Below are 55,069 nucleotides of genomic sequence, written 5' to 3' on the forward strand. Positions count from 1 at the left end.
GTGCCACGGACCAAGGACTTCGGCAACGGAATGACGATCGCGCGCCGCATCGCGGCCGGTCGCCACACGATGCCGACGGCGATGAGCAAGATCGCCGATGTCGTCACCGTGCATCCCGCCGCCCCTGTGGAGTTGACCATCACCGAGCTCGCCGATCGGGCGGGCACCTCTCCCGCCACCGTCACGCGCTTCTGCCGTGCGATCGGCTTCGACGGGTACACGCAGTTCCGCGTCGGCGTGGCCAGCGAGATCGGCCGCGGAGATGCCAACGAGAGCTGGCACGCCGACATCGGCGAGGAGTTCGGCTCCACGGATGGCCCCGGCAAGGTGCTGCAGACGCTCGTCGCGCTGCATGTGGACAGCCTGGAGAGCACAGCGGCCCGCCTCGACATGGACGGCGTCATGCAGGTCGCCAATGCCGTGGCCGCATCCCGTCACGTCGACATCTACGGCGTGGGCGGAAGCGGCATCATCGCCCGCGAGTTCCAGGGACGGCTCTACCGCATCGGCGTGAACGCCCACGCCTGGTCCGACGTGCATGAGGGCCTCACCAGTGCCGTGATGCAGGATGCCCGCTCCGTCGCCGTCGGGATCTCGAGCACGGGACGCACGGACGAGACGGTGCAGATGCTCTCCCAGGCCGGTGCGGCCGGTGCCTTCACCGTCGCCATCACTCACGACGCGGACTCCTGGCTCGCCGGCATCGCCGACGTCTCACTGGCCACGGCCGAGCCGTCACGGTATCTGCGCCCCGACGACCTGTCGGTCAAGCACTCGCAGCTGCTGGTGCTCGACCTGCTGTACCTGCTGGTCGCACAGCAGATGTTCGCCGACGCATCCACCCACCTCGCGGCGAGCGCGATGGCCGTCTCGGCCCATCGCCGACCGCCGCGCCCCGCCAAGACCGCTCTCGTCCCTGAGGAGTCCCGATGACCGCAACCGCAACCGACCTGCTGCGAGAGGCGACCGTCCGACTCGAGCGGCTCGCCGCCGACGCCGAAGCGGGCGCCCTCGACACGGCCATCGCGCTGATGGTCGAGGCACTGGACGGCGGCGGCGTGATCCAGGCCTTCGGCACAGGACACTCCGAGGCCTTCGCGATGGAGATCGCCGGGCGTGCCGGTGGGCTGATCCCGACCAACCGCTTCGCGCTGCGCGACATCGTCATGCACGGCGACCGCGGCGTCGACGTTCTGACCGGGTCACTGGAGCGCGAGCCGTGGGTCGTCGACGAGCTGATGGCGACCGTGCCGGTGAACGATGCGGATGTGTTCCTGATCGCCTCGAACTCCGGAGTCAACGGCTCCATCGTCGGCACGGCGCTGTGGGCGCAGGAGCGCGGCCACAAGGTGATCGCCGTCACCAGCCTGGAGCACACCTCCCGCGTCGAGCCGAAGCACCCGAGCGGCAAGCGTCTCAGCGAGATCGCGGATGTCGTCATCGACAACCTCGCCCCGTACGGCGACGCCACTCTCGAACTCGGCGGCGGCATCGGCGCCGGCGCGATCTCATCGATCACCGCCGCCTTCATCGCGCAGCTGCTCACTCTCGGCGCCGCGCGCACCATCGCCGAGCGCGGCGACACTCCCCCGATGTACATCTCCGCCAACATCCCCGGCGGCGATGACCACAACTCCGTCCTTGAGGACCGTTATGCGGGCCGCATCCGACGGGGAGCTTGATCCTTCGAGCTCATCCTGGGTCCCTGAGCTCGTCGAAGGACCCGACACCCACACACCGAACAGATCACTACGGAAGGTATGAAGATGGAACTCAAAGACGCATCCATCAGCCGGCGCAACCTGCTGCGCGGCGCGGCCACGGCTGCGCTGCTGCTGCCGTTCGGCGCCACACTCGCCTCGTGCGCCGCGCCGTCTGGCGGCGGAGGCGGCGGCGGGGGCACCGACGCGGGCAAGGTCTCCGCTGACAACCCCTTCGGCGTCGCAGCGAACTCGAAGGTCGACGCGGTCATCTTCGACGGCGGCTACGGCATCGACTACGTCGAGACGTCGGCGAAGATCATGCAGGACAACAAGAAGCTCGGCGGCGTGTCCGTCAAGGTCGCGTCGTCCACCAAGATCGCCCAGGAGCTGCAGCCCCGCTTCGTCGGCGGCAACCCGCCGGACCTCATCGACAACTCGGGTGCCAACTCGATCGGCTGGAACACGATCCTGGACCAGCTCGAGACGCTCGACGACGTCCTGGACTCGAACAACCTGGAAGGCACCAAGATCAGCGACACGCTGTTCGGCGGCGTCAAGGCCCCGGGTACCTTCGACGGCAAGTTCGTGGCGCTGAACTACGTCATGACCGTCTACGGCATCTGGTACTCCTCCAGCCTGTTCGAGGAGAACGGCTGGGACGTGCCGAAGTCGTGGCAGGATCTCAAGGCGCTCGGCGAGAAGGCGAAGGCCAAGGGCAAGTACCTCTTCCTGTGGGGCAAGGAGGCGGCGACCTACTACCAGACCATGGTCGTGGACTCCGCTGTCATCCAGGCCGGCGACGACGTGCGCCTCCCGCTGGAGAACCTCGATGCGAAGGCCTGGTCGCACCCCGCGATCCAGGGCATCCTCGAGATCCTCCACGACCTGATCGCCTCGGGCTACGTCAAGCCCGGCGGCGGCGGCACGCAGTTCACCCAGGCGCAGGCTCAGTGGAGCCTGGACCAGGAGGCGCTGCTGTACCCCTCGGGTTCGTGGATCGAGAACGAGATGAAGAAGACAACCGCGGACGACTTCAAGATGAAGGGCTTCCCGGAGCTTCCTCTCGACACCAGCCAGACCACCCCGGCGGGCACCATGCGCGCCGAGGCCGGCGAACCGTTCATCGTTCCGAAGAAGGCGAAGAACGTCGCCGGTGGCAAGGAGCTGCTGCGCACCATGCTGTCGAAGGAGTCGGCCACCGCGTTCGCCAAGAACAAGCTGGCTCCGACGATCGTCAAGGACACGGTCCCTGCCGACGGCTTCGGCTCGACGGCGCTCGTCTCGCAGTCCGAGATGCTCGCCTCGGCCGGCGAGAACGTCTTCACCATCAAGTCGTTCAACCTGTACGGCATGAACTCCGACCAGCTGCCCATCTGGAACTCGTTCCTGGACGGCAAGATGACGGTCGCCGAGATCACCAAGCAGCTGCAGGGCCTGACGGACAAGGTGCGTGAGGACAGCTCGGTCACCAAGATCGAGATCAAGTGAGCTATTCCACCGTCAGCGGTGGACCGGGGCTTGAGACGGCCGCGGTCACCGCAGTCCGGGCGGGGCGGCGCAAGCCGCCCCGCCTCGGGCGGCACCGCAAGCTGACCTTCGACTACGTCTCGTTCATCGCCGTCTTCCTGCTGCTGCCGCTGGCGATCTTCCTGATCTTCGTGATCTCGCCGTTCGTGCAGGCCCTGTACTACTCGATGACGAACTGGACCGGCTTCTCCGATGTCATGGGGTTCGTCGGCGTCGACAACTTCGTCAAGCTCTTCAACGACCCGATCTTCATGCGGGCGATGCTCAACAACATCATCCTGGCGATCATCGTGCCTCTGATCACGATCGTGATCGCTCTGGTCTTCGCCAGCATGATCACCGTGGGAGGCCCCAGCAGCGGACAGGTGCGCGGGCTGCAGGCATCCAGCTTCTACCGGGTCATCTCCTTCTTCCCGTACGTCATCCCCGCGATCGTCATCGCGATCCTGTGGAACATGATCTACACCCCCAGCGGTGGCCTGCTCAACGGCATCCTGGGCATCTTCGGCGTGCAGGACCAGCCCTCATGGCTCGGCGATGAGCGCACCGCCATGGGCGCCACGATCTTCGTGATCGTCTGGAGCATGGTCGGCTTCTACATGATCCTGTTCATCGCGGCGATCAAGGGCATCCCCTCCGAGACGCTCGAGGCCGCGCGCATCGATGGAGCCGGCCGGTTCCGCACCGTGACCTCGATCCTGCTGCCGCAGATGCGCGACAACGTCCAGACGGCCTACATCTACCTGGGCATCATGGCCCTGGATGCCTTCGTCTACATGGTCGGTCTGAACTCGACGGGCGGACCGGGAAACAGCACCCTGGTGATGAGCCAGTACCTGTTCCGCACCGCCTTCGAGAAGGGCCAGTTCGGCCTCGCCACCGCGATGGGCGTGGTCCTCGCCGTGATCACCCTGCTGTTCGCCGCGCTCGTCATCGGTGTGTTCCGCCTGATCGGCGGCAAAGACGAAGGAGGTCGAGCATGAGTACCGAGACGCGCGTCGCGGTCACCGTCGAACGCGGACGGAAATCTGCTCCCCTGCCCCGCAGGACCAAGTCGACGAGCAGCGACAAGGCGGTCGCCGGCGTCTCGCACGTGGTGATGGGCATCTGGGCCCTCGTCGTCATCCTGCCGATGCTGTGGACCTTGATCGGCTCGTTCAAGACCACCAAGGAGATCTTCGCGTCGCCGTTCGGACTGCCCGCGAACTGGAACTTCGAGAACTACGTCAGCGCGTGGGTCGACAACGCCTTCGGGCAGATGTTCCTGAACACCGTCATCGTCGTGGGCGTCTCGCTGGTCGCGGTCATGGTGCTGGGCGCCATGTGCGCGTACGTGCTGGCGCGCTTCTCGCTGCCGGGCAGCCGGATCATCTACTACCTGATGCTCGCGGGCCTGACGTTCCCGGTGTTCCTCGCCATCGTGCCGCTGTTCTTCATCCTGCAGGGCATGGGACTGCTGAACACGCTGCCGGGTCTGATCCTCACCTATGTGGCATTCGCGCTGCCGTTCACGGTGTTCTTCCTGTTCTCGTTCTTCAAGTCGCTGTCCTACGAGATCCAGGAAGCGGCGTATGTGGACGGCGCCGGCGAGTGGCGCACGTTCTTCCAGGTGATGCTCCCGATGGCCAGGCCCGGCATGGCCGCAGTGGCGATCATGAACTTCCTGGGCCTGTGGAACCAGTTCCTGCTGCCGATCTCGTTGAACACGAACAAGGAGAACTGGGTTCTCTCGCAGGGCATGGCGTCCTACGCCTCCTCCGCTGGCTACGCTCTCGATTTCGGCCAGATGTTCGCTGCGGTGATGATCACGATCATCCCGGTGCTGATCGTGTACGTCCTGTTCCAGCGTCAGCTGCAGGGCTCCGTCTCCCAGGGCACCTCGAAGTAGCATCCGATGCCCGTCAGAACTCCCCTTCAGCCCCGCACTGGAGGGGAGTTCTGCATGCCGATCGCGGCGGAATTCGCATCCGTCCCGCGATGACCTACTCTCGTCCCATGACCCTGCACCGGCCGACCCGACGGCGCCGCACGGCCCTCGCGGTCGTGAGTGCGCTGGCGGTCGCGCTCACCGTGTTCCTGGGTATCGCGCGCCCCTGGATGCCGCCGGCGGAGACGGCCCCGGTCGCGGCCGCGCAGGACGGCATCTCCCCCGCCGCGCTGGCACTGCCCGAGCACCCGAAGGTGCTCGTGTTCGGCGACTCGTGGACCTACGGCTCGGCGGCGAATCCTCCCACGAGCGGATACGCCTACCTGCTCGCGGATCTGATCGACGGCACCACCGTCGTGGACGGTGTCCGCGGCAGCGGGTATCAGAAGCCCGGCCTCGACGGCCCCGATTACCTGACGCGGATCAGGGCACTGGATGCCACGATCGCGCCGGACCTGATCCTCATCGAGGGGTCCATCAACGACCGGCGTGAGAATGCCGCGGCGTTCCCCGGAGCGGTCAACGCCGCCTGGAACGCGCTGACGGCGAAGTTCCCCGACGTGCCGATCGTGGTGCTGGGCCCCGCCCCGCACGAGCTGCCCGTCGGGGCGTCGACGGCGCGCATCGACCATGACCTCTCGGTTCTTGCCGCCGAGCGCGCCTGGTGGTACATCTCCCCCGTCCAGGAGAAATGGATCACACCGGAGAACTATCTGCGGTTGATCGACGTCGGCGCGGGCCGCAAGCATCCCACCGACGCCGGACACGAGTTCCTCGCGAGCAAGGTGTTCGAGGCTCTCGAGCGCTTCAGCACGGCACCGGTCACGGCTGCCGATGGGAGCCGGCCGAAGCCGGTGAAGTAGCCGCGGGGTACTCCACTGCACCGTCGCGGATGACCGCTCCCCGGCGTGAGCTCGGCCTCGGCGATCCGCCCGTCGGGCATGAGATGGCCGACGGGGATGCCGCGGGCCAGCAGGTGATCGGCGATGAGGCGTCGGTGGCAGCGCCACCAGACCGCCTCGGAGCACATCACGGCGGGCGGATGCTGCGCATTCGCCCGCTCGATGAGATCGTCGAGACCGCGGGCGAAGTCCGAACCCATCGCGTAGTCGGCGTAGTTGTGGAAGCTGCGGTTGCGCCAGAGTGCGTTCACCTCATCAGGCACGTCGTGCTGGATCGGCCGGCGGCCGGCGAGCTCGGCGACGTGGGAATAGCGGATGCCGGCCTCGCCCAGGCTTGTGCTCAGGACGTCCTGGTTGAACCAGGGGTACCTGTCGGAGCCGGGCAGACGTCGCACATCGACGATCGCGCCCACCTCGGCCTCTTTCAGCAGGGCGAGGAACTCGTCCAGCGGATGCGTGGAGTGGCCGACAGTGAGGATCTCAGTCATCGATGAGCGTCAGCGCACTGCCCTTGTGCGCGGCGACGTGGTCGGTCCTGTCGCTTTTGATCTCGTACTGCGGGTCGTCGTCACTCGCCCGGTGCGTGTGACCCTTGTAGTCGAAGTCGGCGGTGTGCACCTTCGAGATGCGGCCGCTCACGTGGCCCGCCTCGGAGTTCCACGTGACGTGATCCCCGACCCTGAAGTGCTTGCGCATGGTGTGCTCCTCTCACCGTCCCTGAGCGCATTCTCACGCCGAGCGCGGCAGGAGACCAGCGGGTTGACAGACGCGCCGCTGCGGGGCGTCGGAGCACTCATACGAAGAGGGGCCGCCCTCCGGGCAGCCCCTCTTGCGTTCGTGCCCCCGACAGGAGTCGAACCTGCGACCTACGGTACCGGAAACCGGCGCTCTATCCACTGAGCTACGGAGGCGAACCCATCGAGCCTATCAGCTTCGGATCCCGATCCCGCGCACCGCGAAGCCCTCTGCAGCCGCAGGTTTCAGGCGATTCCGATGCTCACGGCGATGACGGCCAGCAGCGGCAGAACGCCCTGGACGGCGGCCGCGCGCAGCTTGGTGCCGTCGGACAGCACGAGCACGAGGGACGCGGCCAGCATCATGCCCGTCGCGGCGAGCACGAGGGTCGCGCCGACCGTCGTGGATCCGGCGATCACGAGCACCACGCCGAGGAGACCGGCGATCGCGAGGAACAGGTTGTAGAAGCCCTGGTTGAACGCGAGCGCGCGCGTCGTCTCGGCCTCCTCGGCGCTGCCCACGCCGAAGACGCGACGGGTGGCGGGATGCGTCCAGCGCACCGACTCCAGCACGAAGATGTAGACGTGGATCGCGGCGGCGAGGGCGGCGAAGACGAGGCCAGTGATCAGCATGTGCCGATTCTCCTCCGTCAGACGAGGAACACCGGGAGCAACCCGGGGTTGTGCGCATGCACGAGCACGGCGAAAACGACCGCGTCGAAGAGCAGATGCACCGTGACGACGTAGGCCAGCGAGTGGGTGCGCAGGAAGATCCAGCCCTGCAGCAGCGCGAACGGGATGGTGAGCGCCGGGCCCCATTCCCGGTAGCCGAGCTCCCACAGGAACGACACGAACACGATCATCTGCAGCATGTTCGCGAGCGCGTCCGGGAAGTGCCGGCGCAGCAGCGCGAACACCGTGCAGATGAAGAACAGCTCGTCCCAGATGCCGACAGCGCCGACCCCGACGAAGAGCCGCGCGATCAGTTCGGGCGTGTCCACGACCGGCCAGTTCTCATAGACGCCGCTGGTGATGAAGTAGAACGGCAGGATCAGCCAGCCCAGCACCAGCACGGCGAGCAGCCAGCCCCACTGCCAGCGGTTCCAGCGCCGATGCGCCCGCCACGGGAACGAGATGGCTCGATCGCGGAATGCGAACCGCGACAGGAGGTAGGGAACGAGCACCGCTCCCCCGAGCGCGAGCGTGAAGCGCAGCATCGCGAGGTTGTCGAGCTGCGCCTCGAGCGAGATGGCGTGCACGATCAGCATGCCGAGCGCGATCAGTGCGAGATCCCGGGTGAGCGACGGCATCCGCTTCTGCCCGATCTCCCACGTCGGCCGGCTTCCGACCGAGACGGTGACGGTCCGCGGCGCGCCCCGATCCACCAGCGCGGCCGATCCGACACCGACGGCGATCAGCGCCCAGCCGACCCAGGTCCAGCCGAGCACGAAGAACGCGGGCGCCGCCAGGCACACGAGCACGGCGGGGCCGAGCCGGCGCCAGGCTGCGGAGGTCACCCCCGCGGAACCCTGCGGTAGGCGAGGTCTCGGATGTCGCGACCCTTGGTGATGCCCTTGCGTTCGAACGCGGTCATCACGCGCCCGTCGAAGCGCTCGGCCCACTCGCCGTCGAAGGCGCGCTCGAACTCCGGCGCGTCATCGAGCACCTCGCGCATCTGCAGCGCGTAGTCCTCCCAGTCGGTGGCGAGGCGAAGCACCCCGCCATCGGCCAGTGCGCGCGCAGCCGTCTCGGGGAAGCCCGGACGAACCAGCCGTCGCTTGGTGTGGCGCTTCTTGTGCCACGGGTCGGGGAAGAAGATCCAGACCTCGGATGCCGCAGCCTCCGGCAGCAGCGTGGAGAGCACCTCGGGCGCGTTGGCCTCCACGAGGCGCAGGTTGCGCGCATCGGCCTTGTCTGCATCCAACATGGTGCGCGCGAGACCGGCTCGGAAGACCTCGACGGCCAGGAAGTCGGTGTCAGGATTCGCTGTGGCCGCGGCGATGATCGCGTGTCCCTGCCCGGAACCGATCTCCACGGTCAGCGGCGCGGTGCGTCCGTAGACGGATGCCGGCTCCAGCCGGGCTTCCGGGTGCACCGAGGTGAAGGCGACGTCGCGGGCGACGTCGAACAGGTAGAAGGGTGCGAGTTCTTCGAAGGCCCGCTCCTGAGCCTCGGACATGCGGCCGCTGCGGCGCACGAAGGAGACCGGTTCTTCACGGAAGGTGCGGGGTTCTGACATCCCTCCAGGGTATCCGCGGGATCTGCCGCTCATGAGACGGGATCCGTGACGAAGTCGATGAGCTCTTCGACCCGGCCGAGCAGCGACGGCTCCAGGTCGCGGAAGGTCGTCACGCGGGAGAGGATGCGCTGCCAGGCGCGGGCGATGTCGGCCTGTTCCTCGGCGGGCCAGCCGAACGCCCGGCAGATGCCCGTCTTCCAATCCGTGCCGCGCGGGATCTGCGGCCAGGCACGAATGCCCATCGCCGACGGCGTCACGCACTGCCAGACATCGATGAAGGGGTGGCCCACGATCTTCAGGTGCGCCCCGTGCGGGCCGCGCAGGATCTGCTCGACCATCCGGGTCTCCTTGGAGCCGGGCACGAGGTGATCGACCAGCACGCCGTAGCGGCGCTCGGCGCTCGGCGGCGCCTCCGTGAGCAGATCCTCCAGCAGGTCGATGCCCTGCAGGTACTCCACCACGACGCCCTCGACCCGCAGGTCGGCGCCCCACACCTTCTCGACGAGCTCGGCGTCGTGCCGACCCTCGACGAGGATGCGACTGGGCAACGCGACCTTCGCGCGGTCGTCGGCGACGGTGAAGGAACCGGATGCGGTGCGCCGCGTGCCCTGTGGCTTCGCTGCGGGCACGACCAGACGGACAGGCTTGCCCTCGACGAGGAAACCGCCGCCGAGCGGGAAGCTGCGCCGGCGCCCCTTCCAGTCCTCCAGCTCGACCAGTCCGGACTCCACGCGGGTGATCGCGCCGCAGTAGCCGTCTTCGGCGACCTCGACGACGAGATCCATCTCGGCGGGCACGTCGCTCGCCTTCACGGTTCCGCGATCCCGCCATCCTGCCGCGAGCACATCGCCGCCGTACCTGTCGTCCATGCCCTCCAGCGTATGTGCCTCCGCTACGGGCGAACGGTGAAGGCCGTTCGGATGCTGTCGCGTGTCGGCCTCAATGCATAGACTCGTGCCATGGGGAGCGGCTGCCGGTCGGAGGGATCACTATGAGGAATCGGTGGCTGGCCATGGCCGCGATCGTGCTGGGCACGATCCTGGGCGGGCTCTCTCTGAGCGCGGCGTCCGCGACGGCTCCCGGGCCGCTCGACGGACCCATCACCGACCACAGCGATGTCGTCTCCGCCGCGGACCGCGAGCAGGCCGAGAGCACGCTCGCGAAGCTGCGCTCCGAGGCCGGCATCGACCTCTTCTTCGTGATGATCCCCCAGTACACCGACCCTTCGGTGATGGAGGACTGGACCACGGCGACCGCCCAGGGCAATGGCTTCCGCGCTGATCAGTATCTGATCTCGGTCGCCACCGAGGGTCGCACGTACACGATGTACCGTCCCGATGACGGTCGCATGAGCACCTCCGAGCGCGACGACATCCTGTCCGCGATGCGCCCCGACCTCTCGGACAGCGACTTCAGCCATGCCGTCGTCGCCGGCGCCGACGAGGCGTACGACATCTACGTGCTGGCACCCCAGCGCGCCGCACAGGGATGGATGGTGTTCGGCATCATCGTCGTGATCGCGGTCATCGTGATCGTGTCCGTACTGCTGGTGCGCCGAGCACGCAAGCGCGCCGCGGAGAACGCGAAGCGCCAGGCGGCCCTCGCCCAGACCTCGCAGCAGGCCAGCATCGCGCTCGTGCGCACCGACGACCTCGTCCGCACCAGCGAGCAGGAGATGGAGTACGCCCGCGCGCAGTTCGGCGACGACGTGATCGGCGAGTTCGTCACCGCTCTCGAGACGTCGCGCAAGAACCTCGACGAGGCGTTCTCCCTGCAGCAGAAACTCGACGACGAGATCCCCGACACCGATCAGCAGAAGCAGGAGTGGTACGACCGCATCCTGCAGCTGTGCTCGGAGTCCACGCAGGTGCTCGAAGAACGCAAGGCCGACTTCGACGAACTGCGCAAGCTGGAGCAGAACGCGCCTGCCGCACTGGAGAACGTCCGGCAGCTGCGCGCTGCGGCCGGTGCCGAGGTCGACCGGGCAGATCAGATCCTCGCCGCGCTCACCTCGAGCTATGCCGCGGACGCGTACTCGTCGGTCAGCGAGAATCCCGCTCAGGCACGCTCGCGCATCTCGTTCACCGACACGCAGATCCAGGCCGCCGAGCAGGCGCTGGCAGCCGGCAGCACCGGCGACGCCGCCGTCGCGGTACGCGCCGCCGAAGGCGCCGTGCAGCAGGCGACTCAACTCGAGGATGCCGTCGAGAAGCTGCAGAACGATCTCAACGCCGCAGAGACCCGCGCGAAGGCGCTGATCGCCGATCTGAGCACCGATGTGCAGACCGCCCAGGCGCTGCCTGACGCGCAGGGCGCAGTCGCCCAGGCCGTATCCGCCACGCAGCAGGGCGTCCAGCAGGCACAGGGCGTGCTCGCGTCGACCGGGCGCGACCCGATCGCCGCGCTGCGCATCCTCGAGGCGGCGAACACTTCGATCGACGCCGTCATCGCCCATGTGCGCGACGAGCAGGCGAAGATCGAGCACGCGCGCAGCATGCTCGCGGATGCCGTCCAGCGCGCCGACATCCAGATCTCCACCGCCGAGCAGTTCATCCAGAACAACCGCGGCGGCGTCTCCTCCCCGGCACGCACCCGCCTGTCCCAGGCGCAGGCCGCGGTGACGGAGGCGCGTCGTATCGCCCAGTCCGACCCGGTGCAGGCGCTCGCGCAGGCTCAGAACGCGGACCGGCTCGCCAGCGACGCACTGCGTCTCGCCCAGAACGATGTCAACAGCTGGGGCGGTGGCGGCTTCGGCGGCGGCGGTCGCGGCAACGACAACCTCGGTGCACTCCTCGGCGGCATCCTCATCGGTCAGGCCACCGGCCGCGGCGGAGGCGGCTGGGGCGGCGGCGGAGGCGGAGGCGGAGGCGGAGGCGGCATCTTCGGCGGTGGCGGGGGCGGCTTCGGCGGCAGCAGCGGCGGAGGCGGATTCTTCGGCGGCGGAGGCAGCGGCGGAGGCGGCTTCTCCGTCGGCGGGTTCGGCGGCGGAGGCGGTGGCTTCGGCGGCAGCAGCGGAGGCGGAGGCGCATTCTGAACCGCGTTCACCTCTGACACCAGACACATTCCTACACACGTCACGACAACCATCCGATAAGAAAAGGAATCACAAATGGCCAAGGAATCCATCTTCGGACGCATCTCCACGCTCGTCCGTGCGAACATCAACTCGCTCCTCGACCAGGCCGAGGACCCGCAGAAGATGATCGATCAGCTCGTCCGCGACTACACGAACAACATCGCGGATGCCGAGTCGGCGATCGCCGAGACGATCGGCAACCTGCGTCTGCTCGAGCGCGACCACGAGGAAGACGTCCGCTCCGCAGGAGAGTGGGGCAACAAGGCACTGGCCGCCAGCCGCAAGGCCGATGAGCTTCGCGGCTCGGGCAGCACCGCGGATGCCGACAAGTTCGACAGCCTCGCCAAGATCGCCCTGCAGCGCCAGATCAGCTCGGAGCGCGAGGCCCGCGCCTCGGAGCCGCAGATCGCGTCGCAGACCGAGATCGTCGACAAGCTCAAGAGCGGCCTGAACGGCATGAAGGACAAGCTCGGCGAGCTCAAGACCAAGCGCAGCGAGCTGCTCGCACGCGCCAAGGTCGCCGAGGCCCAGACCAAGGTGCAGGACGCCATCGGCTCGATCAACGTGCTCGACCCGACCAGCGAGCTCGGTCGTTTCGAGGACAAGATCCGCCGCCAGGAAGCACTCGCCCAGGGCAAGGCGGAGATCGCGGCCTCGTCCCTCGACGCGCAGTTCGAGAGCCTCGAGGACCTCGGCGAGCTCACCGAGGTGGAAGCCCGCCTCGCCGAGCTCAAGTCGGGCAAGCCGCAGGCAGCCATCGAATCAGAGTGATCGGACGGGCGGATGCCGCACTCCGGCATCCGCCCCTCCCTCCTCAGAGCTGGATCCCATGACCCGATTCCTCATCGTCCCGCAGTGGCAGGGCTCCCCTGCCGCCCGCGCCATGCTTCTGGTCGACGGCGCGAACGCGATCGCCGGCGATCTGCCGCGCAAGGACACCACCGTGCTGGACGTGCCCCTCGAAGCCGGCGAGTCGCTGGGCACCGGCGTGCGGCGACTCAGCTCGCTGCTGCGGGTGCGCGACCTGGTCGCTGAGAACATGTCGGATGCCGGTGAGCAGACCGTCCTGATCGGCGGCGACTGCAGCGTGACCGCGTTCGCGCTCTCGGCCGTCGACCACGCGGACACCGCCGTGCTCTGGTGCGATGCGCACCCCGATCTCAACGATCCCTCCACGTCCCCCTCCGGCTCGTTCTCCGGGATGGCCCTGCGCGCGGTTCTCGGAGAGGGCGAGCCTCAGCTGGCGCTCTCCCCGGCGGTTCCCGCCGAGCACGTCGTCCTGCTCGGCGCTCGCAGCATCGACGAGAGCGAGCAGGATCCGCTCTCATCGATCACGACCCTCACCCCCGAGGACGCGCAGGACCCGGATGCCGTCGTCGCAGCGGTGCGCGCCACCGGCGCCACACGGGTCTGGGTGCACATCGACGTCGATGTGATCGACCCTGCGGAATTCGAGGGCGTCTCCGAAGCCGCCCCGTTCGGCGTATCCACCAGTGCGCTGGTGTCGGCGATCAAGCAGGTTCGAGCCGAGTTCCCCCTCGCGGGGGCGACGATCTCGGGATTCGCCCCGCGCAGCCCCGCCCATGCCGTGCAGGACATGGGTGCGATCCTGCGACTCATCGGCGCCGTGGCGTGAACGCCGACTGGCGCGGCGAGGCGGAGCGCATCCTGGTGCGAGGACGTCGCTCGGATCGGCGCATCCCTGCATTCCTGCTGCGTTCGCCGATCAGTCGCCTCGGCTACTGGTGGGGCACTTCGGTCGGCTGGGTGTGGGGGTCGCTCTGGAGCACCGGCCCTGTCGAACGTCGGGGCGGACTGTGGGTGTTCCGTGGTCTTCCGCAGTGGTCGTACGGTCGCGGGGGCGTGTGCGTGGGAGGCTGCTACCTGACCGGTGACATCGAACCGTCCGACGCGGTGCTCCGGCATGAGGCGGTGCACAAGCAGCAGTGGTTGCGATACGGCTTCCTGATGCCGTTCCTCTACCTGTTCGCAGGCCGCGACGCGCTGCGGAATCGCTTCGAGATCGAAGCCGGGCTCGAAGACGGCGGGTACGTCCGCCGCACGTCGCAGCGCTGACGAGGTCGCCGCGGGTCAGTGGACCGGCAGTCCGTATCGTGCAGGCGCGTGGATGGCCGTGGGAGCGACGCCGTGATGCTCGGTGAGGTGATCGACGATGTCGGCGGTGCTGATGAAGCAGCCGAGCAGCGTGGCCTCGGTGCGCAGGGTCGCCTCGGACCCGTCGCACAGCATCTCGTCGGCCCAGGCCGTGGCTGCGCGGGTGAGGATCTCACCGGTCGCGCGGCGGACTCCTCCACGCGTGCGCACCAGCCAGGTGACCGTCATCCGCGGCGGGACCTCGACGACTCCGACGGCGTCCGCGTCGGGCACCTCGATGAAGACCCGGCCGACGGCGCACAGCGGAAGGGTGGCGAGCACCAGCTCCAGCTCGGCGAGAGAATTCTCATCCGCGGTGACGAGGTGCTGCACCAGAGGTCGGCGGGACGCCCTGCGTGCGGCGCGTGTGCCGGCGGCGGTCTCGACGATGCTCATGATGCATCGATCATATCACCGAAGGAAGGGTTGCCTTACCTTCCCTGTCGGCTGAGAGCTCAGTCGATGAGGGCGTTCCGCAGCGCGTCCAGTTCGGCATCCGTCAGTCCGGCGCCCTGAAGATACGCAGCCGCCGAGCCGTGCCGCTGATCGATGTCCGCCAGCAGCGCCGCCATCACGGGCGCAGGCGATTCGGTCGCCAGCTGTATCGCATTGCGCGCGTCGGGCATGTTGGCCCGGAAGTAGGCGATGATCGCCCGATTCCGCTCCGCAGGCAGCTGCGATGCGGTCAATGCATAGTCGGCGATCACCGCATCGCGATCGGCCCCGATCGCGCTCAGCGCGAGAGCGACCGTGACGCCCGTGCGGTCCTTGCCCACCGTGCAGTGCACGAGCGTCGGCTCCCCCGACGCGATCACGCGCACCGCCTCCACCAGTCGCGAGGCGCTGTCGTCGACGAGATGCCGGTACATCCGCTCCAGATCCATGTCCTGCTCGAAGAAGGAGCCGACGGATCCCAGGAACAGCGGGATGTGCGTGGTCGCCACCGACCGCAGTGCGGACGGCTCAGCGCGTACTTCGGTCTCGTCGCGCAGATCCACGACCCGCTGCACGCGCTCTTCGAGCGCGGACGCGCCCGCAGGAGTCAACCGCGCGAGCTGACCCGATCGCAGCAGCGCACCGTGGCGCACGCGCGCGGTTCCGACGGGAATGCCGCCGACATCTCTCAGGTTGCTCACTCCGGGGATGTCGAGAATCGTCACCCCTCCAGCCTAGGACGAGAAGGCGACCGTGCCAGCCGAACAAGAAATGCAGATAGACAAGCGTTGGCAGAAACCGCCAGACCTTCTGCTCATTTAATACGCGGATTACTTCACTTAATGATCCGAGATTTCCTGTGAACCCCATCCGATAGCAGAATATGGCCGTGGCACAAGACACCAGCGAGTTCCGCTACCTGCCCGCGCAGGCCCAGAGGTTCGGCATCCCCGTCCCCTCCGCCCGACGCATCGCGCTGGCTCTTCCCGACGGACGCTCGCTCAGCGCCCTGCACTTCGGCGACGGCGCACCCGAGGTGACCCTGCTGCACGGTGCAGGTCTGAACGCCCACACGTGGGATTCCGTTGCCCTGCTGCTCGGTCGCCCGGCTCTGATGATCGACCTCGCCGGGCACGGCGACTCCTCCTGGCGTGCCGATCTCGACTACTCCCCTGCAGCTCTCGCCGGCGATGTCGTCGCCGCGATCGAGGAGTGGACGGACGAACCGCAGGTGCTGATCGGGCACTCGCTCGGCGGTCTCACCGCGACCGTGGTGGCGGCACGCCATCCGGAACTGGTCGCCGAACTGATCCTCGTCGACATCGTGCCCGGTCTGGACACCGACGCCGCGCCCGCCGTGCTGCGCGAGTTCTATCAGGTGACGGAGTTCGACTCCCGCGACGACGTCGTCGCCCGCGCCGAGAAGTTCGGCTTCGGCGGCGCGCGCGAGGACACCGAGCGCGGAGTCTTCTTCAACACACGCGTGCGCGAGGACGGCCGCATCGAGTGGAAGCACCACTTCGCCCAGATCATCGGCCACGCCTTCGACGCGTTGAACGCCGCGAAGCGAGCATCCACCGCTGCGGACCTGTGGTCGGACATCACCGGGGTGACCGCTCCCCTCACGCTCGTCCGCGGCTCGCACGGGTTCCTTCAGGATGCCGACGTCGCGGAGTTCTCCCGGCAGGTGCCCTCGGCGACCGTCACCACCGTCGACGCCGGCCACAACATCCAGGAGACCGACCCGGCCTCGCTGGCATCCCTCGCAGCCGATGCACTGAGCCGCACCTCCCGCTGACCGCAACTCGAACTGACCCCTCCACCGCTGACCCGAGTGGGATCCATCTCCGAGAGGACACGACGTGTCTACTTCAACAACCGCACGCCGATCAGCCCGTCTGGCCGCGATCGGGCTCCTCGCCGTCGGCGCTCTCGTGCTGAGCGCCTGCGGCGGCTCGCCGGAGCCTGTCTCGACGTCGCCCGGCAAAGCCGACCCGAACGCGGACCTCACGGTCGGCCTGGTACTCGAGCCGACCAACCTCGACATCCGCCACACCAGCGGTGCCGCGCTCGAGCAGGTCCTCGTCGACAACATCTATGAGGGTCTGGTCACGCGCACGCAGGACAACAAGGTCGAGGACCGCCTGGCCGCGTCTCACGAGATCTCCCCCGACGGGCTCACCTACACGTTCACGCTCAACGACGGCATCAGCTTCCACGACGGTACCGCGCTCACCTCGGCCGACGTCGTCGCCTCGTACCAGACCGTGAAGACGGATGCCAGCGTGCAGGGCAACACCGAGTTCGCCGGCGTCGCCGCCATCAGCGCACCCGACGCCGAGACCGTGCAGATCACGCTGACCAAGCCGGACCAGAACTTCCTGTTCAACCTGACCGGCCCGGCGGGACTCGTCTTCAAGACCGGCGACAAGACCGACCTGAAGACCGCCGAGAACGGCACAGGGCCGTTCACCCTGCAGCGCTGGGCCAAGGGCAGCTCGATCGCCTTCACCCGCTACGACGAGTACTGGGGCAAGAAGGCGCAGCTCGCGCAGGTGACCTTCCAGTACATCCCCGACTTCACCGCCGGGGTCAACGCCGCTCTCGACGGCTCGATCGACGTCCTCACCGCTGTGGACCCGAACCTCGTCTCGCAGCTGAAGGACTCCGGTGACTTCGCGATCACCACCGGGCGCACCACCGACAAGGCGACCCTCGCGTTCAACAACGCCAAGGCTCCGCTGAACGACGCGCGCGTGCGCAAGGCGCTGCGTCTGGCGATCGACCACGAGGCGCTGGTCGAGGCCGTGGGTGCGGGCGAGACGCTGTACGGACCGATCCCCTCGCTGGACCCCGGCTACGAGGATCTGTCCGAGCTCGTCCCCTTCGACCCGGCCGAGGCGAAGAAGCTGCTCAAGGAAGCCGGGCAGGAGAAGCTCGACCTGACCCTCACCATCCCGTCCTTCTACGGGACCACCGTGGCGCAGGTGCTGGTCTCGGACTTCGCGAAGGTCGGCGTCTCCCTCGAGGTGAACCGCGTCGAATTCGCGACCTGGCTCGAGGACGTCTACACCAACCACGACTACGAGCTCAGCTTCGTGCTGCACGTCGAGCCCCGCGACTTCGGCAACTGGGCGAACCCGGACTACTACTTCGGCTACGACAACCCCGAGGTGCAGGACCTGTATGCGCAGTCGCAGGCCGAGCTGGACCCCGCGAAGTCGGCGGACCTGCTCAAGCAGGCCGCACGCATCGTGTCCGAGGACGACGCCGCCGACTGGCTGTACAACGGCGCCACGCTGACCGCGCACATTCCGGGCGTCTCCGGGTTCCCGAAGGACTCGATCAACTCGCGCATCGACCTCTCCGGCGTCACCAAGACCGCCGACTGACGCATGCTCCGATACGCGCTCACACGGGGGGCCCTGCTGATCGCAGGGCTCCTCGTGTCGAGCGTGATCATCTTCCTCACACTGCGGGTCTTCCCCGGCGACGTCGCACAGCTGATCGCGGGCACCCAGGCCAGTCCGGAGACCGTCGCGGCGCTGCGGGAGTCACTCGGGCTGAACAAGCCTCTGCCCGTGCAGTACGGAGCCTGGATCGGGGGCATCCTGCACGGCGACCTCGGCACCTCCCAGCTCAGCGGCGCCTCGGTCGGCGCCGAGCTCGTCGAGAAGGCCCGGGTGACGGTGCCGCTGGGCATCATGGCTCTCACGATCGCCCTGCTCATCGCCGTGCCGTTCGGCATCCTGTCCGCGGTGATGCGCGGACGCTCCGGGGGCACGTCGCTGAACGTGGCCGCGCAGACCATCGCCGCGGTGCCGGTCATCTGGGCCGGGATGATGCTGGTGGTCGTCTTCGCCCAGTGGCTGGGCTGGCTGCCCGCCCAGGGCTTCCCGCGCACGGGCTGGACCACGCCCCTCAAGGCGTTCGAGTCGCTGCTGCTGCCCGCACTGACCATCGGGATCGTCGAGGGCGCGATGCTGCTGCGCTTCGTGCGCAGCGCCACGATGCAGGCGGCCGGTCAGGACTTCGTGCGCACGGCCGCGGCCAAGGGGCTGACCCGCCGTCAGGCACTCATCCGGCATGGCATCCCCGCCGTCGGACTCTCGATCGTGACGGTCCTGGGTCTGCAGGTGGCAGGCATCATCGTCGGCTCGGTCGTCATCGAACAGCTCTTCACGCTTCCCGGCATCGGGCGGATGCTGGTCGCCGACGTCGGCACGCGCGACCTGGTGAAGGTGCAGAGCGAGCTGCTCGTGCTCACCGGGTTCGTGCTGGTGATCGGATTCATCGTCGACCTGGTGCACCACACCGTCGACCCGAGACAGCGCGCGGAGGTCGACTGATGCCCCACTGGCTGCGCGCACTGCTCTCCTCCGGCCCGGGCCGATTCGGGGTCATCGTGGTGCTGCTGATCGCACTCACCGCGGTGGTGTCGCTGTTCTGGACGCCGTTCGACCCGATGCTCTCCGACATCCGCGGGCGCTGGGCCGAGCCCGGCTGGCCGCACCTCCTCGGCACCGACGGCACGGGCCGCGACATCCTCAGCCTCGTGATGGCGGGAGCCCGCACGACGGTGTTCGTCGCGGTGGGCGCCGGCATCGTCGCGACCCTCGTCGGCATCGCGCTGGCCGCGCTCGGCGCGCTGACGGCGCGATGGATGCGCGAGACGGTGGCCGTGCTCGTCGACATCCTGATCGCGTTCCCCGTGCTGATGATCGCCATGATGATCTCGGCTGTGTGGGGCGGGTCGCTCTGGGTCGTGGTGTTCTCGGTGGGGATCGGCTTCGGCGTCAGCATCGCGCGCGTCACACGCCCCGAGCTGCGCCGCGTTCAGCAGAGCGATTTCGTCGTCGCCGGACGCGCGAACGGACTGACGACAGGACAGAACCTCGTGCGGCACCTGCTGCCGAACGTCGCACCGGTCTTCATCGTGCAGCTGTCCTGGTCGATGGCGGTCGCGGTGCTCGCCGAGGCCGGCCTGTCCTACCTCGGCTTCGGCGCCACCCTCACGGAGGCCTCCTGGGGAACGCTGCTCGCCGACCTGCAGCGCTACATCGGCGTGCACCCGCTGACCGTCGTCTGGCCCGGTCTGGCGATCACCATCACCGTGCTCGGTCTGAACCTGCTCGGCGACGCGCTGCGCGAGGCGACCGACCCCACTCTGTCCCGCCACGGCACGGCGGAGATCCACGAGCCGGTGGTGGTCGCATGAGTCTCGAGGTGCAGGATCTGGTCGTCGAGATCGACGGCAGGCGCGTGATCGACGGCATCTCGTTCAGGGTCGAGGACGGTCAGCGATTCGGCCTGATCGGCGAGTCCGGCTCGGGAAAATCGCTGACGGCCCTCGCGGTGCTCGGGCTGCTGCCCGAGGGCGCCACGGCAAGCGGCAGCATCCGCTGGCACGGCACCGAACTGATCGGCATGCCCGACCGGGAACTGGCGAAGCTGCGCGGCGACGACATCGGCATGGTCTTCCAGGAGCCGCGCACGGCACTGAACCCGATCCGCACCGTGGGCCGTCAGATCGCCGAATCAGTGCGCATCCACGAGCGAATCAGTCGACGCGAAGCACGCGAACGGGCGATCGTCGAGGCCGCACGGGTGAACCTGCCCGATCCCGAGACCATCATCGACCGCTACCCGCATCAGCTCTCCGGCGGGCAGCGGCAGCGCGTCGCGATCGCGATGGCGCTCGCGTGCCGGCCCAAGCTGCTGATCGCCGACGAGCCCACCACGGCGCTGGATGTCACCATCCAGGCCGAGATCCTGGGGCTCCTGCTGGGGCTCGTCGAGGAGCAGGGCATGTCACTGGTGTTCATCACCCATGACCTCGCCGTGCTGTCGCAGATCGCCACCCATGCGGCAGTGCTCGAGCACGGACGCGTCATCGAGCAGGCGCCCGTGCCGACGCTGCTCAGCACACCGTCCTCTCCCGTGACGCAGGCGCTGCTGCGCGATGCGACGGCGACCCTGTGGCGGCCGTCCGGACACGACGGAGGTGCGGCATGAGCCTGATCGAGGCGGAGAACCTCAGTCGCTCCTTCACCCTGCCCCGCCGCACGATGTTCGAGCGCCGTCGCTTCAGCACGGCCCTGCACCCGACGGACCTCACGATCGAGGCGGGCGAGTCGCTCGGCCTGATCGGCGAGTCCGGCTCGGGCAAGTCGACTCTGGTGCGGCTGCTGCTGGGCCTGGATCGCCCCACCACCGGGCGCGTCAGCGTGGATGGCAAGGAAGTGGATGCCGCAGCATCCGCCCGGTCGCTGCACTGGCTGCGCCGCCAGACGGGGCTCGTCTTCCAGGACCCGTACGCGTCGCTGGATCCGCGCATGACGGCCGGACAGATCATCGCCGAGCCGCTCTGGGCGCTCGACATCCCGGGTGACCGCAGAGCGCGGGTGCGCGAGGTCCTGAGCCAGGTCGGCCTCGACGCAGACATGGCGGACCGGCATCCGCACGAGTTCTCCGGCGGCCAGCGTCAGCGGGTGGCGATCGCCCGCGCGATCGCCCACCGTCCCCGGATCCTCGTCGGCGACGAGCCGCTGTCCGCGCTGGACGTGACCGTGCGGGCGCAGATCCTGGAGCTCCTGCAGCAGCTGCGGCGGGATGAAGGGCTCACGCTGATCCTCGTCTCGCACGACATCGGCGTGGTGCAGAACCTCGCCGACACCGTTGCGGTGATGAAGGACGGCGCGATCGTCGAGCGCGGCAGGACGGATGCCGTGCTGCAGAACCCCACGAAGGACTACACGAAGGCGCTGCTCGCCGCGATCCCGGTGATCACGCCCCCGACCCTTTGATCGCCGGGTCCCTGAGCCGGTCGAAGGGCAGGCTCTTCTGCAGGAAGAACACGCCCTGCGACTCGCCGAACTTCTCACCGACGTCGGTGAGCCGGCCCACATCGACGAATCCGGCTTTGCGGTGCAGAGCGATCGACGCATCGGCACCGCGATCGGCGATCACCGCGATCACCTGCCGCAGACCCGCGCTGCGGCAGGCGTCGAGGAACTCGGCGAGCAGCGCCCGGCCGATCCCGCGCCCCGCTGCCGACGGTGCCAGATAGATCGAGTTCTCGATCGTGAAGCGGTACGCCGACTTCGGCGACCAGGGCTGGCCGAGGGCGTAGCCCAGCACGTCACCGGCATCCGTCTCGGCGACGAGGAACGGGATGCCGGCAGCGGCGATCTTCGCCGACTTCTGCGCCCAGTCCTCCTCCGTCGATTCGATCTCGTCGTAGGTGACCGTCGAGGTGCGCACGTAATGGTTGTAGATGTCGCGGATGGCGGGCAGGTCGGCGTCCGCGACCGGGCGCACGCGCAGCGCGCTCACTCCTCCCCCTCCACACGCCAGTCGACGGCGGTGCCGCCCGACGACTCGAGCAGGGCGTTCGCGCGGGAGAACGGACGGGAGCCGAAGAAACCGCGCCGGGCGGACAGCGGCGACGGATGCGCGGACTCGATCACCGGCGTGCTGCCGAGCAGGGGCTTCAGCCCTCGAGCATCCGCCCCCCACAGGATCGCGACCAGCGGCCGGTCCCTGGCCACGAGCGTGCGGATCGCCAGTTCCGTCACCTGCTCCCACCCCCAGCCGCGGTGCGAGGCCGGAACGCCGGGGCGCACGGTGAGGACCCTGTTCAGGAGCAGCACGCCCTGATCGCTCCACGCGGTCAGGTCGCCGTGCGGTGCTGGCGGGATGCCGAGATCATCCTGGCGCTCGCGGTAGATGTTGCCCAGGCTCCTCGGCAGCGGACGCACATCGCGCTCGACCGCGAAGGAGAGCCCGATCGGATGACCCGGTGTCGGATACGGATCCTGGCCGGTGATGAGCACGCGCACGTCGTCCAGCGGCCGCTGGAAGGCGCGGAGCACGTTCGCACCTTCCGGGAGGTAGCCGTGGCCGGACGCCTGCTCGGCGCGCAGGCGGTCTCCGAGTTCGGTGATCAGCGGCTGCAGCGGCGCGAGCGCGGCAGCCCACCCGTGATCGATCTGCCCCGCATCGGCGAGCTGGGCGAGGGTGTGCGGCGGCATCAGTCCACGTCGGTGCGCACGTGCAGCGGCCCGCGGGCCAGCAGGTGCTGCGCGGACTGCGCGACCGGGCGCATCGTGACGAGGTCGAGGTTGACTCGCCGCGGCGCGTTCAGCGCGTAGGCGATGACATCCGCCACGTCCTCCGCGAGCAGCGGCTCGTCGACTCCGGCGTAGGTGGCCTCGGCGGCGATGCGGTCGCCGCCCAGACGGTTCAGCGTGAACTCTTCGGTGTGCACCATGCCCGGTGCGACCTCGACGACGCGGATCGGCTCGCCGTTGAGTTCCTGCCGCAGCACCTTCACGAGCATCGACTCCGCCGCCTTCGCGGCGTTGTAGCCGGCGCCGCCCGGGTACGCGATCTGCGCGGCGGTCGAGGTGACGAACACCGTGTCCGCGTGACCGGTCTGCGCCGCGCCGTCGCGCAGCAGCGGGAGGATGCCGGACACCAGCCGCTGCGTCGACAGCACGTTCGCGTCGTACATCCACTGCCAGTCATCGATCGAACCGCCCTCGACGCTGTCGGTGCCCCTGGCGCCGCCGGCAACCTGCACGAGAGCGTGCACGGGCCCGGTGCGTTCAAGCTCCTCGAGCAGGGCCGCGACGGCATCCGCATCCGTCAGATCGCACGCGATCGCCGACGAGCCGGTCTCGGCGGCGAGCGCCGCCAGCCGGTCGGCGCGTCTCGCGACTCCGACGACATCCCAGCCCTGTGCACGCAGCGCGCGCACAGTCGCCTCCCCGATACCGGTACTGGCCCCGGTCACCACGGCACGTCTGTTCACCATGCGTCCACCGTACGGCTTTTTCCGTTTCCTGCCGTGATCCGGCCGCGCCCTGCCGCGATCTGAAGTGTTACGTAACATTTCCCGGCGGTTGTCGATGAATGCCGGCGGACCCTACTGTCGCTACAAGGCATCCGCCGCACGACCTCTTACCCGTACCCTGACCTCCGGGAGAACCTCATGTCCGCAGCAGACGACTGGCGCTTCGAGACCAAGCAGATCCACTCCGGCGCCGCCCCCGACCCGGTGACGAAGGCGCGGGCGACGCCGATCTACCAGACCACGTCGTACGTGTTCGACAACGCCGACCACGCCGCGAACCTGTTCGCTCTGGCGGAGTTCGGCAACATCTACACCCGCATCCAGAACCCGACGCAGGATGTGCTCGAGCAGCGCCTCGCGGCTCTCGAAGGCGGCACGGGCGCATTGGTGCTCTCCAGCGGCCAGGCCGCATCCACCTTCGCGATCCTGAACATCGCGCAGGCCGGCGACCACTTCGTGGCCTCCAGCTCGATCTACGGCGGCACCTACAACCTCTTCAAGTACACCCTCGCCAAGCTCGGCATCGAGGTCACGTTCGTCGAGAACCAGGACGACATCGAAGAGTGGCGCGCCGCGATCCGTCCGAACACGAAGCTGCTGTTCGCCGAGACCATCGGCAACCCGAAGATCAACGTGCTCGACATCCGCGCCGTCGCCGACGTCGCACACGGCAATGACCTGCCGTTGATCGTCGACAACACGATCGCGACCCCGTTCCTGATCCGGCCGTTCGAGCATGGAGCCGACATCGTGATCCACTCGGTCACCAAGTTCCTCGGCGGCCACGGCACCACCATCGGCGGCGCGATCATCGACGGTGGCAGCTTCGAGTGGTCCAAGCACGTCGATAAGTTCCCCGGCCTCACCGAGCCCGACCCCTCCTACCACGGCGCCAGCTACACCACTGCTGTCGGCGACGGTCTCGCGTACATCATCAAGGCCCGCGTGCAGCTGCTGCGCGACCTCGGCTCGGCCATCGCCCCGCAGAGCGCCTGGAACCTCATCCAGGGCGTGGAGACCCTGTCGCTGCGCATCGAGCGCCACGTGCAGAACGCCCAGGAGATCGCCGAGTGGCTCGACGACCACAGCGACGTCGCCTCGGTGAACTACTCGGGTCTGCCCTCGTCGCCCTGGTACGCCAAGGCCAACGAGTACGCGCCCAAGGGTGTCGGAGCGGTGCTGTCGTTCGAGCTCAAGGGCGGTGTCGAGGCCGGTCGCGAGTTCGTGAACAGCCTGTCGCTGTTCAGCCACCTCGCCAACATCGGCGACGTGCGCTCGCTCGTCATCCACCCGGCATCCACCACGCACTCGCAGTTGACCCCCGAGCAGCAGCTGACCGCCGGCGTCACGCCGGGCCTGGTTCGTCTGTCGGTGGGCCTGGAGAACGTCGAGGACCTCAAGGCCGACCTCGAGCAGGCGCTCTCCGCCGCTCGTGCCGTCGCCGAGGCCGCACGGGCCTGACCCCTCCTCCTCAGACACGCACGATGCCCCGGACCTCCTGGTCCGGGGCATCGTGCGTCCTGCGTCCGGTGCCGTCGGCCGGAGACTCTGGCCGGCATTCGGCGTGCCGTCGCGCAACACGCCGTGCCCACAGCATCCGCTCCGGATGATGAAACGGATGCCGCGCGGCGCTCCACCCGTAACCTGCGGTCCTCACCCACAAGGGCAGGACACAATGGGAGGCATGGACTGGCAGACGACATCTGAGGACACGGTGCCGTCGGCGCCCGTGACCGAAGCCGATGAGCGTCTGCTGCGTGCGCGGCCGCCGGCGACGGGCGCCTGGCGCGACGGGGATCCCGCCGGGGGCCGCCGCTTCACGTTCCTCGGCGACTTCCGCACCGAGAACGGCCAGCACCTGCCCATGACACGGCTGGCATGGGAGTCCTGGGGAGAGTTGAACGAAGCCGGCGACAACGCCGTGCTGATACTGCATGCCCTCACCGGCGACAGCCACGTGCGCGGACCCGCGGGTGCCGGACATCCGACCGCCGGCTGGTGGGAGCAGATCGTCGGCCCCGGGGCGGCCGTCGACACCGACCGCTGGTTCGTGATCGCGCCGAACATGCTGGGCGGATGCCAGGGATCGACCGGCCCCGCCAGCATCGCTCCCGACGGCCGTGAGTGGGCCTCCCGGTTCCCCTACCTCACGATCCGCGATCAGGTCTCCGCGCAGGTCCGCCTGGCCGACGAGCTCGGCATCCGGCGCTGGGCCGCCGTGATCGGCGGGTCGATGGGCGGAATGCACGCCCTGGAGTGGGCGGTGATGGAGCCGGAGCGCGTCGAGCGTCTGGCGGTGCTGTCCTCTCCCCCGGTCACGACCGCCGACCAGCTGGCACTGAACTTCGTGCAGTTGGAGACGGTGCGCATGGACCCGCGCTTCTCAGGCGGCGAGTACTACGACGCCGCGCTCGGCGAGGGACCCCACCGCGGGCTCGCTCTGGCACGGCGCATGGCGCTGCTGAACTACCGCAGTCCGATCGAACTCAACCAGCGCTTCCAGCGCTCCTGGCAGTCCGGAGTCTCGCCGCTCGGACGCGGGGGCCGGTTCGCCGTGGAGTCGTATCTCGACTTCCACGGCAACAAGTTCACCCGCCGCTTCGACGCGAACAGCTACCTCACCGTCGTCGAGGCGATGAACTCGCACGACGTCGGCCGCGACCGCGGCGGCGTCGAAGAGGCGCTGCACGCCATCACGGCGAAGACCCTCGTGCTGGGCATCGACACCGACAGGCTGTTCCCTGCCGACGGGCAGCAGCGCATCGCACGCAGCGTGCCGAACCTCATCGACGACGAGGCGGTCGTGCTGACCAGCGACTTCGGCCACGACGGATTCCTCATCGAGACAGACCCGGTCGGCGTGCACCTGCAGCGGCTGCTCGACGCCTGATCGAGGCGCGGTCAGCCGCGCTCGTACACCCAGGGCAGCGGCCCCATCCGCAGCCGATGCCGCGCACCGAGAACGCCGGGTTCGTCCGGATGCGCATCGTCGCCGGGCCAGATGGCGAGCCCGCCCTCCGCGGTCTCCTCCATGCGGGTGGTGAAATGCGCGGGCTCGGCGGCCGACCGCACGGCTTCGAACACCGCGTCGACGCTGCGGTGAGCAAGCAGCCCGTGCAGCGTGACCCACGTCGGCGGGAAGAGCACGATCTCGCCCGCTGCGTGCCTGGCGAAGACGCGCTCGACGGTGACCCAGGCGGCTTCCTCGATCTCTCCCGGGTTCGTGCGGACGTCCTCGCCCTGCTCCCGGCCGAGGAAGAACCACGTGCGGAACCTCACCGGCATCTCGGCCGGCGGAGTCCAGCACGACAGCACGGTGAGGTCGTGGACGCGGATCCCGGCCTCCTCGTGGGTCTCCCTCCGGGCCGCATTGCGCGCAGCATCCACCTCGGTCGCCGCACCCACCCGGTCGGGCGGGTCCACACGGCCACCGGGGAACACCCACGCGCCCGGGAACGATCCGGACTGCGGTCGCCTCAGCAGCAGAGTCTCCGGGCCGTCCGGACCGTCGCGCAGCACCACGGCGGTCCCGGCGAGCCGCATCGGCACCGGATCGGTCATGGCTGCGTCAGCTCTCGTCGGCGGCGTCGATGGCGGCTTCGAGGCGCTCGATCTTGGCATCCAGCTCACCGCTGTACCCGGGACGGATGTCGGCCTTCAGCACCAGCGACACGCGCGATCCGAAAGGCATGACGGCTTCGGTCGCGCGCTTCACGACATCCATCACCGTGTCCCAGTCCGGACCCTCGATCTCGGTGAACATGCTGGTCGTGCGGTGCGCGAGACCGGATTCGCGCACGACGCGCACGGCGGCCGCGACGGCGTCATGGACAGAGTCTCCTTCACGGCCGCTTCCGGACGGGGCCACTGAGAATGCGACGAGCATGATTCCTCCTGATGTTCACGGGGTGGGGCGGGTGGATGCGGAAGCCTTCGGCACGCGCGTCACGGCACGCACGGAATGGACGAGCAGGACGACCAGCAGCAGATTGCGCACGGTGACGACGAGCACCGCCGCGGGCTCGGCGCGCAGCAGACCGTCGTAGACGAGCGGGTAGATCGTGAAGGTCAGCGCGCACAGCAGGAGGACCAGCACCGTCGCCGTCCGCGCGCGCGGACGGTCGAAGACCAGCCACAGGATCGCGGGAGCGATGAGCCAGGTCCCGAACTGGGGCGAGCCGACCTTGTTGGTGACGATCAGCGCCACGACCAGGGCGAGTGCCAGCGGGGGCAGCAGGCGCTGCCAGGCGGCACCGTCACGGGCGCGCACGATGCCGAGGACCACGATCCCCACGAGCACGACGACCATCACCGCGGTGAGCACGGTCGAGACGGCATCGGCTCCCGGCGCGACGATCTGGAACGTCAGGATGTCGAAGCTGTACTCGATCCGAACGGCCCCGACGACGGCGAGCCAGAGGAAGGGCGTCGCGGCGACCGCCTCGATCTGCAGCCCGCGCCCGGTCTGGGTGAGGAGGAAGCCGAACGCGTGCTCGCCCGCCCCCAGCAGGAGCAGCACCACGACGATCGCCGCGCTGACGGATGCCGCGGTGAACGCCACCTGCCATGAGCGCCTGCCCGCGGCGACCACAGCGAGGATGATGGCTCCCGGCCAGATCTTCACCCATGCGCCGATGGTCAGCAGTGCGGCGCCGACCCGAGGCCGCTGGGCGAGCCACAGGCCGCCCGCGATCGCGATCGGCACGGTGATCGCGTCGATGCGGTACATCGCGATGGGCCCGAGAAGGACCAGGGCACCGATCCAGAACCAGGCCGCACGACGACGGCGTCGGGTTCCGCCGCTCCCGACGAGGGCTCCGAACGCCAGCATGTCGCACAGGGTGACCAGGACCGCCCAGCCGATCAGATAGCCGCCGGCGACGCCGAACGCCGTGGTGAACGGCACGGCGAGCACCTGCGCCAGCAGCATCGGCACCAGGGCGAGCTGCGGGTACACCCACGTCTCGGTGATCCCCACCACCGGTCCACCGCCGAGCGCGGCAGCCGACCAGGGCTGATAGACGAGCGTGACATCGCCCATCGGCTGGCTGGGCAGCACCCAGCCGAGCCAGGCGACGAGCACGTGCGCTGCGAGGAATGCACCCCACAACGTGGCGGAGCGGGTCTTCTTGCGTGTCATGCGATCGGCACCGCGCTCATGCGATCAGCTCCCCGATGGCCGCGGGCAGCGCCTGGGCGAGGTCCAGTGCGACGATCGGGTGCCCTGCTGCGCCGTCGACGGCTCCGGATGCCAGGGCTCCGGCGTGGCCGTGCAGCCAGACGGCTGCCGCGGCGACCTCGTGACGGGGCTGTTCGGGGTTCGCGGCCAGGAGGGCCGCGATGACCCCGGCGAGAACGTCTCCGGTGCCGGCCGTGGACAGCCAGGCCGGTCCGTTCGAGACGGTGATCGGCAGCGTGCCGGGGGCGGCGATGATCGTCTGCGCGCCCTTGCGCACCACCACGTTCCCCAGCGTCTCGGCGGTCTCGACCACCTCGGCGATGCGCTGCTCCGCGGTCGAGTCCCGCACGGCGGTCAGCCCCAGGCGTTCGCGCAGTCGGGCGAGCTCGCCCGCGTGCGGGGTCAGCACGAGTGGTGCGGTCGCGCCGTGCGCGAGATCCAGTGCACCGGCATCCACCACGACCGGCTCCTCACGATGCAGGATCTCCTGCATCGCGGCGAGTTCCTCGCCGTCGCGGTGGGCGGGATCCGTCCCCGAGCCGATCACCCACGCACCCACGCGCGTGCGGCCGATGTCCGTGCCCGCCACGGTCTCCGGGCGCCGGGCGAGCACGGCATCCGCCGCCCCGCCCAGGTAGCGCACATACCCGGCACCGGCGCGCCAGGCGGCTTCCACGCCCAGCACCGCGGCGCCCGGATAGGCGCGCGATCCGGTGCGCAGCGCGACCACGCCGCGCGAATACTTGTCGTCATCCGCAGTCGGCGCTCGCAGGAATGGGACGGTGTCGTCCCTCGTCCATTCGCGGATCATGTGTCCACGCTAGCGCGCCCGGCGCTCTCGGCAGGCGGTAGCGTCGAGGAGTGAGTCTGCTCTTCTCCCCGCTCTTCCTGCGTGATCGCACCTTCCGCAACCGTCTCTGGGTCTCCCCCATGTGCATGTACAGCGCCGTGGACGGCGTGCCGCAGAACTGGCATCGCACCCACCTGGCGCAATTCGCCTCGGGCGGCGCCGGGCTGGTGATGGCCGAGGCCACCTCCGTGGTCTCCGAGGGCCGCATCTCGCCGCGCGACACCGGCCTGTGGACGGACGAGCAGCGCGACGTCTGGGCGCAGATCGTCGCCGATGTGCACGAGCGGGGTGCCCTGATCGGTGTGCAGCTCGCCCACGCGGGCCGCAAGGCCTCCACCTGGTGGCCGTGGGCGGACACCCGCGGCTCGGTGCCGGCGGATGAGGGCGGCTGGCAGACTCTTGCGCCGTCCGACGTCGCGTTCGAGGGGTATGCCGCGCCTGCGGCACTGGACGCCGACGGTATCGAGCGCGTCGTGACCGGTTTCGCCGACGCCGCACGTCGCGCCGTCGACGCCGGATTCGACGTTCTCGAGGTGCACGGCGCACACGGGTATCTGCTGCATCAGTTCCTCTCGCCCCTGTCGAACGTCCGCGACGACGAGTACGGCGGCTCGCTGGAGAATCGCGCGCGGCTGCTGCTGCGCACTCTGGATGCCGTGCGCGATGCCGCCGGCGAGGGCCTGCCCGTGTTCGTGCGCCTTTCGGCCACCGACTACGCCGAGGGCGGCTTCACCCCCGAGGAGGCCGCGCAGGTGGGTCTGTGGGCGCGCGAGCACGGCGCCGACCTGGCCGATGTCTCCAGCGGCGGCACCATCGCCCACCCGGCCATCGACTACAGTCCCGGCTACCAGGTGCCGTTCGCGGCGACCGTGCGCGCAGGCGGACGGGTACCCACGGCGGCCGTCGGGGTCATCACGTCTGGCCGGCAGGCCGAGGAGATCCTCACCTCGGGCGCCGCGGATGCCGTCTTCGCCGGTCGTGAATGGCTGCGCGACCCGCACTTCGCGCTGCGTGCGGCGAGGGAGCTGGGCGCCGAGGTGGACTGGCCGCCGCAGTACCTGCGCGCCCGCTGACGCGCGGGGCGAGCACTGCGGCGGCGTGTCCGCCGCTGTGAGGGGCGGTCAGCGACCGCGTCCCCGGCGCGTGGCGTCCTGAACCTCGCCGACCAGCTCCTCGAGGATGTCCTCCAGGAACAGCACGGCGGTCGTCTCTCCGCGCATGTCGCGCACCTTCGCCAGGTGGCGTCCGCCGCGGCGCATGGCCGCGAGAGCATCCTCCAGGTCGGTGTCCTCCTGCACGGGGATCATGTGGTGGATGCGCTTGGCCGGCAGCGGGACATCCGCCTTGTCGTCCGCCCCGTCCTCCTCGAACGAGCGCAGCACGTCCTTCAGGTGCACGTAGCCGATCGGCGCGTCCTCGGCATCCACGATCACATAGCGGGAGAAGCCGTAGCGGGCGACCGCCTTCTCGACGTCGGCCGGTGTGGCACTCGCCGGCAGGGTGATGAGCTCTGCCAGAGGCACGGCCACATCACGGGCCTTCTTGTCGGTGAACTCCACGGCCGCGGCCACGGCCCCCGAGGTGTCGCTGAGCACGCCCTCGCGACGCGAGCGATCCACGATCGTCGCGACCTCGTCGATCGTGAACGTCGAGGCGGCCTCGGTCTTCGGCTCCACCCGGAACAGCCTCAGCACCGCGTTCGCGGAGCCGTTCAGCGCCCAGATGACGTGGCGGAACACCCGTGAGACCCACACCAGCGGCGGCGCGAGGATGAGCACGGCACGGTCGGGCACCGAGAACGCGAGGTTCTTCGGCACCATCTCCCCGAACACGACGTGCAGGAACGACACGAGCGCGAGCGTGATCACGAACGCCGCGACCGAGATCACGGTGGGATCCCAGCCGATCGCGTGCATCGGGATCTCGAGCAGGTGATGGATCGCCGGCTCGGACACGTTCAGGATCAGCAGCGAGCAGATCGTGATTCCCAGCTGCGAGGTCGCCAGCATCAGCGTGGCGTGCTCCATGGCGTACAGCGCGGTCTTCGCGGAGCGCGAGCCCCGTTCCGCGAGCGGTTCGATCTGCGAGCGGCGCGCGGAGATCACCGCGAACTCGCCGCCGACGAAGAAGGCGTTGGCCAGCAGCAGCACGACCAGCCAGACCAGTCCGGCCCAATCGCTCATCGGCTGACCTCCTGGTCGTCGTCGCCGGAACCGGCGGGGCCTGCGGGATCTGCGGGATCTGCGATGTAGCGGATGCGGTCGACACGGCGTCCGTCCATCCGGGCGACCATGAGCCTGCCGGAGGGGATGCGCACCTCATCGCCGAGCACGGGGACGCGCTCGAGAAGACTCATCACGTATCCGCCGATCGTGTCGTAGACCTCGCCCTCCGGCACGTCGATGCCGGTGCGGGCGAGCAGCTCGTCCGGCCGCAGCTCGCCGGGGAAGGTGATGGAGTCCGCGCGTCGGACGATGCCCGCGCGCGAACGGTCGTGCTCGTCGAAGACCTCGCCGACGATCTCCTCGATGAGGTCCTCCAGCGTGACGATGCCGGCGGTGCCGCCGTACTCGTCGATCACGATGGCCATCTGATAGCCCTTGGAGCGCAGCTCCGCGACCAGCACGTCCAGGTGCATGGTCTCGGGCACCCGCAGCGGGTCGGTGCTGAGTGCTCCGACGGGCACCTCCATGCGCTTCCCGCGCGGCACGGAGACCGCGGCCTTGACGTGCACGACGCCGGTGATGTCATCCAGGTCGTCGTCGTAGACCGGGAACCTGCTGTGTCCGGTGCTGCGGGCCAGTCGGATGACGTCGTCGGCCGAGTCGCCCACCGAGATGGCGTGCATGCTCGGACGCGCGGTCATGATGTCATCCGCGGTCAGGCGCGCGAAGGTGAGGCTGCGGTCGAGCAGTGTCGCGGTGTCCTCCTCGAGCACGCCCTGGCTGGCCGAGCGGCGCACGAGCGAGGACAGCGTCCTCGGCGCTGCGAGCGCCGCTGAGCTCCTCCTTCGGCTCGATGCCCATGCCGCGCAGCACGGCGTTCGCACTGCCGTTGAGCAGCACCACGGCAGGCTTGAACACCAGCGTGAAGGCCGTCTGGAACGGCATCACCACCTTGGCGGTCGCCAGCGGCAGCGCGAGGGCGAAGTTCTTCGGCACGAGCTCGCCGATGATCATCGACAGGATCGTGGCGACCAGCATCGCGACCGTCACCGAGACCGGTGTCGCAGCGGCCTCGGGCACGCCCCAGACCTCCAGCAGCGGCTCGAGGAGCTTCGAGATCGCCGGCTCCATCGTGTATCCGGTCAGCAGCGTGGTGAGCGTGATGCCCAGCTGCGCCGAGGACAGATGCGTCGAGGTGATCTTCAGAGCCCGAATCGTCATCGAGAGGCGGGACTCTCCCCGCGCCTCCCGCGCTTCCAGTTCGGCACGATCGAGGTTGACGAGCGCGAACTCGCTGGCGACGAACAGACCCCGTGCCCACTATGAGAAGCAGCCCCACGCCCAGCAGCACGAATTCCATCAGCTGGCTCCCTCGCTTTCAGCGAGAGACGGGCGGTGGGGCGATGTACTGCAAGAGGGAGGGTCGTCCATGGTGCCGACGATATTACCGAATCGGACTGTGAGGCGAAGCGCGCGTCCGCGATCGGCGAACACGCGAGCGGGAGCCGATCGGATGCCGTCCGGATCACCTACCAGCTGACGGGGAGCGCCTTGCCCTCTTCGTATCCCGACGCGGACTGCAGACCGACCAGGGCGCGCTCGTGGAACTGCGCGACGGTCGCGGCGCCGGCGTAGGTGAACGAGGAGCGCACGCCCGAGGTGATCATGTCGAGCAGGTCCTCCAGCCCTGGGCGCAGCGGGTCGAGGTAGATCATCGACGACGAGATGCCCTCGGCGAACAGCTCCTTGCGGGCCAGCTCGTAGGGGTCGAGTCGCTCGAAGCGCGCCTGCACGGCCTTGGTGGATGCCATGCCCCAGGACTCCTTGTACGCCCGTCCGCGCTCGTCGTGCATCACCTCGCCCGGAGACTCGATGGTGCCGGCGAACCAGGAGCCGACCATGACGGATGCGGCCCCGGCGGCGAGCGCGAGGGCCACGTCGCGCGGATAGCGCACTCCCCCGTCGGCCCAGACGTGCGCTCCGAGGGAACGGGCGGCCTCCGCGGTCTCGAGCACGGCCGAGAACTGCGGGCGCCCCACGGCGGTCATCATCCGTGTGGTGCACATCGCACCGGGCCCGACGCCGACCTTGAGGATGGTCGCACCGGCACGCACGAGGTCGTGCACGCCGTCGGCGGTGACGATGTTGCCCGCCACGATCGGCAGGCCGAGATCCAGCTGCGCGACGGTCTCCAGTGCACGCAGCATCCCCTCCTGATGCCCGTGCGCGGTGTCGAGGACCAGCACGTCGACACCGGCGGATGCCAGTGCCCGTGCCTTCCCTGCGACGTCGCCGTTGATGCCGACGGCCGCGGCCACCGCCAGACGCCTCGAGGCGTCGACGGCCGGACGGTACAGGCTCGAGCGCAGGGCGCTGCGGGGTGAGAGCGTGCCGACGACCTTTCCTCGGTCGAGCACGAGGACCATCTCGGCATCCACGGCCCCGATCGTGTCGAACGCCTCGCGGCCCTCCCCGATGTCCTCCGCGGCGACCGCGACCGGCTCGGAGTGGACCAGATCGCCGAGTGCGGCATCCGTCAGCGCCGTCGCCAGCCGCGGTGCGGGCAGGATGCCGAGCACGTCGCCGCGCTCGAGCGGCTCGTCTCCGCGTCGTTCGGCGACCACGATGCCGTGTCCGTTCGTGGCGGGAAGCAGACGCAGCGCATCGGCGACCGTGGCGCGCGGCGACAGCACCAGCGGGGTGTCCCAGCGAACCGGCTGCCGCTTGACCCAGCGGATCGCCTCGTCCAGCTGCTGCAGCGGCAGATCCTGAGGGAGCACGCCGAGTCCGCCGCGCCTGGCGAGGGTGGCCGCGAGACGCGGTCCGGTGACCGAGTTCATGTTCGATGCGACCAGCGGAATCGTCGCGGGGGTCCCGTCCCCCGGGGCCAGATCCACTTGGAGCCGGCTCGTCACGTCGGAGTGACGAGGCACCAGGAAGACGTCCGAATAGGTCAGATCCACTGCAGGTCGCTCACCGGAGAACTTCATATCGCCAAGCTACCCCGGCGGGCCGCCCGAAACAGCCTGACTGCAGAGCATTCCGACAGGCAGATGGCATTAGGCTTGATGACTGTTACATGTGCGACCCGACGCACTCTCGCTGTCGAGTCGCATTCACAGCTTCAGTGACGAAAGAGGGCGGTAGAGCGTGTCGAACCAGGTGACCGGCGTCGGCGGCGACGGGGGGTTCGGAGCCAATTCCTGGCTCGTGGACGAGCTGTACGTGCAGTTCAAGCAGGATCGCAACTCCGTCGACAAGGAGTGGTGGCCGATCCTGGAGAACTACACCCCGGATTCCACCGCGCAGACGACATCGCCGCAGGCTGCTTCCGCACAGGTGATCAGCCCCGTCACCGCACCGATTCCGGTGATCGGCGCGCAGCCGGTCGCCCGCACCACCGCCAAGCCCGCCAAGCAGGCGCCGATCCCCGCCCAGGCGCCGAAGCCGCAGGCGAAGGAGGAGGCCGCTCCCACTGACGAGGAGAAGGTCACCCCGCTGCGCGGCATGCCCAAGACCCTCGCGGCGAACATGGACCAGTCGCTGAGCGTGCCCACCGCGACCAGCGTGCGCACGATCCCGGCGAAGCTGATGATCGACAACCGCATCGTCATCAACAACCACATGTCGCGCACGCGCGGCGGCAAGGTGAGCTTCACGCACCTGATCGGCTGGGCGCTGATCCAGACGCTCAAGGAGTTCCCCAGCCAGAACGTCTTCTACGCCGAGATCGACGGCAAGCCGTCGGTGGTGGCGCCCGCGCACGTGAACCTCGGCATCGCCGTCGACATCCCCAAGCCCGACGGCACCCGCGCCCTGCTGGTCCCCAGCATCAAGCGCGCCGACACGATGTCGTTCAGCGAATACCTCATCGCGTACGAGGACCTGATCTCCCGCGCCCGGAGCAACAAGCTGACCGCCGCCGACTTCGCCGGCACCACGGTCTCGCTGACCAACCCCGGCGGCATCGGCACCGTGCACTCGGTGCCCCGCCTCATGAAGGGCCAGGGCTGCATCATCGGCGCCGGCGCCCTGGACTACCCGGCCGAGTTCCAGGGTTCGAGCGCCAAGACGCTCACCGAGCTGGGCATCGGCAAGACGATCACGCTGACCAGCACCTACGACCACCGCGTCATCCAGGGTGCAGGCTCCGGCGAGTTCCTCAAGAAGGTGCACGAGCTGCTGATCGGCGAGCGCGGCTTCTACGACGACATCTTCGCCGCCCTGCGCATCCCGTACCAGCCGATCCGCTGGAACGCGGACATCGCGGTCGACCTCGCCGAGCGCGTGGACAAGCAGGCGCGCGTGCAGGAGCTCATCAACTCCTACCGCGTGCGCGGTCACCTGATGGCCGACATCGACCCGCTGGAGTACGTGCAGCGCTCGCACCCCGATCTCGAGATCGAGAGCCACGGCCTGACCTTCTGGGACCTGGACCGCGAGTTCGTGACCGGCGGCTTCGGCGGCAAGCGCGTGATGAAGCTGCGCGACATCCTCGGCGTCCTGCGCGACTCGTACTGCCGCACGCTCGGCATCGAGTACATGCACATCCAGGACCCCGCCCAGCGTCGCTGGTTCCAGGAGAAGGTCGAGGTCAAGTACGTCAAGCCCGGCCACGACGAGCAGCTGCGCGTGCTGAGCAAGCTGAACGAGGCCGAGGCCTTCGAGACGTTCCTGCAGACGAAGTTCGTCGGTCAGAAGCGCTTCTCCCTGGAGGGCGGCGAGTCGCTGATCCCGCTGCTGGACGAGATCCTGCAGGGCGCCGCGGGCGCAGGCCTGGACGGCGCCGCGATCGGCATGGCCCACCGCGGTCGCCTCAACGTGCTCACCAACATCGCCGGCAAGACGTACGGTCAGGTGTTCCGCGAGTTCGAGGGTTCGCTGACGCCGGGCAACCAGCGCGGCTCCGGCGATGTGAAGTACCACCTGGGCACCGAGGGCACCTTCATCGCCGAGGACGGCGCCGAATTGCCCGTGCACCTGGCCGCCAATCCCTCGCACCTCGAGACCGTCGACGGCGTGCTCGAGGGCATCGTCCGCGCCAAGCAGGACCGCAAGCCCATCGGCACCTTCGCCTGGCTGCCGATCCTCGTGCACGGCGACGCGGCCTTCGCAGGGCAGGGCGTGGTCGTCGAGACGCTGCAGATGTCGCAGCTGCGCGGTTATCGCACCGGCGGCACGGTGCACGTGGTGGTCAACAACCAGGTCGGCTTCACCACGCTGCCGACCGATTCGCGCACCTCGGTGTACTCCACCGATGTCGCCAAGACCATCCAGGCGCCGATCTTCCACGTGAACGGCGACGACCCGGAGTCGGTCATCCACGTCGCACAGCTCGCGTTCGAATACCGCGAGCGCTTCCACAGCGATGTCGTGATCGACCTGGTCTGCTACCGCCGCCGCGGTCACAACGAGGGCGATGACCCGTCGATGACCCAGCCGCTGATGACCGACCTCATCCAGGCCAAGCGCTCGGTCCGCAAGCTCTACACCGAGGCTCTCGTCGGACGCGGTGACATCACCGAAGAGGAGTACGAGCAGGCGAAGGACGACTTCCAGCGACGTCTGGAGGTCGCGTTCGCCGAGACACACGCCGCCGAGACCGGCGCGACGCCGATCGCTCCTGAGCTGACCCCGGTCGACGACCAGATCGGCTCCCCGGATGTGACGGGCGTCCCGCTCGAGGTGATCCACCTCATCGGCGACGCGCACGCGAACAAGCCCGACGGGTTCACCGTGCACTCCAAGCTGCAGCAGCAGCTCGACAAGCGCCAGACGATGAGCCGCGAGGGCGGCATCGACTGGGGCTTCGGTGAGCTGCTCGCCTTCGGCTCGCTGCTCGTCGAGGGCACGCCGGTGCGCCTGGCCGGACAGGACTCGCGCCGAGGCACCTTCGTGCAGCGTCACGCCGTGCTGCACGATCGCAGCAACGGCCAGGAATGGCTCCCGCTGGCCAACCTCTCCGACAGTCAGGGTCGCTTCTTCGTCTACGACTCGCTGCTCAGCGAATACGCGGCGCTCGGTTTCGAGTACGGCTACTCGGTCGAGAACACCGAGTCGCTCGTGCTCTGGGAGGCGCAGTTCGGCGACTTCGTCAACGGCGCGCAGTCGGTGATCGACGAGTACGTCTCCGCCGCCGAGCAGAAATGGGGTCAGCAGTCCGGCGTCGTGATGCTGCTGCCGCACGGCTACGAGGGTCAGGGGCCCGACCACTCCTCCGCCCGCATGGAGCGCTTCCTGCAGCTGTGCGCACAGGAGAACATGATCGTGGCGCGTCCGTCGACGCCCGCATCGTACTTCCATCTGCTGCGTCGTCAGGCGTATGCCCGGCCGCGCAAGCCGCTGATCGTGTTCACGCCGAAGGCCATGCTGCGTCTGCGTGGTGCGACCAGTCAGGTCGAGGACTTCACGCAGGGACGCTTCGAACCGGTGATCGACGATGACCGTGGTCTGGACCGCGCTGCCGTCAAGCGCGTGCTCGTGCACGCCGGCAAGATCCACTGGGATCTGCGCAGCGAGCTGGACAAGAACCCGAACCCCGAGGTCGCCCTCGTGCGTCTCGAGCAGTTCTACCCGACCCCGATCGACGCGCTGAAGGCGATCACGGACTCGTACCCGAACGCCGAGCTCGTGTGGGTGCAGGATGAGCCCGAGAATCAGGGCGCATGGCCGTTCCTGGCACTCGCGTTCAAGGATGTGCCCGGCGATCGTCAGTTCCGCGCTGTCTCGCGTCCGGCCGCGGCGTCGCCCGCCACCGGTTCGTCGAAGGTGCACGCGACCGAGCAGGTCGAGCTGCTGAAGACCGCGCTGACGCTGGGCTGAGCCCGAGTCTCACCGAAAGGATGCCGTCCCTCGCTTGGAGGGGCGGCATCCTTCGTCTCCGGCGGAGGCCACCTCGCCTCCCTGCGCTGCTGTCCGACGGACGCTCAGTACCAGATGCTGACGAAGGGTGCGGGATCGGTGTGCAGTGCATGGCTCAGCGCCGACACCGCATCCGCTTCCCCGTTGACGCGTCCCGCGGCCGCGAGCTGACTCAACGGCACTCCCCCGGCGTACACGGTCGACAACTCCGCCACGCCCAGAGTCACATCCGCGGCAGCGGTCGTCTCCTCGACGGATGCCGCGCCCGAGGCGTCCACGCGGACGCGCCAGGCGCCGTCGGCGAACCCGTAGGGGTCGGTGACGCGCAGGACCACGTCCGCTGGTCCCGCGAAACGACGTCCCCGCAGGGCGGCCGGCACGTCCAGCAGCCGCAGCCAGCCGTGATCGTGCAGGGCGACCTCGACCGAGCGCTGGTCTGCCACGAGGTGCAGGATGGGATCGTCTGTGGGGCGCAATGCGGACTCCACCCGGTCGACCAGGTCATGGTTCACGGCGAAGCCCCACAGCGCGCGCTGCGCCTCGTCCGTCTCCGCCACCAGGTGGCGGATCGTCATCGTGCTGTGGTGGGAGTTCGGAGGCTCCTGCAAGCTGAAGGACATCGCACCGCGCAGCCTGCCGTCGGCATCCAGGTAGCGGATGCCGCGCACGGCCGCGTCCGTCTTGGCGCCGTCCGCGGTGATCCCCGCCAGGCCGAGCCAGCGGCGACTCCATCCGGGGATCTGCCCGGTGCGCGCGGATCGCGCCCTCTCATGCACGGCGTCGAGGTCGATCGCGAGCAGCGCCTTGTCCACGTACTCCAGCCGACCGGGAGCGGCGGGCGCCGCCCATCCGGCCGTCCGGGTGTCGACGACGACTCGAGCGGCCTGGATCGCCGGGCCGAAGCCGTAGCGTCCGTAGATGGTCGCCTCGGTGACCGTGAGCCCCGCCATCGGGATCCCGGCCGAAGCCGCCGCGCGCAGCTCGCCCTCGAGCAGTCCGCGGGCGATCCCGCGGCGTCGGTGGGTCGCCGAGACGGTGACCATGCTGATGGCCCACATGGGGATGCTGCCGCCGGGCACGGTCATGTCCGCCACCCAGGAGTTCACGGTGCCGACGGGAAGCTCGTCGGCCTCCGCGCCCTGCGGATACACACCGACATTGCGTCGTTCGGCCCAGGTGGCCCGCATCTCGGTGATCTCCGCGAACGTGGGCTCGGCACCGAGGAAGCCGCGCTGGGTGGCGCGGGCGAATCGGGCCGACTCGTCCTCGTCCGAGATGTCGACGACGCGGTACTCGTACCCGCCGTCCTTCAGCCTCTCCGCGGAGGTCGCGTCTGCGGGTACTGTGCGCGCGTCTGTCGAAGTCACCCGCCCAGACTACTCAGGGCGGGACGAGCGGGCGGTCAGTGGGACGAGGCCTGTGCGACCTTCAGTCGTGCGAAGACCTGCTCGCGCAGCTCTTCGGGTGCGGTCTCGCGGCACGCGCGCGCGATGACCTCGGTCAGTGTCGTGGCGACGAGCGCCTCGTCCTTGCAGGACTGGCAGTTCTCGAGGTGCTCGCGGATCTCGGTGTGCTCGGTGTTGCACACCTCGTTGCGGAGGTACTCCTCCAGGTCACGACGGGCCTTGTCACAGCCGCAGTCACTCATTTCTCGCTCCTCGATCTGGCGCCGGCGATCCCTCGCTCGGCGGCATAGTCCGCCAGCAGCTCCCGCAGCATCCGCCTGCCCCTGTGCAGACGGCTCATGACGGTGCCGATGGGTGTCTTCATGATGTCGGCGATCTCCTGGTAGGAGAATCCCTCGACGTCGGCGAGGTACACGGCCAGACGGAAGTCCTCCGGCACCTCCTGCAGTGCATCCTTGACGACGGATGCGGGCATGCGATCGATCGCCTCGGCCTCGGCCGAGCGGCTGTGCGTGGCGGTGGTGGATTCCGCCCCGCCCATCTGCCAGTCCTCGAGCTCGTCGATCGTGCCCTGGTACGGCTCGCGCTGCCGCTTGCGATAGATGTTGATGTATGTGTTGGTGAGGATGCGGTACAGCCACGCCTTGAGGTTGGTGCCCTGCGAGAACGACGACCATGCCGCGAACGCCTTCACGAAGGTCTCCTGCACCAGGTCAGCGGCGTCGGCCGGGTTGCGCGTCATGCGCATGGCCGCCGCGTAGAGCTGATCCATGAAGGGGATCGCCTGCTCCTCGAAATCGCGTCGAGGATCGCCGGATACTGTGTCGTCCATCACCGGCCAGTCTAGGCGGGCGAGTGGGTCGGCACTGGATATGTCTCTCTCACGGCGTATCAGCGTCGCCTGCATCGGTCACCTCCCTCTCCGCGTGTCGCGGGCTTCACTAGGCTAAGAACCGATGAGCACTCAACGGTATTCCCCTTCCCCGCCTCGGGGTGCGTACATCGCACCGGGCAGCGACCTGCCCGTGCACGCCTCCGTGAGCATTCCGGGCTCGAAATCCCTCACGAATCGCGAGCTGATGATCGCCGCGATCGCAGACGGCCCTGGTCTCCTCGTGCGACCGCTGCACTCCGATGACTCCCGCCGCATGGTCGAGGCGCTTCGTCAGCTCGGCGTCGGCATCGAGGAGGTGCCGTCCGATGGCGAGTTCGGTCCCGACCTACGGGTCACGCCCGCTCCCCTGCACGGCGGGGTGACGATCCACTGCGGTCAGGCCGGCACGGTGATGCGCTTCATCGCCCCTCTGGCCGGTCTCGCCTCCGACGACGTGCACGTGACGGCGGACGCGAACGCGCTGCACCGCCCCATGGGTGCGCTGATCACCGGACTGCGCGATCTGGGCGTCGACGTCGACGACGAGGGCACCTGGTCGCTGCCGTTCACCATCCGCGGTCACGGCCGCATCCGCGGCGGACGTCTCGAGATCGACGCGTCCGACTCCAGTCAGTTCGTCTCGGGACTGCTGCTGGCGGCTCCCCGCTTCGACGTCGGCCTGCACCTGGTGCACACCGGCGACCACCTGCCGAGCCTGCCGCACATCGACATGACCATCGAGTCGCTCAGCCGTCGTGGCATCCGCATCGAGCGCCCCGCGGTCGGCGAGTGGCTCGTCGAGGCCGGCGTCCCGCGCGCCAAGGACGTCGCCATCGAGCCGGATCTGTCCAATGCCGCGCCGTTCGTGGCGGCGGCGCTGGTCACCGGCGGTGAGGTAACCGTCGGCGGCTGGCCGCTGCACTCCACCCAGCCAGGCGCCCTGCTGCCCGACATCCTGCATGCCATGGGTGCGCACACGACTCGACACGGCGGTGCACTGACCGTCCGCGCCGGCGACGGCATCCGCGGTCTGGATCTCGATCTGTCGGCCGCGAGCGAGTTGACCCCGACGATCGTCGGCCTGGCGGCGTTCGCCGACGCCCCGACCACGATCCGCGGCGTCGGCCACATCCGCACGCACGAGACCGATCGCATCGCCGCTCTGATCGGAAACCTGCGGGCCCTCGGCGGCGAGGCCGAGGAGCTGCCGGACGGACTGCGCGTCATCCCGCGCACGCTGCACGGCGGCACGTGGCCCGCGCATCACGATCACCGCATGGCGACCACGGGGGCTCTGATCGGCCTGCGCGTGCCCGGAGTCGAGATCGACGACATCGGCACGACGACCAAGACGCTGCCCGAGTTCACGATGCTGTGGGAGCGGATGCTGAGGGGCACCCGCGCGTGAGCTGGCTGGGCGACGACGATGAGCTCGACGACTTCGAGGAGTTCGACGAGGGCAGCATCCGCACGCGTCCCAACCCGAAGGCCAACCGACCGCGCACCAAGCGCCGCCCGGCCCATGAGGACGCCCGCATCGGCCGGATCCTCGGCGTCGACCGCGGGCGCTACAGCGTCCTGATCGACGAGGGCCGGACCGACGAGCGCATGGTGACGTCGACGAGGGCACGCGAGTTGCGGCGCACCCCGATCGTCACCGGCGATCTCGCGCGCGTGGTCGGCGACACCTCCGGAGACGAGGGCACGCTCTCCCGCATCGTCGGACTCGTGGATCGCACCTCGCTGCTGCGCCGCAGCGCCGATGACACCGACCAGGTCGAGCGGGTGATCGTCGCCAACGCCGATCAGATGCTCATCGTCGTCGCGGCGGCCGACCCCGAGCCGCGCACACGTCTCGTGGACCGCTACCTGGTCGCTGCGCTGGATGCCGGCATCCGCCCGCTCCTGGTCGTCACCAAGACCGATCTGGCCGATCCGGCGGCCTTCCTCTCGCACTTCGACGGTCTCGACCTCACGGTGTTCACGAGCGCTCGCGGGCAGATGCCGGTGGACGAGATCGGCGCAGAGCTGATCGGACGCTCGACGGTCTTCGTGGGACACTCCGGCGTGGGCAAGTCGACCCTGGTGAATGCTCTCGTCCCGGGCGCAGGGCGCGCCACAGGCCACGTCAACGAGGTCACCGGGCGCGGACGTCACACCTCCTCCTCCACGGTCTCCCTGCGCTACACGACGCCGAACGGCAGCGGCTGGGTCATCGACACACCCGGGGTGCGGTCGTTCGGTCTCGGACACGTCGATCCCGCCAACATCCTCGCCGCCTACACGGAACTCGCAGAGATCGCCGAGGAATGTCCGCGCGGGTGCACGCACTTGCCGGATGCCGAGGACTGCGCCCTCAACGAGGCCGCCGCCGCAGGGCGGCTGAGCGACACCGGGAAGGACCGTCTTGAGTCGCTGCAGCGCCTGCTCACGACCTTCGGAGACTCGCCGCGATCCGGCGGATAGGCTGAGCGAGTGACCACCATGCGCCTGGAACCCGGTACCCCTGCTCCCGACTTCACCCTCTCCGATCAGGACGGCTCCCGCGTCTCGCTGGCGGATCTGCGCGGCCGGAAGGTCATCCTGTACTTCTATCCCGCCGCGATGACCCCGGGCTGCACCACGCAGGCCTGCGACTTCCGCGACAGCATCTCCTCGCTGCAGGGCGCCGGCTACACCGTGATCGGCGTCTCCCGCGACGAGCCGGCCAAGCTGCGCGAGTTCCGCGAGCGCGACGCACTGACCTTCGAGCTGCTCAGCGATCCCGATCACGCCGTGCACACGGCCTACGGCGTCTGGGGCGAGAAGATGAACTACGGCAAGGTCATCGAGGGTGTGATCCGCTCGACTTTCGTCATCGACGAGCAGGGCGTGATCGAGCTCGCCCAGTACAACGTCAAGGCCACCGGCCATGTGGCGCGACTGCGCAAGACCCTCGGCATCGACGCCTGACGCGCGTCGTCAGTCGTCGTCGCGCTCGGGCCTGTGAAGACGGGGGTCCGATGCACCGTCGCGGCGGGTGGCAGCGATCAGCAGCGCCAGTCCGACGACGCCTGCGCCGCCGACCACCAGCGCGAACAGCCACGGCGTGGGCTGGATGCTGAGGGACGCCAATGCGAGGGCGATGGCGAGCACCTGGAAGAGGATGCCGCCTGAGCGGGCCCAGGACGCACGGCGCAGCGTTCCGAAGGCGAAGGCGAACAGGGCCGCCGCGCCGATCAGCGTCAGCACGATCAGCGCCACCCCACTGGCCGGCGACGACGCGTCTCCGGAGCCGAGAGCGAACAGTTCGACGAGGGTGATCACCGCCAGTGCCGCGCCTTCGAGAGCAAGGACTCCGGCCGCGAAAGCGGCAGGTCCGGAACGGCGCATGCGCGCACTCCTCCCAAGAGTTGTCAGAAAACCCTTGATTTCAGATTGTTTCTGTAACAAACTAGTAAAAGCCATGTGCTCCCACATCGGAGTGGGGCGGGTCAATCGCCCGCAAGACCAGGGTAGCGGAATCCCGATCCGTCCCCGAACTCGAGTGCCGCATCTGCGGCCGCCCACACCGAACACATCACTCTGAGGAGCCTCAATGGACTGGCGCGATAAAGCGGCCTGCCTGACCGTCGACCCCGAACTGTTCTTCCCCGTCGGGAACACCGGTCCGGCCGTCGATCAGATCGAGAAGGCGAAGGCCGTCTGCGCCACCTGCACCGTCACGGAGATCTGCCTGCAGTACGCCCTGGAGTCCGGCCAGGACTCGGGCGTGTGGGGCGGGCTCTCGGAGGACGAGCGCCGCGCTCTCAAGCGTCGTGCGGCTCGCGCGCGCCGCGCCGGCTGACACCGACCTGAACGAAGAGGCGCCGGCGGGGATCTCCCCGCCGGCGCCTCTTCGCATCCGTGTCAGGCCGTGATCCACCGCATCGGGATGTCGATGGTCACCTCGGTGCCCTCGCCTTCGCGGCCCTTCCATTCGATGGTGCCGCTGAGCTCGCCTTGGATCAGGGTCCGCACGATCTGGGTGCCCAGTCCCTGGCCCACCCTGCCGTCGACGAGACCGTGGCCGGTGTCGATCACCTTCACCCGCAGCTGCTCCGACGTGCGGACGGCTTCGATGCGCACGATGCCCTCCCGGCCCGCCAGGCCGTGCTCGACCGCATTGGTCACCACTTCGGTGAGCGCGAGGGCGAGCGGAGTCGCGTACTCGCTCGGGAGAACCCCGAAGCGTCCCTCCAACTGCGTGCGTGCTCGCGTGTTGGGCGCTGCGGCGACCTCGGCGACGAGCTTGAGCACCCGATCGAAGACCTCGTCGAAGTCGACGGTCTGCGACAGTCCGCTGGCGAGCGTGTCGTGCACGACCGCGATGGCCTCCACCCGACGCATCGCCTGGGTCAGTGCCTCGCGCGCCTCATCGGAGTGGGTGCGGCGCGCCTGGATGCGCAGCAGCGACCCGACGGTCTGCAGGTTGTTCTTGACGCGGTGGTGGATCTCGCGGATCGTGGCGTCCTTGGTGATCAGCTCCTGCTCCTGATGCCGGAGCTCGGACACGTCCCGGCAGAGGACGATCGCACCGATCCGGGTGCCATGGTCCTTCAGCGGGATGGCGCGCAGAGACACGGTCACGCCGCGCGCCTCCATATCGGTGCGCCAAGGAGCACGTCCGGTCACGACGACCGGCAGCGACTCGTCCACCTGCCGCGAGGGCGGGATGATCCTGGTGGTCACTTCGGCGAGGGACTCCCCCTCCAGCTCGTCATCGAAGCCCATCCGGTTGAAGGCGGACAGCGCGTTCGGGCTGGCGAAGGTGGTGATACCGTCGACGTCCAGTCGAATCAGTCCGTCCGATGCGCGGGGAGCGCCACGACGAGGTGCGGTGGGAGCTGCGAGGTCGGGGAACTCGCCCGAGGTGATCATGCGGAACAGGTCGCTCGCGCACTCGTCGAAGCTGATCTGCTGGCGCGACGGCATCCGCGCCTCGCCGAGGTTCGTGTGCCGGGTCAGGACGCCCAGGATGACCCGGTCCCCCTGGTTGCGCATGATCGGCACCGCACGGACCCTGGTCGGTATCTCCTCGAACCAGTCCGGTGAGGAGGAATCGACGATCGCGCCGGACTCGAACGCGGACTGCACCTGCGTGCGCCACTGGGGCCGCACCTTCTCGCCGACGATGTCGCGGTAGAAGAGCGTGGCCGCACCGCTGGGTCGGGAATGCGTCACGGCGACGAACGAGCCGTCGGAGGTCTGGATCCACATCACGATGTCTGCCGAGGCGAGGTCGGCGAGCAGCTGACCGTCACCGGCGAGTCGGTGGAGCCATTCCACGTCGGCGTCGGTCAGGATGCCTTGGGCGTGGACGAGATCACTGAGCGTTGACACTCGTTCAGCCTACTGGGGTCGATCGTGTGGTCGCGGAGACCCGTCGCCCTCAGAGAACCGCGAACGAGCTGGCCCGCCACCTGCTGTCGAGCCCTTCCAGGCGGATCGCGACGGCCCGTGTGCGGCCCGGTCCCGCCACGACGACGACCGCCTCGACGATGCCGTCGGCGGGTGCGCTCTCCCGGATCGAGAGGATCTCGAATGTCGGCCTGGTGGGAGCGACGCCGCGCGCACTGCGGGCACGGGCGGAGAGGTTGGCCCGTGCGGCAAGCGCGCGGAAGGCGTCCTCGCTGAGCCAGCGCGCCAGCTGCTCGACGTCACGGACGCCCGCGAGCACCTCGAGAGCTCCTTGCGTGAGACTCCGCAGCAGCGGGATCGGGTCGGGCAGCTGCGCAGCCGAGGTGGGCTGCGGCTCGAAGTACTCACTCGACGTCGTCGTCATCATCCGCGTTCCCCCCGGCCCGTGGCAGTTCATAGATAAAAGTGCGCGTAACGATTTCCCTTGCAGTGAACCATGGCTCGGCGCGCGGAGAAACCCCCTTTTTCGGATCTGTGGATAACTTCCCCGCCGGATGCCGCCCCTCGCCTACCCTCGGAAAGGTGGAATGGGAGCACCTCTTCGAAGACCTCGAGGGTCAGCTCGCTGCGGAGTGGGAGTCCGAGCGAGCGGCGCTGGATGCCGAGTCCGAGCGCCTGCGCATCTCGAAGCTGACCCTGCATGAGCGCTTGCGCACCATGGCGGCCGACACCCCTCGACTGCTGCTCGAGCTCGTCGGCGGGGAGCGCTGGGACACGACGCTGCGCGCCATCGGGCGCCGACTGGGTCGGCGTTCAGGCGGACGGGGACGCGCGGATGCGGGTGGTGCCCCTGACGGCGGTGGAGGCGATCGGCGCCGACCACGGCACCCTTCTCGCCGGGCTCGCATCGGATGCCGCCCCGGCGGGGCTGCGTGAGCGGATGACGTTCGGCTTCGTGCTGCGCGATCTCGCCCGCCGGCGCACGCCTGTGACGATCGCCCGGCACGGCTCGGATCCTCAGCACGGCACGATCGACCGGGCCGGCGCCGATCACCTGGATCTCGCCCTGCACGATCCGCACGAGCCCCGTCGGGCGCGGGCGGTGCGCGGCTTCCGCCTCGTCTCCTTCACGGCCGTCACCTGGGTGCGCATCGAGGACGGCACGTCCAGCGCGCTCTGAGAGAGATGACGAGTGCCCAGCGGGGGTCTCAGTCCCGTCGATACGGTGTGGTGCCCCACAGCTCTGGGAAGCTGGCCTCGTTCGCCTGCCGCCACAGTGCCATGCGCCTGGCCTCCTCGGACTGCTCCGAGAGGTACTCGGCGAGGCTGGACTCCTCGACGCGCCAGCGCGCCGGCGACCCGAGCTGCGACCCGCGCAGGCGTCCGTGCTGCACGAGGTCGATGACTTCATCGACTTCGATGCAGAGAAGCTCGGCGACCTGCGCGGGTGCGAGGAAGCGCGGAGCCGACTCGGATGGTTCGGGCATGTCCTCATTGTCCCCTGCCGGAGGCTTCGTTTCCGCTGAGAATCAGCCCTGTGGATAACTTTCTCGGGACATCCTCGGAATCTGTGACCATTGCAGCATGATGCACGCACGTGCCCGCCGTCCCTTCTTCGGCGATCTCCGCTTCCTGGTCGGCCTCGCGCTGGTCGTCGTCTCGATCGCCGGCGTCTGGCTGCTGGTCTCCTCTTCGCGTCAGACGACCCCGCTCCTTCAGGCGACGCGCACGATCCTTCCCGGCGAGGTCATCGATTCGGCGGACTTCCAGATCGTCGAGGTGGGGCTCGGAACTCTCACCGGTGCGTACCTGGCGCCGCAGGATGTCGACCCGCACTCGATCGCCACGAGGACGCTCCCGAAGGGCGAGCTCGTGCCGCTGTCGGCCATCGGCGATCAGGACGACTCCCGCACCACGACGGTCGTGGTCAGCAGCACCGTCCTGCCCGAGGGGGTGCGGGCGGGGACGGTCGTCGAACTGTGGCATTCGCCGCTGCTCGAGGACGGGAAGACCCTCGATGCGCCACGGGTCCTGGTCGGCGACGCGGTCGTGGCCGCCGTGGCCGAAGCAGACGGCATGCTCAGCCAGAGCCGCACGGACGTGGAGGTCGTCATCGACCGCTCCGAGGTCGCGGACGTGCTCGCCGCGATCGCGAGCGGTTCGGTCGTCTCGATCATCCCCGCAGGGGCGGGCTCATGACCTCCGTCGTGATCGTCGCCCCTGGCGAGGACGCCGCGATGATGGCATCCGATCTCGAACTCGAAGGCGTCGACGTCCGCCGAATCGATCCTTCCGGGCTGCGCGATGTCGCGCTGGCGGAGGTGGATGCGCTTCTGATCGCAATGACTCGCGGAGCGCTCACCCCCGATCTGGTGAGCTCGTGCGATCGTGCCGGGGTGCGGATCCTCCCCATCGGGGATGCCGATTCCCGGATCGTCTCGCGATTCGGGCTGGGTGCGCCCCTCCCCTACGACACTCCCGCGTGGCGGATCGTCCAGCTGCTGGCATCGGCGCCCGAGATCTCGGATGCCGCCCCGCAGCGGCCCTCCCGTGTGCTCGCCGTCTGGGGAGCGCACGGGGCGCCCGGCCGCTCCACCGTGGCGATCCAGCTGGCCGTGGAGCTGTCCCGGGCGGGCCGACGCACGGCGCTGGTGGATGCCGACAGCGTGGCCCCGTCCATCGCCCTGCAGCTCGGCCTGGGCGACGACGCACCCGGGCTCGCCGCCGCCTGCCGGCGCGCGGAGCTCGGCACCCTGGACGCTGCCGAACTGTCGCGTCTGTCCTCACCGGTGGAGACGTCCGGCGGGACCCTCGAGGTCCTCGGCGGCTTGAACCGACCCGGCAGATGGCCCGAGCTCGGTGCAGCACGAGTGCGCACGACGCTCGCCGCATGCCGCACCTGGGTCGACGAGACCGTCGTGGACGTGTCCGCCGAGTTCGAGGAGGACGACGACCCCCTCGACCCGGGAGCGCCGGCCAGGCACGCGGCGACCGCGTCAGCCCTGATGGAAGCGGATGCCGTGGTGGCGGTGCTCTCCGCCGATCCTCTGGGTGTCAGCCGCTTCGTCCGCGGTTACGCCGAGCTGAAGCACCTCGTGAGCGGCACGCCGATCACCGTGGTCGCGAATCGCGTGCGTCCCGGACCGCTCGGCATCGATGCACGCGGCCAGGTCCGCCGCACACTCGACCGGTTCGCGGGGATCGAGGACGTGTCGTTCCTGCCCGAGGACCAGCGCGCCGCGGATGCAGCGGCGCTGCATGCCAGGGCGATCGCCGATGTGTCGCCGCGATCGCCGCTGGTGTCGGCCGTGCGTCGCGTGGCCTCAGGTCTGCGGCCACGCGACGAAGTCACTGCCGGTAACTCGCGAGGAAGTTCCCGAGCCGCTCGACGGCTTCGCTGAGGACTCGGGGCTCGGGCAGGGTGACGACGCGCAGATGGTCGGGGTTCGGCCAGTTGAAGCCGGTGCCCTGCACCATCAGGATCTTCTCGGACACCAGGAGGTCGTAGACGAGCTTCGCGTCGTCGCGGATCTCGTGCACGTTCGGGTCCAGCCTCGGGAACGCGTACAGCGCGCCTTCCGGCTTCACGCAGCTCACCCCGGGAATCGCCTCCAGCCCGCGCCACGCGATGTCACGCTGCTCGTGGAGACGTCCGGACGGCGCGATGAGCGCATCGATCGACTGCACCCCGCCGAGGGCCGCCTGCACGGCGTGCTGGGCGGGGACGTTCGGGCACAGCCGTGTCGAGGCGAGCAGGGTGATGCCCTCCAGGAAGCCGTGCGCATGGGACTTCGGCCCGGTGATCACGACCCAGCCCGAGCGGAATCCGGCGACGCGGTAGGTCTTGGACAGGCCGTTGAAGGTCAGACACAGCAGATCGGGCGCAAGCGTCGCGGTGGGGATGTGCTTCGCATCGTCGAAGAGGATCCGGTCGTAGATCTCATCCGAGAGCAGCAGCAGCTGATTCTCTCGCGCGATCTGCACCAGCCCTTCCAGCACCTCGCGCGAGTACACCGCGCCGGTGGGATTGTTCGGGTTGATGATGACGATCGCCTTCGTCTGGGGCGTCACCTTCGCGCGGATGTCCTCGAGGTCCGGCTGCCAGCCGTTGTCCTCGTCGCACAGGTAGTGCACCGGGGTGCCACCGGCGAGGGAGGTCATCGCCGTCCACAGCGGGTAGTCCGGCGCGGGGATCAGGACCTCGTCGCCCTCGTCGAGCAGCGCCTGCATGACCATCGTGATCAGCTCCGACACGCCGTTGCCGAGATAGACGTCATCGGGGTCGAAGCGGGGGAAATCCGGGATCTCCTCGTAACGGCTCACCACGGCGCGACGCGCGGAGATGATGCCCTTGCTGTCGCTGTAGCCGTGCGCGGTCGGCAGCGCGGCGAGCATGTCGCGCACGATCTGGTGCGGTGCTTCGAAGCCGAAGGTGGCGGGATTGCCGGTGTTCAGCTTGAGGATCTGATGTCCTTCGGCCTCCAGGCGCGCGGCCTCGACCAGTGCCTTGCCCCTGATCTCGTAGAGAACGTTCTTGAGCTTGGACGACTGGTCCAGTGTGCGCCTGGTCATCCGCCCAGGATACCGGGGCACGGGCAGCGCACGACGACGCCGCGGGCAGGAGCTCAGGTCGCGGCGGCCCGCGATGCCACCGGTCGCAGACTCACGGCGTGCGCAAGGCGCTCCTGACGACTGCTCTCGACATGCGCCCGTGCCAACGCGCTCGCCCGATCGCCGTCGCGATCGCGAACGGCCTCGTAAAGCGCGACGTGCTCGTCAGCGATGTGCTCCAGGTCGTCGTGCTGGACCAGCGACCAGCGCAGTCGACTGCGAATGCTGCCCATCAGGTCACCGAGCAGACGATTGTCGGCCAGCTGCACCGCGACCTCGTGGAAGTCGGCCGCCGCGCGGCGCGAGGTCACGCTGTCCTCGAGGCGTGCGCTCGCCTGCTCGGCATCCAGGACGTCCTTGAGCCGCTGGAGATCCTCGCGCCGATGACGCTCCGCGGCAAGTCGGAAGGCCATCGGTTCGAGGACCTCCCTGACCTCGTCGAGATCGGCGAGGTCGGCTGCGGTGAACTCGCGGACGATCGCCCAGGTACGCGGGCGCAGCTCGACGAGGCCTTCGCCGTCGAGGAGCTTCAGCGCGTCGCGGACCGGCACACGGCTGACGCCGAACTCGGTGGCGAGATCGCGCTCGGTGAGCTTGCTGCCGGGCGGGCGCTCGCCGTCGAGGATCGAGTCGCGCAGCCATGTGGCGACCCGACTCGATTCCAGTTCGCGTTCTTCTGCTCCGGTCACAGGATCATCTTCGCATCTCGGCCGTGCTCGCCGGTCACGCCTTCTTGGCGAGCGCCTTCTCCGCCGGTGCCTTCTCGGCCGGAGCCTTCTCGACCGGAGCCTTCTCCACCCAGCGGATGCCCTCCGCCAGCGTCGGCACGATCTCGGTGCCGATCTTGCGGGCGAGCAGGTCGTCGAGCCGGTCCAGCGGTCCGATGAGCGTGCGCCCTCCTGCGCGTGCCACGCGGATCGCCGCGTCGATCTTGGGCTGCATGGACCCCTCGGCGAACTTCATCGCGGCGACGGCGTCCGCCGAGGCCGTGTGGATGTCGCGCTGCTCGGGCGTGCCCCAGTTCTCGCTGACGTAGTCGCCGTCGGTGAGCATGATCAGCGTGTCGGCGCCGATGTCAGCGGCGAGCGCTGCGGAGGCGAGGTCCTTGTCGACGACGGCCTGGACGCCGATGTGGCGGCCCTGCGAGTCGGCGCGCACGGGCACGCCGCCGCCGCCGACGCAGACTGCGAGGCTGCCCGCTTCGAGCAGGCGGCGGATCAGCGGCGCCTGGACGATGGCGACGGGGTTCGGCGAGGGCACGACGCGGCGGAACGCCTCGCCATCCTTCGCGATGGTCCATCGGTACTCGGCGGCGGCCTCGGCTGCGTCGTGCGCGGAGTACTGGGGCCCGATGAGCTTGGTGGGGCGGTCGAAGGCCGGGTCGGACTCGTCGACGACCGTGGTGGTGATGATCCCGGCCACCTCGCGCTCGCCGCCCAGGGCGTTCGAGAGCTCCTGCTGCACGACGTAGCCGATCATTCCCTGCGTCTCGGCACCGAGGATGTCGAGGGGGTAGGCCGCGACGTCCTGGTAGGCGAGGTTCTGCAGTGCGAGCAGGCCGACCTGCGGCCCGTTGCCGTGCGTGATGACCATCTCGTTGTCGCGTGCGAGCGATGCCAGCGCGATACAGGCCGAGCGGACGTTGCTCCGCAGGTACTCGGCGGTCATCGGCTCGCCACGACGTGCGAGGGCGTTGCCTCCCAGTGCCACTACGACGCGCATGTTCTCTCCCTTGTTGAAACCGTTCTGGTATGCCAGATTAGTAAATGGTATTCCATTTCTTTAAATGGTATACCTAGATGCAACACATTCACAGCATCCGCATCTCGGCCACCACACCGGGTGCGCGGATGCCACGGAGAGAAGACGATGACCCCCGTCGCACCCCTCGTCGCGTTTCGCGCGACCACCTGGGATGCTGCGCTTGAGGAGACGCTCTCACGCGCCGCTGAGCACAGGCGGGTGTCCGGCGTTCCCGCGATCGTGCATTCGGTCCACCAGCGCGTCCTCAACATCCTGGTCGACGGTGCACTGATCGCCGTCGCGCATGACGACCTCGACGACGCCCCGTCGACGATCCGCACCGAAGTCTCGAACTGGGCCGCTCGGGGCGTCGCGCAGGGCGCCCCGGTGCACATCGACGCCACGGGCATCCGGATCCCCGCGGCCGACGGCACGACCATCGCGATCGACCTCTCCCCCGACGCGGCATGGACGCCGGCACCGGTCGACCTCTCCGCACTCACCGTCGACGACATCGACGCAGCGCTGCACATCCTCTCCGACTTCACGGCCCCCCAGGCGATGACCGACTTCGGCCGCGCCGCGGCCGCGCCGATCGCCGAGCGGCTCGACGCCCTCCGCCATGCGCTGCTGGCCGGTCCGCCCGCCCCCATCACCGCGGCGAGCGAACGGCTGATCGGACTCGGCGAGGGACTCACCCCGACCGGTGACGACATCCTCACCGGATTCGCCTTCCTCGCCGCCCAGCCGGGCATGCATGGCGCGGGACGCCTCACCGCGATCGAGGACGCCGTGCGCGGGGCTGACGATCTGACCGGCCTGCTCAGCCTCACCACCATGCGCCACGCGCTGCGGGGCCGCGGGCGGCAGTGCCTGCACGATCTCGCGGCGGCCGTCGAAGCCGGCGACGCGCAGTGGCTGCGCACCGCGGCAGCGCTCATCCAGAACATCGGGCACACCTCGGGCGCCGACATCCTCACCGGTGTGCGCATCGCCCTCGAAATCGAGTGCGCGCTGCGCGCGGCTCCGGACACGACCACCCCCCATCTCATCGACGAGAAGGAAAACTGATGACCACGACGACCGTCGCCGAAACCACCGCCGCCTCCGAGTTCGAGCACGAACCCGTGCCGTTGAGTCACCGCAAGTCGCTGTTCAGCGTCTCGGCGGTGTGGTTCGGGTTCCCGATGATCATCACCAACGCCATCCCTGGCGGCATGATGGTCGCCTCTCTCGGCTTCTGGCGCGGCGTCGCAGCGATCCTCGTCGCCAACGTGCTGATGATGGTCTACGTCAGCCTGCTCAGCTGGCGCGCCGGCCGCACCGGCAAGAGCTTCGCTCTGCAGGCCATCGAGACCTTCGGCACTGCGGGCTACATCATCGCCTCCGGCTTCCTGTCCACGGTGGTCATCGGCTGGTTCGCGTTCAACACAGGCAACACCGGCGCGACCCTGCACCTGGCGTTCGGCTGGAACGAAACTCTCATGGCCGCACTCGCCGGTCTGGTGTTCATCGGCGTCACGTATCTGGGCATCCGCGCCCTGTCGGTGCTCGGCGCCATAGCCGCGCCGCTGTTCGTGGTGGCCGTCGTCATCGCCATCGTGATCGCCTCCACCAAATACGACTTCGCTGCGATCTGGTCGTTCCAGGGCAGCACCGACCCGGCCGTCACCGCCATCTCCTTCGGCGCGGCCGTGACCGCCATCATGGCGACCTTCCTCGACTCCGGCACTATGACCGCCGACTTCACACGGTGGTCGAAGAACGGCCGTGAAGCGGTGCTCGCAACCCTGACCGCCTTCCCGATCGCCAGCGTCGTCTCCCAGGTCTCGGGTGGGATCTTCGTCGCCGCCGGCGCGCTGATCGTCGACGGCAACTTCTCCACGATCCTCACCAGCACCGGCTCACCGTGGCTGAACGTGTTCCTGCTGATCTTCGTCGCGATCAACCTGGGCTCCGTCGCCACGCACTGCCTGTACAACGGCGCGCTGGGCTGGTCGCATATCGCGAAGTCGACCATGCGCGTCTTCACGCTCGTGCTCGGCGTCATCGGCGTCATCGCCGCCATGCTCGGCGTCTGGTACTACTTCGCCCCCTGGCTTGCGCTGCTCGGGGTGATCGTGCCGCCGATGGGCGCCGTGCTCATCGTCGACCAGATCTTCATGGCTCGCCGCAACGAGGGCCGGGCGGAGCGGAGGTTCCGCAGCAGCGCCTTCATCGCCTGGGCGATCGGCGCCGCGTTCGCGCTGCTCTCCCACAACCTGGCCCCGGAGTTCTCGGACGCCGTCGTCGGCCTCGTCGTCGGCGGCCTGGCGTACTGGGCGATCGAAAACCTCTCACGAAAGAAGGAGCTCACCAGATGACAGACAACGGCGCGGACCAGCGCTATCTGGACGCGGCAGCGGCCGGCGACCTGGAGGCCGTCAAGGCCGCCCTGGCCGACGGCG

General features: G+C 68.8%; 57 protein-coding genes, 1 tRNA gene and 2 pseudogenes (2 of these 60 only partly in view). 31 read left to right on the forward strand and 29 right to left on the reverse strand.

Features of this window, described 5'->3' with window-relative positions; all coding sequences use genetic code 11:
- The 6 genes from QF046_RS04340 to QF046_RS04365 all read left to right on the forward strand — a co-directional run.
- Window positions 1–933: the 3' portion of a MurR/RpiR family transcriptional regulator gene (locus QF046_RS04340; protein WP_307366581.1), read on the forward strand. 3 nt of this gene lie to the left of the window's left edge; 933 of the gene's 936 nt are visible here — the last part of the coding sequence; its start codon lies off the left edge, out of view; it ends in the stop codon at window positions 931–933.
- On the forward strand, window positions 930–1,682 hold the full coding sequence (locus QF046_RS04345; RefSeq protein WP_307366583.1) for an SIS domain-containing protein: 753 nt from the start codon (window positions 930–932) through the stop codon (window positions 1,680–1,682). Before QF046_RS04340 ends, QF046_RS04345 begins: the two co-directional genes overlap by 4 nt.
- Window positions 1,683–1,766: 84 nt before the next feature.
- Window positions 1,767–3,191 carry an N-acetylglucosamine/diacetylchitobiose ABC transporter substrate-binding protein gene (ngcE, locus tag QF046_RS04350; protein ID WP_307366585.1) on the forward strand — a complete coding sequence of 475 codons (1,425 nt, stop codon included), beginning with the start codon at window positions 1,767–1,769 and terminating at the stop codon, window positions 3,189–3,191.
- On the forward strand, window positions 3,188–4,213 hold the full coding sequence (locus tag QF046_RS04355; protein ID WP_307366587.1) for a carbohydrate ABC transporter permease: 1,026 nt from the start codon (window positions 3,188–3,190) through the stop codon (window positions 4,211–4,213). Before ngcE ends, QF046_RS04355 begins: the two co-directional genes overlap by 4 nt.
- On the forward strand, window positions 4,210–5,118 hold the full coding sequence (locus QF046_RS04360; RefSeq protein WP_307366589.1) for a carbohydrate ABC transporter permease: 909 nt from the start codon (window positions 4,210–4,212) through the stop codon (window positions 5,116–5,118). Before QF046_RS04355 ends, QF046_RS04360 begins: the two co-directional genes overlap by 4 nt.
- Window positions 5,119–5,225: 107 nt before the next feature.
- Entirely contained in the window at window positions 5,226–6,020 is a 795-nt protein-coding gene (locus QF046_RS04365; RefSeq protein ID WP_307366591.1) for an SGNH/GDSL hydrolase family protein, read from the forward strand.
- 170 nt (window positions 6,021–6,190) lie between these two features.
- Here the strand turns inward: QF046_RS04365 and QF046_RS04370 are convergent.
- The 7 genes and pseudogenes from QF046_RS04370 to QF046_RS04400 form a co-directional block, all read right to left on the reverse strand.
- Window positions 6,191–6,547: pseudogene (locus QF046_RS04370) on the reverse strand (DUF488 family protein); the annotation flags it as partial.
- Complete coding sequence (locus QF046_RS04375) at window positions 6,540–6,755, reverse strand: DUF2945 domain-containing protein (protein WP_307366593.1); 216 nt, start codon at window positions 6,753–6,755, stop codon at window positions 6,540–6,542. The pseudogene QF046_RS04370 and the gene QF046_RS04375, both read right to left, overlap by 8 nt.
- Window positions 6,756–6,897: 142 nt before the next feature.
- Window positions 6,898–6,970: transfer RNA gene (locus tag QF046_RS04380), tRNA-Arg, on the reverse strand.
- A gap of 69 nt (window positions 6,971–7,039) precedes the next feature.
- Window positions 7,040–7,426, reverse strand: a complete 387-nt coding sequence (locus QF046_RS04385; RefSeq protein WP_307366595.1) for a DUF1304 domain-containing protein — start codon at window positions 7,424–7,426, stop codon at window positions 7,040–7,042.
- 17 nt (window positions 7,427–7,443) lie between these two features.
- Window positions 7,444–8,310 carry a type II CAAX prenyl endopeptidase Rce1 family protein gene (locus QF046_RS04390; protein WP_307366597.1) on the reverse strand — a complete coding sequence of 289 codons (867 nt, stop codon included), beginning with the start codon at window positions 8,308–8,310 and terminating at the stop codon, window positions 7,444–7,446.
- Window positions 8,307–9,032, reverse strand: a complete 726-nt coding sequence (trmB, locus tag QF046_RS04395) for a tRNA (guanosine(46)-N7)-methyltransferase TrmB (RefSeq protein ID WP_307366599.1) — start codon at window positions 9,030–9,032, stop codon at window positions 8,307–8,309. The genes QF046_RS04390 and trmB overlap by 4 nt, the downstream gene beginning before the upstream one ends.
- A 29-nt stretch (window positions 9,033–9,061) precedes the next feature.
- Window positions 9,062–9,901, reverse strand: a complete 840-nt coding sequence (locus QF046_RS04400) for a DUF3097 domain-containing protein (RefSeq protein ID WP_307366601.1) — start codon at window positions 9,899–9,901, stop codon at window positions 9,062–9,064.
- Window positions 9,902–10,023: 122 nt separating this feature from the next.
- On the opposite strand from QF046_RS04400, the gene QF046_RS04405 reads away from it, so the two are divergent.
- The 4 genes from QF046_RS04405 to QF046_RS04420 all read left to right on the forward strand — a co-directional run bounded on the left by QF046_RS04405 (window position 10,024) and on the right by QF046_RS04420 (window position 14,184).
- Window positions 10,024–12,066: a TPM domain-containing protein gene (locus tag QF046_RS04405; RefSeq protein ID WP_307366604.1), complete on the forward strand. Its 2,043-nt coding sequence runs from the start codon at window positions 10,024–10,026 to the stop codon at window positions 12,064–12,066.
- A 75-nt stretch (window positions 12,067–12,141) separates the two neighbouring features.
- On the forward strand, window positions 12,142–12,879 hold the full coding sequence (locus QF046_RS04410) for a PspA/IM30 family protein (protein ID WP_307366606.1): 738 nt from the start codon (window positions 12,142–12,144) through the stop codon (window positions 12,877–12,879).
- A gap of 58 nt (window positions 12,880–12,937) precedes the next feature.
- Window positions 12,938–13,744: an arginase family protein gene (locus QF046_RS04415; protein WP_307366608.1), complete on the forward strand. Its 807-nt coding sequence runs from the start codon at window positions 12,938–12,940 to the stop codon at window positions 13,742–13,744.
- On the forward strand, window positions 13,741–14,184 hold the full coding sequence (locus QF046_RS04420; protein WP_307366609.1) for a Fe-S oxidoreductase: 444 nt from the start codon (window positions 13,741–13,743) through the stop codon (window positions 14,182–14,184). The genes QF046_RS04415 and QF046_RS04420 overlap by 4 nt, the downstream gene beginning before the upstream one ends.
- Window positions 14,185–14,199: 15 nt before the next feature.
- Here the strand turns inward: QF046_RS04420 and QF046_RS04425 are convergent, their stop codons facing one another.
- Both QF046_RS04425 and QF046_RS04430 read right to left on the reverse strand, forming a co-directional pair.
- Window positions 14,200–14,658, reverse strand: coding sequence for an SIP domain-containing protein (locus QF046_RS04425; protein ID WP_307366611.1), 459 nt, complete (start codon window positions 14,656–14,658; stop codon window positions 14,200–14,202).
- A 59-nt stretch (window positions 14,659–14,717) separates the two neighbouring features.
- Window positions 14,718–15,422, reverse strand: a complete 705-nt coding sequence (locus QF046_RS04430; RefSeq protein WP_307366613.1) for a tyrosine-protein phosphatase — start codon at window positions 15,420–15,422, stop codon at window positions 14,718–14,720.
- A gap of 158 nt (window positions 15,423–15,580) precedes the next feature.
- On the opposite strand from QF046_RS04430, the gene QF046_RS04435 reads away from it, so the two are divergent.
- The 6 genes from QF046_RS04435 (at window position 15,581) to QF046_RS04460 (ending at window position 21,503) form a co-directional block, all read left to right on the forward strand.
- Window positions 15,581–16,495, forward strand: coding sequence for an alpha/beta fold hydrolase (locus QF046_RS04435; protein WP_307366615.1), 915 nt, complete (start codon window positions 15,581–15,583; stop codon window positions 16,493–16,495).
- Window positions 16,496–16,559: 64 nt separating this feature from the next.
- Complete coding sequence (locus QF046_RS04440) at window positions 16,560–18,089, forward strand: ABC transporter substrate-binding protein (protein ID WP_307366618.1); 1,530 nt, start codon at window positions 16,560–16,562, stop codon at window positions 18,087–18,089.
- Between the two features lie 3 nt (window positions 18,090–18,092).
- Window positions 18,093–19,046: an ABC transporter permease gene (locus QF046_RS04445; protein WP_307366620.1), complete on the forward strand. Its 954-nt coding sequence runs from the start codon at window positions 18,093–18,095 to the stop codon at window positions 19,044–19,046.
- Window positions 19,046–19,915 carry an ABC transporter permease gene (locus QF046_RS04450; RefSeq protein WP_307366622.1) on the forward strand — a complete coding sequence of 290 codons (870 nt, stop codon included), beginning with the start codon at window positions 19,046–19,048 and terminating at the stop codon, window positions 19,913–19,915. Before QF046_RS04445 ends, QF046_RS04450 begins: the two co-directional genes overlap by 1 nt.
- Window positions 19,912–20,712, forward strand: coding sequence for an ABC transporter ATP-binding protein (locus tag QF046_RS04455; RefSeq protein WP_307366624.1), 801 nt, complete (start codon window positions 19,912–19,914; stop codon window positions 20,710–20,712). Before QF046_RS04450 ends, QF046_RS04455 begins: the two co-directional genes overlap by 4 nt.
- The gene (locus QF046_RS04460) at window positions 20,709–21,503 is read left to right on the forward strand and encodes an ABC transporter ATP-binding protein (RefSeq protein WP_307366626.1); all 795 of its coding nucleotides are present in this window, start codon (window positions 20,709–20,711) and stop codon (window positions 21,501–21,503) included. The genes QF046_RS04455 and QF046_RS04460 overlap by 4 nt, the downstream gene beginning before the upstream one ends.
- Here QF046_RS04460 and QF046_RS04465 read toward each other — a convergent pair.
- The 3 genes from QF046_RS04465 to QF046_RS04475 are packed head-to-tail and all read right to left on the reverse strand — an operon-like array spanning window position 21,484 to window position 23,515.
- Window positions 21,484–22,032 carry a GNAT family N-acetyltransferase gene (locus QF046_RS04465; RefSeq protein ID WP_307366628.1) on the reverse strand — a complete coding sequence of 183 codons (549 nt, stop codon included), beginning with the start codon at window positions 22,030–22,032 and terminating at the stop codon, window positions 21,484–21,486. The genes QF046_RS04460 and QF046_RS04465 overlap by 20 nt on opposite strands.
- Window positions 22,029–22,730 (reverse strand): uracil-DNA glycosylase, encoded by a 702-nt coding sequence (locus QF046_RS04470; protein ID WP_307366631.1) that lies wholly within the window; start codon window positions 22,728–22,730, stop codon window positions 22,029–22,031. The genes QF046_RS04465 and QF046_RS04470 overlap by 4 nt, the downstream gene beginning before the upstream one ends.
- Window positions 22,730–23,515 (reverse strand): SDR family oxidoreductase, encoded by a 786-nt coding sequence (locus QF046_RS04475; protein WP_307366634.1) that lies wholly within the window; start codon window positions 23,513–23,515, stop codon window positions 22,730–22,732. Before QF046_RS04475 ends, QF046_RS04470 begins: the two co-directional genes overlap by 1 nt.
- Before the next feature lie 177 nt (window positions 23,516–23,692).
- On the opposite strand from QF046_RS04475, the gene QF046_RS04480 reads away from it, so the two are divergent.
- A complete protein-coding gene (locus QF046_RS04480) occupies window positions 23,693–25,015 on the forward strand; it encodes a bifunctional o-acetylhomoserine/o-acetylserine sulfhydrylase (RefSeq protein ID WP_307366636.1) in 1,323 nt (440 codons plus the stop codon).
- Between the two features lie 223 nt (window positions 25,016–25,238).
- The gene (locus QF046_RS04485) at window positions 25,239–26,444 is read left to right on the forward strand and encodes a homoserine O-acetyltransferase (protein ID WP_307366638.1); all 1,206 of its coding nucleotides are present in this window, start codon (window positions 25,239–25,241) and stop codon (window positions 26,442–26,444) included.
- An 11-nt stretch (window positions 26,445–26,455) separates the two neighbouring features.
- Here QF046_RS04485 and QF046_RS04490 read toward each other — a convergent pair whose 3' ends face one another.
- Genes QF046_RS04490 through QF046_RS04505 form a run of 4 tightly spaced genes read right to left on the reverse strand, consistent with a single transcriptional unit; the run spans window position 26,456 to window position 29,544 of the window.
- Window positions 26,456–27,115: an NUDIX domain-containing protein gene (locus tag QF046_RS04490; RefSeq protein WP_307366640.1), complete on the reverse strand. Its 660-nt coding sequence runs from the start codon at window positions 27,113–27,115 to the stop codon at window positions 26,456–26,458.
- A gap of 7 nt (window positions 27,116–27,122) precedes the next feature.
- The gene (locus tag QF046_RS04495; RefSeq protein WP_307366642.1) at window positions 27,123–27,440 is read right to left on the reverse strand and encodes a thiamine-binding protein; all 318 of its coding nucleotides are present in this window, start codon (window positions 27,438–27,440) and stop codon (window positions 27,123–27,125) included.
- A 15-nt stretch (window positions 27,441–27,455) separates the two neighbouring features.
- Window positions 27,456–28,694 (reverse strand): hypothetical protein, encoded by a 1,239-nt coding sequence (locus QF046_RS04500; protein WP_307366643.1) that lies wholly within the window; start codon window positions 28,692–28,694, stop codon window positions 27,456–27,458.
- Window positions 28,695–28,710: 16 nt separating this feature from the next.
- A complete protein-coding gene (locus QF046_RS04505; protein WP_307366645.1) occupies window positions 28,711–29,544 on the reverse strand; it encodes an ADP/ATP-dependent (S)-NAD(P)H-hydrate dehydratase in 834 nt (277 codons plus the stop codon).
- A gap of 50 nt (window positions 29,545–29,594) precedes the next feature.
- On the opposite strand from QF046_RS04505, the gene QF046_RS04510 reads away from it, so the two are divergent.
- The gene (locus tag QF046_RS04510) at window positions 29,595–30,656 is read left to right on the forward strand and encodes an NADH:flavin oxidoreductase/NADH oxidase (RefSeq protein WP_307366647.1); all 1,062 of its coding nucleotides are present in this window, start codon (window positions 29,595–29,597) and stop codon (window positions 30,654–30,656) included.
- Window positions 30,657–30,704: 48 nt separating this feature from the next.
- Here QF046_RS04510 and QF046_RS04515 read toward each other — a convergent pair whose 3' ends face one another.
- From QF046_RS04515 to QF046_RS04525, 3 genes and pseudogenes are all read right to left on the reverse strand, one after another.
- Window positions 30,705–31,766 (reverse strand): hemolysin family protein, encoded by a 1,062-nt coding sequence (locus tag QF046_RS04515; protein WP_307366650.1) that lies wholly within the window; start codon window positions 31,764–31,766, stop codon window positions 30,705–30,707.
- Window positions 31,763–33,108, reverse strand: a pseudogene (locus QF046_RS04520) (hemolysin family protein). Before QF046_RS04520 ends, QF046_RS04515 begins: the two are co-directional and overlap by 4 nt.
- Window positions 33,109–33,277: 169 nt before the next feature.
- Window positions 33,278–34,738, reverse strand: a complete 1,461-nt coding sequence (locus QF046_RS04525; protein WP_307366652.1) for a GuaB1 family IMP dehydrogenase-related protein — start codon at window positions 34,736–34,738, stop codon at window positions 33,278–33,280.
- A gap of 160 nt (window positions 34,739–34,898) precedes the next feature.
- Between QF046_RS04525 and QF046_RS04530 the strand changes: the two genes are divergently transcribed.
- Window positions 34,899–38,570, forward strand: a complete 3,672-nt coding sequence (locus QF046_RS04530; RefSeq protein WP_307366654.1) for a multifunctional oxoglutarate decarboxylase/oxoglutarate dehydrogenase thiamine pyrophosphate-binding subunit/dihydrolipoyllysine-residue succinyltransferase subunit — start codon at window positions 34,899–34,901, stop codon at window positions 38,568–38,570.
- Window positions 38,571–38,674: 104 nt separating this feature from the next.
- Here QF046_RS04530 and QF046_RS04535 read toward each other — a convergent pair whose 3' ends face one another.
- The 3 genes from QF046_RS04535 to QF046_RS04545 are packed head-to-tail and all read right to left on the reverse strand — an operon-like array spanning window position 38,675 to window position 40,922.
- Window positions 38,675–39,976, reverse strand: a complete 1,302-nt coding sequence (locus QF046_RS04535; RefSeq protein WP_307366656.1) for a GNAT family N-acetyltransferase — start codon at window positions 39,974–39,976, stop codon at window positions 38,675–38,677.
- 35 nt (window positions 39,977–40,011) lie between these two features.
- Window positions 40,012–40,257, reverse strand: a complete 246-nt coding sequence (locus QF046_RS04540) for a zf-HC2 domain-containing protein (protein WP_307366658.1) — start codon at window positions 40,255–40,257, stop codon at window positions 40,012–40,014.
- A complete protein-coding gene (locus QF046_RS04545; protein ID WP_373425658.1) occupies window positions 40,254–40,922 on the reverse strand; it encodes a sigma-70 family RNA polymerase sigma factor in 669 nt (222 codons plus the stop codon). Before QF046_RS04545 ends, QF046_RS04540 begins: the two co-directional genes overlap by 4 nt.
- A gap of 49 nt (window positions 40,923–40,971) precedes the next feature.
- Here QF046_RS04545 and aroA point away from each other — a divergent pair, with 49 nt between their 5' ends.
- From aroA to bcp, 3 genes are read left to right on the forward strand one after another with little or no spacing between them, the layout of a single operon-like run.
- Window positions 40,972–42,297: a 3-phosphoshikimate 1-carboxyvinyltransferase gene (gene aroA / locus QF046_RS04550; RefSeq protein ID WP_307366662.1), complete on the forward strand. Its 1,326-nt coding sequence runs from the start codon at window positions 40,972–40,974 to the stop codon at window positions 42,295–42,297.
- A complete protein-coding gene (rsgA, locus tag QF046_RS04555; RefSeq protein ID WP_307366665.1) occupies window positions 42,294–43,355 on the forward strand; it encodes a ribosome small subunit-dependent GTPase A in 1,062 nt (353 codons plus the stop codon). The genes aroA and rsgA overlap by 4 nt, the downstream gene beginning before the upstream one ends.
- Window positions 43,356–43,373: 18 nt before the next feature.
- Window positions 43,374–43,841: a thioredoxin-dependent thiol peroxidase gene (gene bcp, locus QF046_RS04560; protein WP_307372706.1), complete on the forward strand. Its 468-nt coding sequence runs from the start codon at window positions 43,374–43,376 to the stop codon at window positions 43,839–43,841.
- A 9-nt stretch (window positions 43,842–43,850) separates the two neighbouring features.
- Here bcp and QF046_RS04565 read toward each other — a convergent pair whose 3' ends face one another.
- Window positions 43,851–44,261 carry a hypothetical protein gene (locus tag QF046_RS04565; RefSeq protein WP_307366667.1) on the reverse strand — a complete coding sequence of 137 codons (411 nt, stop codon included), beginning with the start codon at window positions 44,259–44,261 and terminating at the stop codon, window positions 43,851–43,853.
- Window positions 44,262–44,466: 205 nt separating this feature from the next.
- On the opposite strand from QF046_RS04565, the gene QF046_RS04570 reads away from it, so the two are divergent.
- The gene (locus tag QF046_RS04570) at window positions 44,467–44,715 is read left to right on the forward strand and encodes a WhiB family transcriptional regulator (RefSeq protein ID WP_071641453.1); all 249 of its coding nucleotides are present in this window, start codon (window positions 44,467–44,469) and stop codon (window positions 44,713–44,715) included.
- A 62-nt stretch (window positions 44,716–44,777) separates the two neighbouring features.
- Here the strand turns inward: QF046_RS04570 and QF046_RS04575 are convergent, their stop codons facing one another.
- Complete coding sequence (locus QF046_RS04575) at window positions 44,778–46,250, reverse strand: sensor histidine kinase (protein ID WP_307366674.1); 1,473 nt, start codon at window positions 46,248–46,250, stop codon at window positions 44,778–44,780.
- A gap of 49 nt (window positions 46,251–46,299) precedes the next feature.
- Window positions 46,300–46,695 (reverse strand): Rv3235 family protein, encoded by a 396-nt coding sequence (locus QF046_RS04580; protein ID WP_307366676.1) that lies wholly within the window; start codon window positions 46,693–46,695, stop codon window positions 46,300–46,302.
- A gap of 155 nt (window positions 46,696–46,850) precedes the next feature.
- Between QF046_RS04580 and QF046_RS04585 the strand changes: the two genes are divergently transcribed.
- Together QF046_RS04585 and QF046_RS04590 are read left to right on the forward strand one after the other, a co-directional pair.
- Window positions 46,851–47,204 (forward strand): hypothetical protein, encoded by a 354-nt coding sequence (locus QF046_RS04585; protein WP_307366678.1) that lies wholly within the window; start codon window positions 46,851–46,853, stop codon window positions 47,202–47,204.
- Between the two features lie 4 nt (window positions 47,205–47,208).
- Window positions 47,209–47,448, forward strand: coding sequence for a hypothetical protein (locus QF046_RS04590; RefSeq protein WP_307366680.1), 240 nt, complete (start codon window positions 47,209–47,211; stop codon window positions 47,446–47,448).
- A gap of 28 nt (window positions 47,449–47,476) precedes the next feature.
- Here QF046_RS04590 and QF046_RS04595 read toward each other — a convergent pair whose 3' ends face one another.
- Window positions 47,477–47,755: a helix-turn-helix domain-containing protein gene (locus QF046_RS04595; RefSeq protein WP_307366682.1), complete on the reverse strand. Its 279-nt coding sequence runs from the start codon at window positions 47,753–47,755 to the stop codon at window positions 47,477–47,479.
- Window positions 47,756–47,852: 97 nt separating this feature from the next.
- Here QF046_RS04595 and QF046_RS04600 point away from each other — a divergent pair, with 97 nt between their 5' ends.
- Both QF046_RS04600 and QF046_RS04605 read left to right on the forward strand, forming a co-directional pair.
- A complete protein-coding gene (locus QF046_RS04600; protein ID WP_307366684.1) occupies window positions 47,853–48,467 on the forward strand; it encodes a hypothetical protein in 615 nt (204 codons plus the stop codon).
- Window positions 48,464–49,669: a P-loop NTPase gene (locus tag QF046_RS04605; protein ID WP_307366686.1), complete on the forward strand. Its 1,206-nt coding sequence runs from the start codon at window positions 48,464–48,466 to the stop codon at window positions 49,667–49,669. The genes QF046_RS04600 and QF046_RS04605 overlap by 4 nt, the downstream gene beginning before the upstream one ends.
- Here the strand turns inward: QF046_RS04605 and QF046_RS04610 are convergent.
- Genes QF046_RS04610 through QF046_RS04620 form a run of 3 tightly spaced genes read right to left on the reverse strand, consistent with a single transcriptional unit; the run spans window position 49,617 to window position 52,601 of the window.
- On the reverse strand, window positions 49,617–50,840 hold the full coding sequence (locus tag QF046_RS04610) for a pyridoxal phosphate-dependent aminotransferase (RefSeq protein ID WP_307366688.1): 1,224 nt from the start codon (window positions 50,838–50,840) through the stop codon (window positions 49,617–49,619). The genes QF046_RS04605 and QF046_RS04610 overlap by 53 nt on opposite strands.
- Before the next feature lie 53 nt (window positions 50,841–50,893).
- A complete protein-coding gene (locus QF046_RS04615; protein ID WP_307366691.1) occupies window positions 50,894–51,568 on the reverse strand; it encodes a GntR family transcriptional regulator in 675 nt (224 codons plus the stop codon).
- 34 nt (window positions 51,569–51,602) lie between these two features.
- Window positions 51,603–52,601 (reverse strand): carbamate kinase, encoded by a 999-nt coding sequence (locus tag QF046_RS04620; RefSeq protein WP_307366694.1) that lies wholly within the window; start codon window positions 52,599–52,601, stop codon window positions 51,603–51,605.
- Between the two features lie 147 nt (window positions 52,602–52,748).
- On the opposite strand from QF046_RS04620, the gene QF046_RS04625 reads away from it, so the two are divergent.
- The 3 genes in view from QF046_RS04625 to QF046_RS04635 are tightly spaced (each overlapping or abutting the next) and all read left to right on the forward strand, a layout consistent with a single transcriptional unit that may run on beyond the window.
- The gene (locus QF046_RS04625; protein WP_307366697.1) at window positions 52,749–53,693 is read left to right on the forward strand and encodes a DUF2877 domain-containing protein; all 945 of its coding nucleotides are present in this window, start codon (window positions 52,749–52,751) and stop codon (window positions 53,691–53,693) included.
- Window positions 53,693–54,985: a cytosine permease gene (locus QF046_RS04630; RefSeq protein WP_307366699.1), complete on the forward strand. Its 1,293-nt coding sequence runs from the start codon at window positions 53,693–53,695 to the stop codon at window positions 54,983–54,985. The genes QF046_RS04625 and QF046_RS04630 overlap by 1 nt, the downstream gene beginning before the upstream one ends.
- Window positions 54,982–55,069, forward strand: partial view of an ankyrin repeat domain-containing protein gene (locus QF046_RS04635; RefSeq protein WP_307366701.1) — the 5' end (the start) only. 518 nt of this gene lie beyond the right edge of the window; the window shows 88 of its 606 coding nt (coding positions 1–88); the start codon lies at window positions 54,982–54,984; its stop codon lies off the right edge, out of view. Before QF046_RS04630 ends, QF046_RS04635 begins: the two co-directional genes overlap by 4 nt.

The sequence above is a fragment of the Microbacterium sp. W4I4 genome (assembly GCF_030816235.1).
Classification (GTDB): domain Bacteria; phylum Actinomycetota; class Actinomycetes; order Actinomycetales; family Microbacteriaceae; genus Microbacterium.

Excerpts from the sequence above, each read along its gene's own strand:
- QF046_RS04490 (WP_307366640.1), bottom strand. The coding sequence starts at position 27,115 with ATGACCGATCCGGTGCCGATGCGGCTCGCCGGGACCGCCGTGGTGCTG.
- QF046_RS04600 (WP_307366684.1), top strand. The coding sequence starts at position 47,853 with ATGATGCACGCACGTGCCCGCCGTCCCTTCTTCGGCGATCTCCGCTTC.
- QF046_RS04450 (WP_307366622.1), top strand. The coding sequence starts at position 19,046 with ATGCCCCACTGGCTGCGCGCACTGCTCTCCTCCGGCCCGGGCCGATTC.
- QF046_RS04500 (WP_307366643.1), bottom strand. The coding sequence starts at position 28,694 with ATGACACGCAAGAAGACCCGCTCCGCCACGTTGTGGGGTGCATTCCTC.
- QF046_RS04620 (WP_307366694.1), bottom strand. The coding sequence starts at position 52,601 with ATGCGCGTCGTAGTGGCACTGGGAGGCAACGCCCTCGCACGTCGTGGC.
- QF046_RS04565 (WP_307366667.1), bottom strand. The coding sequence starts at position 44,261 with ATGCGCCGTTCCGGACCTGCCGCTTTCGCGGCCGGAGTCCTTGCTCTC.
- bcp (WP_307372706.1), top strand. The coding sequence starts at position 43,374 with ATGCGCCTGGAACCCGGTACCCCTGCTCCCGACTTCACCCTCTCCGAT.
- QF046_RS04415 (WP_307366608.1), top strand. The coding sequence starts at position 12,938 with ATGACCCGATTCCTCATCGTCCCGCAGTGGCAGGGCTCCCCTGCCGCC.
- QF046_RS04365 (WP_307366591.1), top strand. The coding sequence starts at position 5,226 with ATGACCCTGCACCGGCCGACCCGACGGCGCCGCACGGCCCTCGCGGTC.
- QF046_RS04470 (WP_307366631.1), bottom strand. The coding sequence starts at position 22,730 with ATGCCGCCGCACACCCTCGCCCAGCTCGCCGATGCGGGGCAGATCGAT.
- QF046_RS04455 (WP_307366624.1), top strand. The coding sequence starts at position 19,912 with ATGAGTCTCGAGGTGCAGGATCTGGTCGTCGAGATCGACGGCAGGCGC.
- QF046_RS04515 (WP_307366650.1), bottom strand. The coding sequence starts at position 31,766 with ATGAGCGATTGGGCCGGACTGGTCTGGCTGGTCGTGCTGCTGCTGGCC.
- QF046_RS04485 (WP_307366638.1), top strand. The coding sequence starts at position 25,239 with ATGGACTGGCAGACGACATCTGAGGACACGGTGCCGTCGGCGCCCGTG.
- QF046_RS04540 (WP_307366658.1), bottom strand. The coding sequence starts at position 40,257 with ATGAGTGACTGCGGCTGTGACAAGGCCCGTCGTGACCTGGAGGAGTAC.
- QF046_RS04435 (WP_307366615.1), top strand. The coding sequence starts at position 15,581 with ATGGCCGTGGCACAAGACACCAGCGAGTTCCGCTACCTGCCCGCGCAG.
- ngcE (WP_307366585.1), top strand. The coding sequence starts at position 1,767 with ATGGAACTCAAAGACGCATCCATCAGCCGGCGCAACCTGCTGCGCGGC.
- QF046_RS04605 (WP_307366686.1), top strand. The coding sequence starts at position 48,464 with ATGACCTCCGTCGTGATCGTCGCCCCTGGCGAGGACGCCGCGATGATG.
- QF046_RS04580 (WP_307366676.1), bottom strand. The coding sequence starts at position 46,695 with ATGATGACGACGACGTCGAGTGAGTACTTCGAGCCGCAGCCCACCTCG.
- QF046_RS04375 (WP_307366593.1), bottom strand. The coding sequence starts at position 6,755 with ATGCGCAAGCACTTCAGGGTCGGGGATCACGTCACGTGGAACTCCGAG.
- QF046_RS04570 (WP_071641453.1), top strand. The coding sequence starts at position 44,467 with ATGGACTGGCGCGATAAAGCGGCCTGCCTGACCGTCGACCCCGAACTG.
- QF046_RS04445 (WP_307366620.1), top strand. The coding sequence starts at position 18,093 with ATGCTCCGATACGCGCTCACACGGGGGGCCCTGCTGATCGCAGGGCTC.
- QF046_RS04610 (WP_307366688.1), bottom strand. The coding sequence starts at position 50,840 with ATGACCAGGCGCACACTGGACCAGTCGTCCAAGCTCAAGAACGTTCTC.
- QF046_RS04525 (WP_307366652.1), bottom strand. The coding sequence starts at position 34,738 with ATGAAGTTCTCCGGTGAGCGACCTGCAGTGGATCTGACCTATTCGGAC.
- QF046_RS04505 (WP_307366645.1), bottom strand. The coding sequence starts at position 29,544 with ATGATCCGCGAATGGACGAGGGACGACACCGTCCCATTCCTGCGAGCG.
- QF046_RS04625 (WP_307366697.1), top strand. The coding sequence starts at position 52,749 with ATGACCCCCGTCGCACCCCTCGTCGCGTTTCGCGCGACCACCTGGGAT.
- QF046_RS04480 (WP_307366636.1), top strand. The coding sequence starts at position 23,693 with ATGTCCGCAGCAGACGACTGGCGCTTCGAGACCAAGCAGATCCACTCC.
- trmB (WP_307366599.1), bottom strand. The coding sequence starts at position 9,032 with ATGTCAGAACCCCGCACCTTCCGTGAAGAACCGGTCTCCTTCGTGCGC.
- QF046_RS04590 (WP_307366680.1), top strand. The coding sequence starts at position 47,209 with ATGACGTTCGGCTTCGTGCTGCGCGATCTCGCCCGCCGGCGCACGCCT.
- QF046_RS04545 (WP_373425658.1), bottom strand. The coding sequence starts at position 40,922 with ATGCAGGCGACGCTGATACGCCGTGAGAGAGACATATCCAGTGCCGAC.
- QF046_RS04345 (WP_307366583.1), top strand. The coding sequence starts at position 930 with ATGACCGCAACCGCAACCGACCTGCTGCGAGAGGCGACCGTCCGACTC.
- QF046_RS04385 (WP_307366595.1), bottom strand. The coding sequence starts at position 7,426 with ATGCTGATCACTGGCCTCGTCTTCGCCGCCCTCGCCGCCGCGATCCAC.
- QF046_RS04495 (WP_307366642.1), bottom strand. The coding sequence starts at position 27,440 with ATGCTCGTCGCATTCTCAGTGGCCCCGTCCGGAAGCGGCCGTGAAGGA.
- QF046_RS04425 (WP_307366611.1), bottom strand. The coding sequence starts at position 14,658 with ATGAGCATCGTCGAGACCGCCGCCGGCACACGCGCCGCACGCAGGGCG.
- QF046_RS04360 (WP_307366589.1), top strand. The coding sequence starts at position 4,210 with ATGAGTACCGAGACGCGCGTCGCGGTCACCGTCGAACGCGGACGGAAA.
- aroA (WP_307366662.1), top strand. The coding sequence starts at position 40,972 with ATGAGCACTCAACGGTATTCCCCTTCCCCGCCTCGGGGTGCGTACATC.
- QF046_RS04475 (WP_307366634.1), bottom strand. The coding sequence starts at position 23,515 with ATGGTGAACAGACGTGCCGTGGTGACCGGGGCCAGTACCGGTATCGGG.
- QF046_RS04595 (WP_307366682.1), bottom strand. The coding sequence starts at position 47,755 with ATGCCCGAACCATCCGAGTCGGCTCCGCGCTTCCTCGCACCCGCGCAG.
- QF046_RS04405 (WP_307366604.1), top strand. The coding sequence starts at position 10,024 with ATGAGGAATCGGTGGCTGGCCATGGCCGCGATCGTGCTGGGCACGATC.
- QF046_RS04460 (WP_307366626.1), top strand. The coding sequence starts at position 20,709 with ATGAGCCTGATCGAGGCGGAGAACCTCAGTCGCTCCTTCACCCTGCCC.
- QF046_RS04630 (WP_307366699.1), top strand. The coding sequence starts at position 53,693 with ATGACCACGACGACCGTCGCCGAAACCACCGCCGCCTCCGAGTTCGAG.
- QF046_RS04410 (WP_307366606.1), top strand. The coding sequence starts at position 12,142 with ATGGCCAAGGAATCCATCTTCGGACGCATCTCCACGCTCGTCCGTGCG.
- QF046_RS04400 (WP_307366601.1), bottom strand. The coding sequence starts at position 9,901 with ATGGACGACAGGTACGGCGGCGATGTGCTCGCGGCAGGATGGCGGGAT.